Raw genomic sequence first — 57,671 nt, forward strand, 5'->3', positions numbered from 1 at the left:
TCATCCGCTTGACCAGGTCGCTCACTGATTTTGATGGCGGATACTCAATATGCAGATGCACATGATCCTTGCTGACTGCTCCTTTGAGAATTGTGACATCTTCTGCGTCACACACCTGGATAATCAGTTCCCGGCATCGCTGTTGAATCTCACCTTTGAGCACCGCGTAGCGATACTTCGTTACCCAGACGATATGGACTGTTAACCGTGTAACCGTGTGACTTCCCCGTCGTGGTTCTGCCATGATGGTTTCTGTCAAAGCTACCATCTTTGCAAATCTGCCTGAAGCCCTGGAAAATGTGTAGCAGCTAAAGCCTCCCACTAAAGTGGGTAGTTTTGACTAGCGTGCTGGGACAATAAAAAATTGTTTCCTGCTGGAGATTTATGGTACGGAATCCTTCTGCTTTACTGGTCGGGCTAGCGATCGCCAGTCTGGGTTTCACTGGCTTGCCTGTCCAGGCATCTTCAGTCGATGGGACAACCCTCTCCCAACAGGCGAATACCCTGCGAAAACAGGGACCTGAAGGGTTGCAGACATTCCTTAAACTCTATGCCCGCGATCTGGCTCCCGGCACCGTACCTTCCACCCCCCTCCGGTCTGCTCTGGATCAACTTTGCCAGCAACGGGATTGCTATGCCTCTCGCCTTTACTGGCATACCAACCTGGAACAGGCAAAAGCGGCTGCCAGAGCCAGTGGCAAACCGATTCTGTCTTTGCGCCTTTTGGGCAGGCTAGATCAAGATTTGAGTTGCGCGAACAGCCGCTTTTTCCGGGTAGCGTTGTATCCCAACGCTGAGATTTCCAAATTTTTGCGCGATCGCTACATTCTCCACTGGCAGTCTGTCCGCCCGGTGCCAAAAGTCACTATAGACTTTGGGGATGGACGCAAGCTGGAACGCACGATCACGGGCAATAGCATTCACTACATTCTGGACGCAAATGGTCGTCCGATTGAGGCACTGCCGGGGTTATATGGTCCTCAAGCCTTTCTGCGTCAGTTACAGCGGGCAGAGCAGACTGCAAAGGAATTTAGCCAGAAACAGCCAGGTGAAGAGCAGGAGACCTTTCTACGCCAGTACCATCGCGATCGCCTCACTACCATTCAAACTCAATGGGCTACCGAGCTTTCCCAAATGGGAATTTCCGTCTCTGCCCAATTGAACTCGGTACCAGGCACCTCTAGCCCCGCCCCCACTGCCGAAGAAGCTGGGGTAGTGGCATTTACCAAAATGGTTACTGAGAGACCACTGATTCGCTCGCTCCAGTCCACCGCTTCCCAAAATCAGCAAACCCTGGCGGAAATCACCGACCAGCCGACCTGGACCAAACTGGCTCAGGTTCATGCTGCCGATGCCCGCTTAGACCCAAACAGCATGGCACTGATTCGAGCCAAAAAGGTTTCCTCTAATCACCCTGCTTCTGCAACAGATTTGCGATCGCTGGTCAACAATCTGGAAGCGGCGATCGCCCTGGACACGGTTAGAAACGAATACCTGCTCCATAACCAGATCCACCAATGGTTTGTGCAGGATAGCTCAATCAGCGATGTGGAAGTACTCAACGAGCGGGTCTATGCCCAACTCTTTCTCACCCCCAATTCCGATCCCTGGCTGGGGCTGTTTCCCAGTGATAGCTTCACGGCAATTGAAAATGATGGAGTTCGGCAGTAGAACAGGCTATAGGCGGACTGGATGTTAGTTGTTGGTTTTAGGTTGACTTTCTAACCACTAAAAACTAACAACCAACAACAGCCTGACCGATACCCAATTCCTCCAGGCAGTCTAGAATAAGTCTAGATGCTAAATGTTAAGAACTATGACTGCCAACGTTGAAATTTACACCTGGAGTATGTGCCCCTTCTGCGTTCGAGCTAAGGGGCTGCTTGACAAGAAAGGGGTTGAGTACACTGAATACTGCATTGATGGCGATGAAGCCGCACGGGCAAAAATGGCTAAACGGGCAAACGGACGGCGTTCCCTGCCCCAAATATTCATCAACGATCAGCATGTGGGCGGCTGTGATGACCTCTATGCCCTCAATTCCAACGGGAAATTAGATCCCCTGTTACAAGCAAGCTAATATGTTGGTTCTTGGTTATTGGTCATTGGTCATTGCCATCTAACCCCATTACCTATTTACCGTTTATTTCACTACTGACCACCCACCACTGACTCCCCTCCCATCCTGTGAAATTTGCATTCATCATTGATCCCATTCAGCGCCTTGATCCTGGTCATGATACTAGTGTGGCGCTGATGGAAGCCGTTCAAGAATTGGGTCACGAAGTCTGGATTACTCAGGCAAATCAACTCAGTGTGGCAAAGGGTAAGGCGTTTGCCCTGCTGCAACGAGTTCAACTTTTTCCAGTGCAGCTAATTGAGGGGCGATGGATAGCGGCAAATCCCTGGTTTGTGCTGGAGCAGCAGGTGCGTCTGTCTTTAGAAGAGATGGATGCCGTGTTTATGCGGACAGATCCACCAGTGACGGTGCCCTACCTCTACGCCACTTACATTCTGGATTACATTGATCCGGCGAAGACGCTAGTCGTCAACTCTCCCCAGGGAATTCGGGCGGCAAACGAAAAGATGTATGCCCTCCAATTCACAGAGGCAATTCCCGAAACCATTGTTAGCCAGAGTAAGCAGGTGATTCTGGAATTTGTCGAAGAAAAGGGAATGGCTGTCCTGAAACCGCTGGGAGGCAAGGCGGGAGAAGGAATTCTGTTTTTAGAGAGGGGCGATCGCAATCTCAATTCCCTGATCGAAATTAGTACGTTTCAGGGGCAGGTGCCCGTGATGGTGCAGACTTACCTGCCTGCTGCCAAAGAGGGAGATAAGCGCATCATTCTGCTAAATGGCGAACCGATTGGCGCGGTCAATCGCATTCCTACGGGCAACGAGTTTCGGGGCAATATGGCAGTGGGCGGCAGGGTTGCCCAAACCGAAATCACTGAACGGGAACGGAAAATTTGTACCCAACTGGCTCCAACCCTGCGGCGAGATGGACTGGTATTTGTGGGTATTGATGTCATTGGGGGCTATCTGACTGAGGTAAACGTTACCAGCCCCACCGGAGTGCGAGAGATCGATCGCCTAGAAGGAACCCGTCTCGGTCATCAGGTAATTGAGTGGATTGCTCGTAGTCAGTCGTGAGGGCTATTTGTCATACCGTCTTTTGAAGTGGATGGGGAGTATTTGCCCCTGATGAACCTCGTTACTTAATGCTGGGTCTGTATCACTGCGGTTAAGATTTAACAGTACTGAGAAAGCTTTTTAGAACCGCTGAACTGTTACCAGACTGCCAGACCGCAACAATTTCCAGAATTGGAGATGGTTCCTGAATATCGCGGTAAACTACGCCAGTCCGTTTAAGATCTTTCACATTAGATGGCAGCAGTGAAACACCTAAATTTCCAGCAACCAGACTCAACACGGTTGTAATCCAGGCGGCTTCTTGAACAACAATCGGCTTACAGTTAGCTCTAATGCAAAATTGATCAATTTGATCGCGTAAGCCATACAGCAGGGTGCGTGGCGGCAGGACAAATCGTTCGCCGTTAAGCTGTGCCAGAGAAACGCTTGATTGGCTAGCAAAACGATGATTTTTGGGTAGAACAACGACGAGGGTTTCCTGGAGGATTGGCGTGACTGAAAAAGTGTCGCTGCCGCCACTAATGAAATCTTGCAAGTTGTGTTTATGGAAGAAGCCAATATCAATTTGATGGGTTTTTAACTGTTTGATTTGTTCATAGGAAGCCAGTTCGTACAGGACTAAATTTACATTTGAAAACTGGCTACGAAAGGTTTGCAGAATGGCAGGTAACTGACTGTTGGCAATTGAGGTATTGATTCCTACATTCAAGCGACCCCGTTGTCCTGCGTGAGTTTCCTGGGCGAGTTCAACTGCTTGCTGCATTCGAGTCAAGATTTGACCCGCTTCCTCCAGGAAAGCTTGTCCAGTATCCGTTAATCCCAAGGGACGGCTAGTGCGATCGAAGAGGTCAAAGCCTAACCTTGCTTCCAGTCGCTGGATTTGTTTACTCAAAAAGCCTTGATCAAGCCCTAGGGCGATCGCCGCCTGGAGAAACCCCTGGTGCTTTTTCACCGCGATCGCATACTCCAGATGCCGAAACTCAAGCTCACGCCACCTTACAGACTTCATAAGCACTATGACGATTTAGTCATACATCAATGCCAATAATGGCAATCCTATCATTTTTACCTCCTATATGCTGTGGTCATCTAAGCAAAAAGCTTAGTCATAACTTACCGAAATTTAAGGGTGAGGGACATGAGCAAGATTAGACGTGTATTGATTGTGGGTGGAACGCACGGTAATGAATTGATTGGGGTATACGCAATTAGGAAGTTTGAGCGATGTCTCGATCTAATTCGTAGACCCAGTTTTGAAACAATTACTCTTCTGGGAAACCCTAAAGCTATAGCAGCCGGTGTACGCTACATAGATGAAGATTTGAACCGTTGCTTTGCGTTTCAAGAGATAGAAAAAGCAGCCAATCTTAAATACGAAATTCAACGAGCTGAAGAAATCCGCAGTGAATTTGGGCAAGCAGGACGAACACCTGTAGATTTCATTATTGATCAGCATGGCACCACTTCTAATGCAGGGCTAATGCTAATTCTGGACACTCTTAATGCTTTCACGCTAAACCTGGCAACCTATTTAAGTCGGTTAGAACCTGCGCTCAAAGTCTACAGTTCCTATGCCTCTGGACGGAATCAGGATTCATTGCGATCGATTGCTAAATATCGTGTTGGGATTGAGGTCGGTTCAGTCGCCCATGGAACTCTCCACGCAGAGCTTTTCCAAAAAACTGAGACATTAATCTATACGATTTTGGACTATTTAGAACAGTACAACAGTGGTCGTATTGCGGTTGAAAAAACATCCTTCACTCTTTATCAGTATGTTGGTGCGGTTGACTATCCCAAAGATGAAGATGGTGAAATTTTAGCCATGATTCATCCCCAAATTCAGTTCAAAGATTACGAGGCTTTGAACCCTGGCGATCCGATGTTTCTAACCTTTGATGGGGTAGCGATCGCCTATCAAGGAGACTCAACCGTTTACCCAGTTTTTATTAACGAAACCGCCTATTACGAGAAAGGTATTGCAATGTGTCTGACTCAAAAACAGCAAATTGAAATCAGCTAAATTCTGGTCATCCTAATGCAAGGAGATGTACTGATTCATGTCCAGAAAACATTTGTTTTTGGCTCAGTTAGGATTCACTCTTTCTGTGAGTTTATATGCTGCCAGTGATCTCATTAATCCAGGTTTGTCACGCTCTGCCATTTCTCAAACTGCGATGGGGCAGCAGATACAGCAACAACTGCATCAGCCAACTAGTCTGGAATCGCTTTTTGCTCGGCTTGACGTAGGAAAATGGGTTTGTTTCAGTATTCCCAACCCAAATCAATCAACTGCATTTCATTTAGGGGGCATACCTGATCGAGAAAATAGTGAATTCGTGTTATACGTTGATGCAAAGAATAGTTTTCAACTGAATGTCTGTACAGTTGGAGCTTTTGAAGCGCTCCACAATCAAGCATTTGAAATAGGAATTTGGATACCCAAAATCAGGGGTGGCTCAAGAAAAATCACACCTGTTTGTGATGGGGAAATGAAGACTGTCTAACTTGTGGTTTTATCATGGCTCAAGGTTTGCTCACCTTCCAAAAGACTCAACCTACTCCACTCTTTGTTCAATTTCAGTAAGTGGGAGGTGTAATTCTTTGTAGGATGCGGCAATCTCTTCATGAAACAACAACTCTTGAACATTTAACAGCCCCATAACGAGCGATCGCGCCCTTTGCCGGATCTTGCTGGTTTACCAGCCATGCCCACATCTGATCGCCCAGGCAAAAGTGCCACCATTCGTTCGGGTGCGGCTGAAAGCCAGCCCTCATCATCACTTCCCGTAAAAGTTGACGGTACTGATGATACTGCTGCTCCTGGAAAGTCTTGGCATCAGCGAAATGGTTGGGAAAGGAGCGGGGAGAAAGTTCATCAATCGGTGATCCCATCTCTACGGGTTGTTCCGTGTCATCTACCAGGGTGACATCCACCGCCGAGCCAGTACTGTGGGGAGGTGGGGTCGCCGGGTCTTGGCTGGGCACTGCCCAAAACTCGTACACCTGCTCCCAAATCTGCTGGCACTGTTCTTCCGTCAGGGAATCTAGGGATAACCCCTGTGCCTGGACAATTTCTCGAAAGGTATAGTCCACCATGAACTGTTGGACGGCGATCGGACGGTAGGCATCAAAAATTTGAATTCGCCATCCGAACTGTCTTTCCTGTAAAGCTTTCTGAGCGGCAATCAAACGATTGAGAACACTCTCGCGCAGGTAGAAAGGGGATTTATCACCGTAGGGAGCGCCCACTTTTGCGTAGGGATGGGGCAACACGAAGGCAAATATGTCTGGTGGAATCGGCAGCAGCGGTTCGCCGCATTCCTGGATGGGAATCAGCTTGTAGGGTTTCATGGAGTGAGGGGTCGAGGAGCAGTTAGTGATCGCCATCAGCGGCGTTCCCACTTTTGTATCCACATCATCAATTATTGCTTGTCAGTTGTTGGGGCTTGTTAGCCTGATTAGTCTATTTGGTTGTTTATGCAGCTATTACTCTCATGACTTCAAAGACTGTTGTTTTTGTAATTTTCCTGAGTCCAATCACTAAAGGAATATGAGAGTTCATCAGGACTAACAAACTCACCATCAATATCCATGATCTCAAATGGAGCAAGATTCAGTTAAAACATGAGTAATTGGCAAGAAATCCTCTTTGTAAGCTCGGTTAACTGAAATACAGTCTACAGGATCTCCTTGCAAAGCAAACTCGATTTCCCTGCCCTCTCTATCTACATAAGAATAGCAATAAGTAACAAAAGCCCAGGATTTATCGTTATTGATTCGTTTCTTAGTAGAAGGTTTGAATCCTGGAGAAGAACAGAGACGTTGAAGAACTTCTTCCTGGCTACCAAAGGGGAGTAGCTCCTGCATCATTGTTTGATTGTCTTTACTAGGAGAAGCGCGGAAAAGGAAATAATCAACACTCATTTCTCAGTAATCTGTTTCAGGGACAAATTAGCAATTGATACAAATTTAAACCTTAAAGATGCACTGCTGGCTAACTCTCAACTATTCCATATTCATGATTCGATCAGTCCTGGAGGGGGGGTAATTTCAATTCGGCGTTGAACAAGATCGACGACTGGGACGATCGCTTTGACAAAGGGAATCAGAACAGTCTGGGGTTTCTTTCCAGAGGCTTCTGGGGCAGGCAGTCGCTCGACTTCCAACAAATCATTTCCTGCCGAAAAGATCTGGATGACTTTACCAATCAGGGTTTGGGTTGTCTGGTCAAAGACTTCTAAACCAATCAGATCCAGGACATGGAACTCGTCTTCCTCCAGAGGGAGGCGATCGCCGGATGGAACCAGCAATGTTGCTCCCCGTAATGCCTCTGCCTGGGTGCGATCATCCACGCCTGCTAATTGGATAACATACATCCCCTTTCCATCTAAATATCTTCCACCGATCAACTCAATAGATTGCGGTTTTTTCTGTCCCGGTGGCAGTAGCCAGCGTGTTCCCGGCTCCAGAAACCGCTCTGGAAAATCTGAGTCAGGGTAGATCCGTAGTTCACCCTTTAAGCCCTGGGGAGCGACGATTTTACCAATTTCGATGAACTCGGTGTCAGGTGTTGGGGACTGGGTATTGGTTGTTGGGTGTATGTCAACCTTTTCCCCTCTGTCCCTCTGCCCTTCTGCCTCTCTGCTCCCTTCCTTTCTCATCTCCTCACCACCGATCGCTGGTAAACCGTCTTCACGACCTCTGCCAGCCGCTTCATCCCCGTCTCAATCTCCTGATCACTGCCCGTCAGGCTAATCCGAATGCACTGGTGGGTGTGTTCCCAATTTTCCCGTAGTCCGGGGAAGAAGGAACTACCAGGGACGACAATCACGCCCACTTGCTTCAACTCCTGGTAAAGTTCCCAATCAGTCATGGGGAGGTCTTTTAGCCAGAGCCAGGTGAAAATAGCACCTTCGCCTCGGTGCAGGAACCAGGGCAGGTCATCGGGCATGGTCTGGTCGAGGGTGTGTTCGATGATATTGATCTTTTTTTGGTAGAAGGGGCGAATGACGTTGGCAGCAATGTCTGCCAGGGCACCGGAGCGGATAGCACGGGCGGCGATCGCCTGCCCATAGCGGGGCGAGTGAATACACATATTTGTCTGGAAGCATTCCAGCGTCTGAATCACGTGCTCGTCTCCGATCGCAATTCCAATTCGTTCGCCAGGTAGCCCTGCTTTGGACAGACTCATACAGTGGATGATGTTGCCGCCAAACATAGGCTCCATCTCTGTAAAGTTCAGTGCCGGAAAGGGCGGAGCATAGGCAGAGTCAATGAAGACCGGAATATCGTAAGGAACCGCCAGCCCTGCGATTTTTTTCACCTCATCATCAGTCAGGACATTGCCCGTCGGGTTACAGGGGCGGGAAAAAAGGACACCGCCGGTCGTCTCGTCAATTTCCAGTTGGCTGAAGTCGGGGCGGTATTTGAATCGGTGAGCCGGGGCATCAATGTCGAGAAACGGCTTATAGGCAACCAGTGCTTCAGGCGTGAGGGTCACGCCGCCATAGCCGGTATAGTCGGGACTGAGGGGAAGCACAATTTTTTTCAGTGTGCCACTGCTGGTATAGCCACCGAAGGCATTGGCGGCATAGAAATAAAGGCTTTGACTACCGGGTGTGATCAGAATGTTGCGATCGCTTAAAGCCAGCCCATAGCGCTGGTTAAAGTCATTAACTACCGCTTCCACCAATGGCTGATATCCCTGGCTTGCCCCGTAACGACAGACAACCTCACCATATTCTGGGCTGGCGAGCAAGTCGGCGGTACAGTCCCGCCATAGTTGCTCTACTTCTGGCAGGATCAGGGGATTCCCTGCACTCAGATTGATCAGATCCTGCCCTGCCCCGGCTCGTAAAGTCTCATTAATGTCTTTCATAATCGCCCGAACTCCGGTCAGGCGAGACATTTCGTTGCCATAGTGACTCAGGGCAGGTTCCATAGGTTTGCAGATTCCGACAATCTAGTGAGTGGATGCGATCGCAAAAACGTACTCCCAAGCGTGAAACAGCCGCCCCGTCTTAGATGGGCACGTTAATCAGCTCTTTAGGAAGATTTAACAGCACGTTACTGATGCTAACTAATGCTACCTGGAGAATGCCACGATGTGACAGAGGAGGCATAGGAGGTGGTAGGTAAGGTAAATTTTCTTAGCAAAATTCTTAAAGAGCTTCAAAGATTGTTAAAAAAATCCTGCCTGTTCTCCAAATAGAGGCAATCTAGAACCATTGTGTAGAATTAGACAGCTTTTTCTCAAAAACATCCTGTACATCTTCGAGAAAGTTGCGGTCTGAGCCTCTGGAAAAGCGTGAATTATCTGTGCTGTTCCATCCTTTCCGATTTATCCAGAGTCCGATTCAGTTATTCCAGGAATTTCTGCTGATATGGTGAATACATTTGCTTCGACACCGGCTGAACACCTGCGTGCCAAATTGCCGCGATCGCTCAAGCGATTGGCGGATCTGGCATACAACTACTGGTGGTGCTGGGCGTCTGACCAGGTTTCGCTATTTGAAACCATCAATCCCGATGAGTGGGACCGCTGTGGACACAATCCCGTAGTTCTGCTAGAAACGGTTTCCTACGAACGCCTGACTCAACTGTCAATTGACCCCTACTACCTCAAACGGGTGAAGGCGCTAGCGGGAGAGTTTGACCGCTACATGGATGCCAACGACACCTGGGCAAGTCGGGTCGCTCCTCAGATTTCTAAGGACCATCCAGTCGCCTACTTCTGTGCTGAGTTTGGGCTGCATGAATCGTTGCCGGTTTACTCTGGTGGCTTAGGCATTTTGGCAGGGGATCACCTCAAGTCTGCCTCTGACCTGGGCGTACCGATGGTTGGTGTGGGGCTGTTTTACCGGCAGGGCTACTTCCACCAGCGACTAAACCGGGCTGGCTGGCAGGAAGACTACTATACAGACAATGTGTTCGACCGAATGCCTGTGGAACTGATCAAGGATGCCCACGGCGAACCGATCACCATTGAACTGCGGGTTCGTGCCCGGATGGTCAAAATTCAAATTTGGCGTGTCCAGGTGGGGCGAGTAGCCCTCTACCTGCTCGACACCGACCGGGAAGATAATGATCCCATCGATCGCTGGCTGACTGGGCACTTGTATGGGGGCAATCAGGAAACGCGGATTGCCCAAGAAGTGGTGCTGGGAATTGGTGGTGTCCGTGCGTTACAAGCCCTGGGCATTGAACCGGGAGTCTATCACCTGAATGAAGGACACGCCGCATTCTGTCTGCTGGAAGTGGCGCGGATGGAGATTCAGAAGACGGGCAAGTCCTTCTATGACATTGAAGCAACCGTGCGCGATCGCTGCGTTTTCACCACCCATACCCCTGTTCCGGCTGGACATGATGTGTTCTCGGCTGACCTGATGGATTCCTTCTTTGCCCACTATTGGGATCAGTTGGGGCTTTCCCGTGAGCAGTTTTTGGCACTGGGTGCCCGCCGCCTGGGTGATCCCTGGGAACCCTTTGGCATGACGGTTCTGGCACTCCGTTTAACCCGTGCAGCGAATGGGGTGAGTGAACTACATGGACACGTCTCCCGCACCATGTGGACGATTCTCTACCCAGATCGCAATGAAGATAAAGTGCCCATCGGCTACATCACGAACGGGGTGCACGCCTCTACCTGGACTGCCTCGCTGATCAGTGATTTATATACGGAATACCTGGGTTCGGATTGGCAAACCAAAATGCTTGACCCAGAAGTATGGTCAAAGATTGATCAGATTCCTGATGAGGAAATCTGGTGGCGGCATATGGTGTTAAAGGAGCGGCTGATTGCCCATGCTCGCCACAAGATCAAGCATGCGCGGCAAAATCGCGGCGAAGATTGGGATCTGGTCAATGCGGCTGACCATATTCTCGATCCGAATGTGTTAACGATCGGGTTTGCCCGCCGGTTTAGCCCTTACAAGCGGGGCAACTTGCTACTCCGGGATGCTGAACGCGCCATGAAGATTTTTGGCAACCCAGAACGCCCAGTCCAAATTATCTTCTCTGGCAAAGCTCATCCAGCGGATGAAGAAGGGAAGCGTATCATTCAGCGTCTGATGGAATGGTGTAAACAGCCCTCCCTGGGCAAGCGGGTCGCATTTGTTGAAGACTATGACATGTATACTGCCCGCAAACTGGTGCAGGGAGTTGATGTCTGGCTGAATAATCCCCGTCGTCCCCTGGAGGCATCGGGTACCAGTGGGCAGAAGGTTTGCTTTAACGGCGGCATCAACTGTAGTGTCCTGGATGGTTGGTGGTGCGAAGGCTACCAGGCAGATGCTAATGGAAAGGGGGTTAACGGCTGGGCGATCGGTGAAAATGCCAACACCAGTGACCAGAATCTTCAGGACAAGATAGACTCTGACTCGCTCTATCAGCTTTTAGAAGAGGAAATTGTTCCCCTTTATTACAGCCAGGATCAGGCTGGCATTCCCCACGGTTGGGTTCAGATGATGAAGGAGTCGATCAAGTCCAACTCGCCTGCCTTTAACACCCACCGTATGATTGCTGACTATGTGACCCAGGTTTACGCGCCAGGCACTCAGGCGAAGGTGGGGCTGAGTCTGGCGAAGGTGCCTTCGTAATTTGGATACAGGGTACAGGGTATCGGGAGTGTTAAGTTGAGAGTTGAAAGTTGAAAGTTGAGAGTTTGCACTGTTTATTTCCTTATTACTTAACTCTCAACTCTTAACTCCTCCCCCGTACCCTCTAACAATGACTGTTTGGGAAGTTGATTTTTATCGCCGTCCGCTACGCGATGAGGATGGCAAGCCGCTTTGGGAACTACTGGTCTGCGATACGGCTGGTAGTTTTCGGCATAATGCGTTTTGCCCACAGGCTGAGGCGGGGTGGGCTTGGCTAGTGGCTCGTCTAGAAGATTTGGAGGCGGCGGGGCTTGCCCTACCGGAGACGATCCGAATCTTTCGTCCGCAGGCGTTTAATCTGCTTCAGCCAGCTTGCACAGAGTTGGGAATTATCGTAGAACCAACGCGCCATACCCCAACGCTGAAGCGCTGGTTAGAAGACCGTGCCGGTGAATATCCAACCTTACCCAACTATACGAGACAACCCTACCATCCTCTGGAGTTAGAGCAACCTCCACCAATTCCCTTGCCTGAGAACCTTTGGGGCGATCGCTGGGGCTTTACCAGTCTCCCAGCGGCTAACCTGGTGGAGGCATTTTGCGATCGCCCCATTCCCATCCTGGTCATGCCGGAAGCTCTGTTTCCCCTGAATCTCAACCTGGCTTCCACGGTTTTGATTCCAGGGGTGGTGATTACGGCGGGACGGCGCTCCCTATCCCTTGCCCGCTGGCTCCAGGAAGTTCACCCCGTTTGGTTGAACCATATTGCCGGTGCGCCCGATGGGCTGATTCTTGAAGCTGGACTCAGCGATCGCTGGGTGGTTGCCACCTTCGAAGATGCAGCCGTCAGGGCATCTGCCCAGCAATTTGAGAGTCGTAAGCAGCAAAGCAAAGGGCTTCATTTCCTCCTGGTACAGCCTGATGACTCCGGGATGACCTACAGTGGCTTCTGGCTCCTAAAACAGGATTAAAATTTCATGGCGTATCGCTCTAAAACTAATACGATCGCCCTATAGCGAAAGAGGGATTCAGAATGAGCGCTGAAGTGAAGGTAGAACTGTTGTCTCTATACGAGAAGGACTACCAACGCTGGCTGGATAAAACGCTAGAGCAATTGAAAGCGCACGATTTTAGCCAGATCGATCTGAAGAACTTGATTGAGGAGATAGAAGACTTGGGCAAGCGTGACAAGCGAGCGATTGCCACTTATTTAATGCGGCTCTGTGAACATTTGCTCAAAATTAGGTATTGGGACTCCGAACGGGAGAGTTGTTTTAGAAGTTGGGATTTAGAAGTTACAAATTTTCGCTTGCAAATCCAGTCTATCCTCCAGGATAGTCCCAGTCTCAAAAGCTATCTTCAGGAGAATTTTGGTTCCCAGTACCGGAACGGGAGAAAGCTCTTTCTAAAAGCCAGCCAAATTGATTCTGCGATCGTTCCTGAATTGCCCGACTTTACCCTGGAGCAAGCTCTGGATGAGGATTGGCTAACCTGGAAACCTCAGTAACGCCCTTCATCCACTTTCAAATCACCCCGAGGAGCCATGCGAGCCATGATTTTAGACGCTCCCGGTCAACCGTTACGGAAAGGGGAGTTGCCCATTCCTGAACCTGGTGCGGGGCAGGTTTTGATCCAGGTTCATACCTGTGGGGTGTGCCGAACCGATGATCTGCATGTTGTAGATGGGGAGTTGACCCAACCGAAACTGCCCCTAGTGCCAGGACATCAAATGGTAGGAACGGTGCAAAGCTTGGCGAAGAATTCCTCGCCCTGGCTCCCCAAATTCCCATTCATACCCAGGTCGAACCCTTTCCCCTGACAGCAGCAAATGAAGCCCTGGCTGCCCTCCGCAACGGTAAAATTCAGGGGGCAGCCGGATTAACCGTTCGGGCTGAATGAACCCTCTTTCCTGCTCTGAAACATTCCCTATTTGCTCACAATCCCTGACCATTGGGCTTTTTTCTGACGGCTACGGCGATAAGAGAAAAATTTGTCTGGGTTCTGATAGGTGCAGAAAGGGGCGATCGCAATTTGTTCTGGCTTCATCCCTAGCTGCGACAGTTGCAGCGCGTTCACCCGCCGCACATCCAGGCGTACCCGCCCTGGTTCAGGGTCATCCAATACGGGCGAATCAGGCACCTGGCGTAAGGCACCCAGGGTTTCGTTTACATTGGCGGGGTCCGTCGCAACGATCGTTGAACCAACCTGAGCCGCCACCTGCTCTGAAACTTGATAAACCTCACCCGCGATCGCCGGTCCCAACGCTACCCGCAAATCCTGAAGTTGACTGCCCTGAGCCTGAAGCCGAGCGATCGCCTCTGGCACAATCTGCATCGCGGTTCCCCGCCACCCAGCATGAACTGCCGCCACCTGCCCCGTTACCACATCTCCAATCAACGCCGGAGTGCAGTCGGCACTACAGACCCATACCGCTTGCGCTGCCTGCTCCGTAATCAATCCATCTGCTGGAGGATGATCCTCCGATGGTTGGGAAATATTGCCAGTGGCGATCGAGCAAGTCTCCACCTCAGACGGAACCAGCACCGTATTGCCATGAACCTGCTTAACCCGATAGGTCTGGGCAGAAGGATGCAAAATCTCGGTCAACAGCACTGGAGGACGGGACCAAAATTGCTGAGTAAAGAAGCCATGAGACCAGTCCCCCAAAAGGCTACAGGTCAGGTAAGGTAAATCGTTCCAGTTACGCCATTCCCAGGTATGCATAGGAAACTCATCTCCTCAGCCAGTCCATGCTACCTTATGCAATGTCTCCTTTGTAAGCAAAAACAGCCATTCAACGGATTTCTGCCAGCCCTCCAGGCAGGATGAATCCTCTCATCTGCGGCAACTCTACCAAAACTTTTAAGAATGGCGGAATGTGTAGCCCTTTATGGCTAAAAGGATATCTGACAAGCGGTTGCATTGATGGATTGAGGGACAATTGTATCGAATGCTACAGTTTGAGGGTCCCGACACCCTTATTCAATAGGGGGAAAGGCGTTGCTGATTCTGGGGATGGAGAAGGTACTGTATGCTTGAAACTTCGTTTCAGTTCATCCTGCTTTTCAGCAACGTTGTGGAAAAACCATCGGATTGATTGCCGTGCAGTTCAACGACTACGACCCTGGAGATTTTTACGACGAACTTTTCGTGGCTAAAGGGCAACCTCGCCCGGACTCGTTGCCGCTGATTGATCGAATCAACTCCCTTTCAGCAAACGAGGTGCGGCGGCGGCAGCAGGCAGCTCAAATTGCCATGTTCAAAATGGGGATTACGTTCAATGTCTATAGTGACGGACAGGGAACCGAACGCATCTTCCCATTTGACATCATCCCCCGTATTGTTTCAGCGGATGAATGGGCGTTATTAGAAGCGGGACTGAAACAGCGGATTCATGCCCTCAATCTATTCATCGGAGATATCTACGGGGAGCAAAAAATCCTGCGGGATAAGGTTGTTCCATCAGAGCTAATCTACTCTGCAACTGGGTTTCTGGAACCTTGCCTGGGGCTACAGCCGCCTGGTGGTATCTGGTGCCATATTACGGGAACTGACCTGGTGCGCGATCGCGACGGTCAATGGTACGTCCTGGAAGACAATCTGCGCTGCCCATCCGGTGTCTCCTATGTGCTGGAAAACCGGCGGGTGATGAAGAGCACCTTTCCGCTGGTGTTTAATACGATGAAGATTCAGCCGGTGGAAGACTACTCCAGTCATTTGCTGGAGACGTTGTTGAATCTGGCACCCGAACACCTTTCTGACCCAACGGTTATTGTCCTCACACCCGGTATCTACAACTCTGCCTATTTTGAACACTCCTTTCTAGCACAGCAGATGGGGGTGGAATTGGTGGAAGGACGGGATCTGGTGGTGCAGGATGGTTATTTACAAATGCGAACCACTAAGGGGTTACAACGGGTCGATGTCATCTACCGCAGAATTGATGATGATTTCATTGATCCTAAAGTCTTCCGTCCAGACTCGTTACTGGGCGTACCGGGGTTGATGGATGTGTATCGGGCAGGACGGGTAGCGATCGCCAATGCCCTAGGGACCGGCGTGGCAGACGACAAGGTAATCTATGCCTACGTGCCCCAAATGATCCGCTACTACCTGAATGAAGATCCAATCCTATCCAATGTTCCAACCTACCTCTGCTGGGAACCGGAGCAACAGAACCACGTTCTGGCAAACCTGGACAAGCTGGTGGTCAAAGCTGCCAACGAATCGGGAGGGTACGGAATGCTGGTGGGACCCCATGCTACGCAGGAACAGCGCGATGATTTTGCTGAACGGATCAAAGCCTCTCCCCGCAACTACATTGCCCAGCCAACTTTGTGCCTCTCACGAGTGCCTACCCTGATGGACGATCGCCTGGAAGGCTGTCATGTAGATCTGCGCCCCTATATTCTGTATGGAAAGGAAATTTACGTCAATCCCGGTGGTTTGACCCGTGTGGCACTCCGGCGAGGCTCACTCGTTGTCAACTCCTCCCAGGGAGGAGGCAGTAAGGATACCTGGGTCGTTTGTAAATAGAGGCTAGTGGCTGGTTGCTAGAAATGAGCAGTCAACCGCTAATCCACCACTCATCACTAACCAACTGACATGCTTAGTCGCGTTGCAGATTCAATCTACTGGCTTAACCGTTACGTTGAACGGGCAGAGAACGTCGCCCGATTTGTGGATGTCAACCTGAACCTGTTGCTGGATTCCCCCAGCGGATTTACCCATCAATGGCAACCCATTGTCTTAACCACGGGTGACCTTCCATTATTTAAAGCGCGTTATGGGGAAGCCACGTCTGAAAACGTCATCCGATTTCTCACCTTTGATAGTGATTATTCCAATTCCATCCTGTCTTGTCTGCGCTCAGCCCGGGAAAATGCGCGATCGGTGCGGGAGGTTATCTCTTCCGAAATGTGGCAGCACGTTAACTCGTTTTATCTGATGGTGATGGAGGCTGCCGAGTCAAAAACGCTCCACGATCTTTCCAGCGTGCTCAAGTTTTACGAAGAGGTGAAGATGGCAAGCCACCTGTTTGCTGGGGTGATGGACGCAACGATGACCCATAGTGAGGGTTGGCACTTTGGGCAGATTGGTAGACTACTGGAGCGGGCAGATAAAACTGCCCGCATCCTGGATGTGAAGTATTTTATTCTCCTGCCCTCCGTGAACTACGTGGGCAGCACTTTGGACGAACTCCAGTGGATTGCCCTATTAAAGTCTGCCAGTGCCTATGAAATGTACCGCAAACGAGGTCAACATCGAATTTCGCCCAACCTGATCGCAGAATTTTTGATTCTGGATCAGGAGTTTCCCCGCTCAATCCGGTTTTCAATTATCCAGGCGGAGCGATCGCTGCACCAAATTACTGGCACGCCGGTTGGCACCTGGCGCACCTCCGTCGAACGCGCCCTCGGTCGTCTCCGTACCGATCTGGACTACCTCACCATTGACGACATCATCGACCAGGGTTTGCACGAATTCCTCGATAGCCTCCAAAGCCGCATGAACGATGTAGGAGAAAAGATGTTTGAGACGTTTTTCGCTTTGCAAACAGCAGGGTAGGGAGCACCTGTGCGTTACCAAATTAGTCACATTACAACCTACCATTACAGCCAGCCTGTCAACCTTGCTCCCCATCTGGTGCGGTTACGTCCTCGCAGTGATAGCAATCAAACGGTGCAGTCTTTCTCGTTGCTGGTGACCCCGCTTCCGCTTAATCAATCTCCAATTGTTGATCTGGAAGGAAATGCCATGATCAAAATTTGGTTTCAGCCAGAACTCACCGAATCACTGATCGTGCAAGTCCTTTCACAGGTGGAGACGCATCAAACAAACCCATTCAACTATTTGTTAGAACCCTGGGCGACCGGGCTTCCGATTGACTACCCAGCTTCTTTGTTGATGCAGCTTCAGCCCTATCTAGGAGGGCAGTATCCAGGATATACGGCTACGGTCGATCCGGTTGCGATCGCTCTGGCACAGGAAATTTTGCAGGAGGTGGAAGGCAATACCACTGCTTTCTTAGCTGAGTTGAACCAGACCCTGTATACAAACTGCAAATATATGATTCGAGAGACGGGCGATCCCCTGCCACCGGGTACTACCTGGCTGAATCGGGCAGGCTCCTGTCGAGATTTGACCGTTTTGTTTATTGAAACCTGTCGGGCGATCGGCTTGGCTGCTCGGTTTGTCAGTGGATACCAGGAAGGCGATTTGGACAATGATGAGCGACATTTGCATGCCTGGGCAGAGGTTTATCTGCCTGGAGCTGGCTGGCGTGGGTTTGATCCAACGCATGGGTTAGCGGTGAGCGATCGCCACATCGCCCTGGTTGCCAGTGCATCCCATCGCTATGCCGCCCCCATTGCTGGTGCCTTTAGTCAGGCGGGAGGAGCACAGACAGAGATGTCCTATCAACTAGTGATTCAGGGCATTGGGTAGACTAAAGGTTCAGTTTATGACAGCCAATCAGTCGGAACGCTATCTTCCCTTTTGCGATCGCACAGCTTTCAGAAATTCCTTGACTGCCTGGGGTTGCTCCTGGGGCAGGATATACGTGCCAGCAATGGTAGGTCCAGATCCGGAAAGAACGGAGGTTGGATTAAAGTTTTCATGGAGAATCGCTTCAATCGGTTAGATTTGGATCGCCCGGAACTTGCGTATAGTTGTCCCAATCAATATTAGGCATGCGATCGAAGGCTTCTTTGATCGATACCTCCCACATATTGCGGATCTTTTGTAAATAGGGCGCTCCTAGTCTCAGGCGCAGTTCATAGCGAATTTTGTAGGAGTCTGTTTCATACATCATCAGGTTGATGGGGGGACCGACTGAAATGTTGGACTTCATCGTGGAATCGATGGAGAGTAAGGCACATTTGGCGGCATCCTCCAGGGGAGTCTCAAAGTCTAGAATGCGATCAAGAATGGGCTTACCATACTTAGTCTCACCAATCTGGAGGAACGGCGTATCTTTCGATGCTTGGATACAGTTCCCCTGATTATAGATCAGGTAAAGCGCCGGATCTTCGCCCTTGATTTGCCCACCCAGCAGAAAAGAACAGGCAAAATCGATGCGGTCTTTCTCCAACCAGGGACGATCCTGTTCTTGCACCTGCCTCGACTTCAAGCCGATGTAGCGGGCAATCTCATACAGACTGGTAAGCGTATGTAAGTTCGTTTCTGCCTTTGAGATTAAATCCTGCCGCAGTAACGTCAATGTTCCCTGGGTAGCGGAAAGGTTGCCTGAAGTGCAGAGTAGAATGACGCGATCGCCTGGATTAGAGAAGTCAAACAGCTTTTGATGGGTAGAAATGTAATCGACTCCGGCATTCGTGCGAGAGTCCGCAGCCATGACTAAGCCGGTATGTGTCAGGATTCCAAGGCAATAGGTCATGTAGGCAGTAGGGATGAGGGGTGAAGGCGCTTTAAGCTCCTAATTTAGATCTTAAAGCGCTATTTGCATTTGAAGTGAACCAGAAATGGGGAGTGGGGAAGAGTTGAGAGTTGAAAGTTAAGAGTTGAGAGTTAAGAGTTGAGAGTTGTACTGACCACTGACCACGGACCACGGACTCCTCCCGAATTTGATGCGCAGAGAGTGCATAATCCTGGTAGATTAGGCGGAGTATCTGCAAGCGAGTTTTAGGAAGATGAAAGTCCTAGTGATTGGTGGCGATGGCTATTGCGGTTGGGCAACTGCACTCTATCTTTCTAACCGAGGCTATGAAGTTGGAATTCTAGATAGCCTGGTCAGGCGACTTTGGGACATGGAGCTTTGCGCGGAAACGTTAACCCCCATTACCCCAATCCATCAACGGATTCAACGTTGGAAAGATTTGACGGGTAAGTCAATTGAGCTATTTATTGGCGATATTACCAACTACGATTTTCTTAGCAAGGCACTGCGCCAGTTTCAACCGGAAGCGATCGTTCACTTTGGCGAACAGCGATCGGCTCCCTTCTCGATGATTGATCGGGAACATGCGGTGATGACCCAGGTCAACAACGTGGCTGGAACTCTCAATATTCTCTATGCCATCAAAGAAGATTTCCCAGACTGCCATCTGGTCAAGCTAGGGACCATGGGCGAATACGGTACTCCTAACATTGACATTGAAGAGGGTTACATCACGATTGAGCACAATGGACGTAAGGACACCCTGCCCTACCCCAAACAGCCAGGTAGCATGTACCACCTGAGTAAGGTTCACGACTCCCACAACATTCACTTTGCTTGCAGAATTTGGGGATTGCGGGCAACGGATCTAAACCAGGGTGTGGTTTATGGGGTGCTGACTGAAGAGACGGGGATGGATGAGCTGTTGATCAATCGGCTCGACTACGACGGTGTCTTTGGCACGGCATTGAATCGCTTTTGCATTCAGGCGGCAGTCGGGCATCCCCTGACTGTCTATGGAAAGGGGGGACAAACTCGCGGTTTCCTGGACATTCGGGATACGGTGCGGTGTGTGGAATTGGCGATCGCCACCCCTGCCGAACCGGGTGAATTCCGCGTTCTGAACCAGTTTACGGAACAGTTCAGCGTGGGTGATCTGGCAACGATGGTTCAAAAAGCAGGAACTTCTTTAGGAATGAAGGTTGAAATCAACAACCTGGATAACCCTCGCATCGAGAAAGAAGAGCACTACTTTAACGCCAAAAACACCAAACTTTTGGATCTAGGACTGCAACCCCATTACCTGTCCGACTCCCTGCTAGACTCTTTGCTGAATTTCGCAATGAAGTACAAGCAACGGATTGATGAGTCTCAGATTTTACCCAAGGTGACCTGGAAACGTTAGTCATACGGTATGATTACTCGGTTTCTGGTGCTCCTAAGTAGGTGGTTCAAATTAATTATAAGAAGGGGGAGTGGGGGCTGCGCCCCCAGGCAGGGGGTTCCACCCCCTCCACCCCCAAAACTATCTTTAATTTAATTACACCCTGCTACTTACTATGGGTTGTTTTGCCTGGTGCTGCTTTCAGTGTTTATTACCTTTTCCCAGAGGGGGCAGCCTTGGATGGGAGCGCCAGAAACTACAAGCAGTTAGCAGAATCGCCGTCGGCAACTGTTCGAGATCTTTCTATTGCTGAGGCTGCTGAAAACCGTCATCGAATTAACTGTTTTGCTGAAGGAGTGGGTGTATTGATGGGATGGACAGTGGTTGCGATCGAAATTCACGGTCTTTGCCCATTGCCCAGATGATCAACGTAATTGCCCATTGTTTGCTATTTCAATTGGTTGCCATCGTTACTTAAGGATAGTGTTCGTTCTGTATGCGGATTGCCTTATTTACTGAAACCTTTTTGCCCAAAGTAGATGGTATTGTCACGCGCCTGCGGCATACGGTTGATCATTTACAGCGCATGGGTGACCAGGTACTTGTGGTTGCCCCCGATGGTGGGCTAACCGAGTACAAGGGAGCCAAAATTTACGGGGTGTCTGGATTTCCCCTGCCCCTTTATCCAGAACTGAAGCTGGCACTGCCCCGTCCCTCGATCGGCTATTTCTTAAAGCGCTTCAATCCCGATTTGATTCATATCGTGAACCCCGCTGTCCTTGGTCTGGCGGGGTTATTTTATAGCAAGGTCTACAACATTCCGCTGATTGCTTCCTACCACACCCATCTTCCAGAGTATTTACAGCACTATGGTTTGGGTATGTTGGAAGGGTTGCTCTGGGAACTGTTGAAAGCAGGGCACAACCAGGCAGCCCTTAACCTCTGTACCTCGACAGCAATGATGCAGGCTTTAACTGGGCATGGAATTGAGCGCGTAGACCTGTGGCAGCGAGGCGTGGATACGGAGACATTTCAGCCCCACCTGACAAGCCAGGAGATGCGATCGCGCCTGACTCAGGGATACCCAGAAGCACCCTTGCTTCTATACGTGGGTCGTCTTTCGGTAGAGAAAGAAATTGAACAAATCAGACCTGTGATGGCGGCGATCCCAAATGCGAGGTTGGCACTGGTGGGGGATGGACCCCATCGGCAGGCATTGGAAGCACACTTTGCCGGAACGCCTACTTACTTCGTGGGTTACTTACAAGGTCTGGAGCTTGCCTCTGCCTTTGCCTCTGCCGATGCTTTTGTCTTTCCCTCCCGCACAGAAACGCTGGGTTTAGTCTTGTTAGAAGCAATGGCAGCCGGTTGCCCGGTGGTGGCAGCCCGCTCTGGCGGCATTCCAGACATTGTGGAAGATGGAGTCAACGGATTTTTGTTTGATCCAACGGATGACAATGGGGCGATCGCGGCTACCCAGCGATTGCTCGCCAACCCAGAAGAGCGAGAAACCCTGCGCCGCAACGCCCGCCGCGAAGCCGAGCGATGGGGTTGGGCAGCCGCCACCTACCAGCTTAGAAACTATTACCAGACCGTTATTAGTTCCCAATTCTTATCGGCAGCATAGGGAAGTATGGATTTTGTCTCGTTCCAAAACTCGGCCGGGAGAACTAGGTAGGTCAGGGCTTTCAGGCTTAAGTCAGAGCCATTGAACTACAGATTAAATAACTCCGTCTCAAGTGGTAAGGGCAGGCTTGCCAATATCGTTGTCTCCATGCCAAAGAGACTGGCTAACTGCCCTTACTGGTAAACCACTTTTGGGGAACCCCTTAACCTTCCGCTGTTGTGTCACCAATTCCAAGTTGCTTTTTACTGCGTTTTAGTGACTTCCAAAGTCCTTTAATTTTTAGATAAGACTCTTCCGGAGAAAGCTTACCATTGGTTTCCAGACAGCAAATATAGTTGACCTGCTGGGAAAACTCTTGCAAATTTGCGTTAAAAACCAGGTTTTCTGGCTTGACTTCTCCGCGATAACGGGATTTTGGAAACAGAAATTCAGAACGGTTCATTTTAACTCCCCCTACTTAGAGCTTGTAACCTACTTAGAGCTTGTAACTTAGAGCTTGTAGCTACGGTGTGAGGGATCTTCTTTTTCCACCTATTGCTACTTTAACCAGATCTTAACCTGATGTTTACCCAATTTAACCTCATCGACTATAGACGCGAACACGATTTTCCATATCTTCATAAAGACAGAACTTGCAGAAAAATGTAGGAGGGAGAGTTCTCCTTTGGCGTTTCCGTAGGGTTCGGGGAGGAGGAGGAAGGTTTCAGGTGCTAGGTTTCAGGTGTTAGGTGTCAGTAAACTTCACCCGTTTACTTGTTCACCTGCGCTCCGCTGTCGCTCGGCTTCGCTGCCTGTCAAGCTCTGGAGATAGAGGCTGCCAACCCCAATTAGGAAAAGGGGATAGGCGATCGCTTCTACCAGATAAACCGTGTCTTCGTAGCCCAATAGGGTATGCAGGATAATGCCAGGGAATTGGCGTTCTGGAAGTATCTGGCTGGTATCCCAGAGCAGGGGACCCAGAATGCAGGTGTTTCCAGTCCCCTGGAACAAGCAAATAGGCTCAAACTGGCTGCTGATCTGGGTGAGCCGGTAGAGAGCAATATCGATATGGGCGAAGGCTGAAACCACCAGACCTGCCACAATCAGCAGCAGGGAAATGCCCATGACCTGAAAAAACAGGCGGAGATTGATCTTAATCCCGAACTTAAACAACAGCACCCCAATCCCGATAGCGGCAATAATGCCTGCGATCGCTCCCAGGATGGGCATCCATCCCTGGGGAAAGCGAGCCGTTATAAATAGAACGGTTTCAAACCCCTCTCGCAGGACTGCAAAGAAAATCAGTCCAAAAATGCCCCAGCCACCTCCGTTCTCTGTTTTCAAGGTAGTTCCCACTGCCCCTTCTACCTCTGCTTTTAAGAGGCGAGATTGTCGGGTCATCCAGACCAGCATCCAGCTCAGCATCGCGATCGCGGCTACGCTAAATAGCCCATTCAGTAACGGCTTGACCACTGGCTCATAGGTTTCATTAGCAGCCCCAACCGCTGCCACAATCAGACTGAACAGAACGCCCACCAGCACGCTTGCCACCAGTCCAGCCACTACTCCGCTATAAACCCAGGAATTGAGGTGAGTTTTTTCCCCTTTCTTGAGGTAAGCCAGCACAATTCCCACAACCAGAGCAGCTTCTACCCCTTCCCGTAGGGTAATAAAAAATGTCGGCAGGGCAGGACTTAAATCAATTAGCATTTTGAAGTGAATTTTAAGAGTTTCGACAGCAGGCTATTGCCCATTCATAGAGTAACGTTCCTATAAGCTTCAGTACCAAAAGCGAACAACCCAGACGCTATGCCTGGGTTGAGATAAAGACAAATATTAGGGGCAAAGGGTTTTACCCATCGTCACCAAAAGGATGAATGGCTGATGGGCACGCTTGGCTTTGCCGATCCTACTTCAAAACTTCATCCTTCAGCTTTGAGCCTTCAGCTTTTCCTTTCCTTAACCTATACTGTGCAGCGAACTACTCAGGAAAACCACCCCCAGCACACAGATGCCATAGCCAAAATAGCGCAGGAAAGCAGAAGCCTGATTGGGTGACTGCTGAAAACCTTTGCTTCCTAACCAGAAGACTGAGAAAGCGATCGCATACTGAATGGCTGTAAAACCCATCAGATAAGCAACTAACGGTGCCATCTCTGCTCCCACAATTGCTTCCCCATAGGCATAGCCATGAAACAGACCCGCGATGGCAGACAACCCAGCCAGGATGGGAAACCCAAACTGTTTGCCCAGTGCCAGCAATACACCGAGAGCAATCACCGATATTGCAATGGCGATCTCGGTCAAGGGCAAATCTATGCTCATTACATGCAGCCCGGTTCCTAGCATGGCAGCTATGACAAAGAATAGAGGAATCAAAGCCCCCCGTACCTGCTTCACAGACAGAAGACCGATCGCCACTACAAATGCCAAATGATCCAAACCAATCACCGGATGCGCTAACCCAGATAAAAATCCTTCAAAAAAGTTAGTTGGGGTTCTGCCCTCCATCGCGTGGTGCGCTGCCGCGGGTTGCACAATTCCGAAGAACCCCAGCCCTAGCCATCCCAGGCCTTGCACTAGGGGGGTAATCCTAAACTTCCCTGGCAACGGAGTCGTCGAGTCTAATTTCCTTAGTTGTATATCAGCCATCATCCATACCTCGCAGATGAAAGAATCCGTCAGGGAATCGGCGGGTGTTCTGGCTTGGGGAAGGTGATTACCTTTATCCTCCCCTTTCACAGTTGCGGGACAGCGGCAGACTAGATACTGCACTTTCCCCCTTACCTCTGACGGCTGATCCCCATCAGAGCCGATCCCAGTGCCAGAGCAGTTTATCATGAGCGGCTATAGCGAGATGAAAAACTTATCAGGGCTTTGCAACTGATACCGCTTTGGATTTTAGATAGCAGATTTTGGATTGTAGAAGTTCTTTCATGAATCCGGCGATCGCCCCTTATCTTTAACAAGCCTGGTGCATGAACCTGATGGAGCAGTCTTTTTCACCCGATGGGATGAGTGTTTCTTCTCGAAGGATTCCCGATTGCTTTCTACTCTAAAACTATCAGCCCAGATACCCAAACTATAGGACTCTGCGGCGTCAGTTCTATAACCCTTCTATGAGGTGTCAGGTGTCAGGAATAGTAGATCGCTGTCGGATGATGCCTGGATGATTCCCGGACGGTTTCAGGACAGCAGTCTAAATAACCTGATAACAGAACAGCAAAGACACGGTTTTTTAGAGATTCTAACCCAATCTGAATCTTCAGATGCAGGAGGTGCTCCCAATGCGAGTGAAATGGAAAAGTCTCATTGCCAAACTTACCGTCTGGCTGGCACTTGAACTCCTCTTAAACCTCCTGGGTCTGGACCAAATCGCTGATTACAGCGAATTTCTATTCCATCCCAGTCCAACTTTTTTAACGGCTGTTGTAAACAACTAAGTTCGTCCGATTAAGACCTTAAAAGTACTGGGTTTTCTACCTAACGATTCAACTCTTACTCATCACAAACGGAGCACAAAAATGACTGCGATCGCACTAAACCCGAATCAAAGTTACGAACAATCCCTCCATCGAGCAGACAGAGTTAATTGGCGGATTGAAGATATTATCGGTGGTGACAAGCACTTGGACTTCACCAAACGATTTTTACCAGAAGCTTTAGCCAGGGTGAATGAGATTACCTGTCTGAATCAAACAGAAAAGCTGATCTTGAACCAAATTCGCGGCAACAGCTATCTCCATCTGTTTGGCTTAGTCGAAGAATTCATTGTGCCCTGTGTCATTGATCACGTTAAAACCACAGGATTAACAAATATTGCTGCAACCCAGGCGCTTTTGCACTTTGCTGAAGAGGAAAGCAAGCACATTCGTCTATTCCGTCGCTTTGCCGAAGAGTTTGAAATTGGTTTTGGCAGTCGCTGTGATGGGATTGGTCCAGTGCAAGACATTGCCAACGCAGTGCTCCAGCATCGTCCTCTGGGTGTGGTGTTGATCATTCTCTACATTGAATGGATGACTCAATACCACTACCTGGCAAGTATCCGCGACAACTTCAGTGAAAGCCTTGACCCGCAGTTTTGCAGCCTGTTACGGAATCATTGGCTGGAAGAGGCACAACACACCACCCTGGATACCTTAATGGTGGAGCAACTGGTGCAGCAGTTGGATCAAGCGGAGGTAGAAACAGGCGTAGAGGACTTCTTCAAATTGATTGAGTTTCTCAACGGTGGCTTGATGATGCAGGTGCAACTGGATCTGGAAAGTCTCTCCAGGGCAACCGGACGCACTTTTACCGAAGTAGAACAGCAGGAAATCAAAGCTGTGCAGGAGAGATCCTACCGCTGGACTTTTATCGGTTCAGGCGTGACCCATCTCCAGTTTGTGGAGACCTTCAACAAGGTGAGTTCTGCCCAACAAGAACGGCTGTCAGAGGTGGCTGAGAGCTACTGCCAGTAGGCTATGGGGCGGAGGGTGTTAGTTGATAGAGAGGGGTGAGGCGTCGGGTACCCAGTTGTTGGCTGTTGGTTTTTTGTGGGGCGTTGCTGAATTTTGGGATGAATGGCAAAATACGCCCTCACTGACGGGTAGGAGGTACCCAGAAAGTAATGAGAATTAAATTTTGAGGGTTTGTGACCCGTCAAAATTTTCCTGACGGAACAATAGGGAAAACAGCGATTAGATCTTCGGCTTCTGGAAAACTCCTGTTTTAGGGGATGACCTTGGATAGAAGCCGGAGATCTTTGCACTTGTCTGTGGGTTAGAAAATGCGATCGCGCCCCAATGTAATCTGCAAACTTTCGGTAACCTCAGAAAACGGATAATAGAGAAATCTTTGACTGCCTATAGAATCGTTTGTACGCAATAAATTTTATACCGCGATCCTTAATCCCTTAACGCGCCACTCAAGCACGCCAATGAAACCTTCCGACCTGCAAGCTCGGCTGGATGACTATTACAACCAGATCAGCACCATTATTCTGTCTCGCCAGAACCCGATTACGGGGCTGCTGCCTGCCAGTACCGCCGTCAATGCCCACGGAGACTATACCGACGCTTGGGTGCGGGACAATGTCTACAGCATTCTGGCAGTGTGGGGCTTGGCACTGGCGTACCGCAAGATAGACGAAGACCAGGGGCGCACCTTTGAACTGGAGCACAGCGTCATCAAGCTAATGCGGGGTTTGCTATTTGCCATGATGCGGCAGGTGCAGAAAGTGGAGCGGTTTAAGCAGACCCAGTCTCTCCTGGATGCCCTGCACGCTAAGTACGATACCCATAATGGGGATGTGGTCGTCGGAGATGACCAGTGGGGACACCTTCAGCTAGATGCCACCTCTGTATTTCTGCTGGTGCTGGCGCAGATGACCGCCTCTGGACTGCAAATTATTTTCACCACCGATGAAGTCAACTTTATTCAAAACCTGGTCTATTACATTGGGCGGGCTTACCGCACTCCGGACTACGGCATCTGGGAGCGGGGTAACAAGATCAACCACGGCAACCCGGAGCTAAATGCCAGTTCTGTAGGGATGGCGAAGGCGGCACTGGAGGCGATGAATGGGTTGAACCTGTTTGGTGTACGGGGTGGTCAGGGTTCGGTGATTCATGTGTTGCCGGATGAGATTGCCCGATCGCGCATTACCCTGGAATCCCTCCTCCCCCGTGAGTCTAGTTCTAAGGAAGTGGATGCCGCCCTGTTGAGTGTGATTGGCTTCCCAGCATTTGCAGTGGATGATCAGGCGTTGAGCGATCGCACCCGCCATGACATCATTCAGAAGCTCCAGGGCAAATACGGCTGCAAACGGTTTTTGCGAGATGGACATCAGACCGTCCTGGAAGACACCACTCGTCTGCACTATGAACCCCGTGAACTGAAGCAATTTGAACACCTTGAGTGTGAGTGGCCCCTGTTCTTCACCTATTTGCTCTTAGATGGGGTATTTCGGGGCGATCTCGATCAGGTGGAGGAGTACCAGCAGCGGTTGGAAAGTGTACTGGTCGAACGGGAGGGACTGAAACTACTCCCCGAACTGTACTATGTCCCAAAAGCGTTGATTGAAGCTGAGCGAGCAAATCCCGGTAGTCAGATACGTCTGCCAAATGAGAATGTGCCCCTGGTCTGGGCACAGAGCCTTTACCTGCTGGGACAACTACTGAGTGGGGGACTGCTGGCGATCGGAGATGTGGATCCCCTGGGTCGTCATTTGCACGTCCGGCAACAACGCAAACCCCCGGTTCAAATGGTCCTGATTGCCGAAGATGAAGCATTGCAGGCAAGACTGGCAACCTATGGCATCGACACCCAAACTCCCCACCAGATTGAACCGCTCCTGGTACGGCAGGCAAGCGAACTGGCAGCCGTTTATACCCAAGTTGGACGCAATGACAAGCTCAAGCTGACCGGGCGACCGTTTCGCCGCCTGCGGAGCCTCACCACTTCCCGCATCTTCCGGATTCGACGCGAGACGATTGTATTTCTGCCCTCCCTGCTAGACCGACAGCAGTTTTACCTCACCTTTGACCCCCACTTCCTGGTTGCTCAGATTCGGGCAGAGTTGGTCCATATTCAACGCCACTGGAGCCAGTTGGGTCGTCCTACCATGACCCTGCTGTTAACCGAATCGATGCTGGCGGCAGAGGACTCTGAGATAGGAAATGGGATGCCATTCCTGACCCTGATGCAAGAGTTCAAGGAGGGAAAGTGCAACGGCATTCAGGTCAAGTTGGGACGACTGAACCAGTTAATGCTAACAGCGGCGATCGAGCGGATGGACTTTCTGCATGATTTTGAGTTCGCCCAGTCTCCCGTGCAGGATGCCCTGCCGGAATGCCTTTACCTGGCGTTTAATCTAGAGCGGAGTGAACCTCTGAGCAGCACCCAGGAGTTTCGTCTGGAGTATGAAACCCGCATCAAACGGCTGTTGGATAACCTGCGGCAGTCGGAAAATATCTATGAGCAGGTTGAGCTACTCAGTACCCTGGTGCGCTTGCAAGGGTTGGAGTTTGACACGGGACTGGGACAGCCCTTACAGACCGTTACCGTTGCCATGCTCCTGGATGAACTCTATGTCAAAGCTGGAAAGCTGAGGCTGTGGGCAATTGTGCGGCGGGTGGCGGGTCTGTATGACAAGATGGCACTGAATCTGGCAGATGTGGTGACCGACATTCTGGTACGGGGTAAGCAGATTGCCATTGGTCGAGCCTACAGTGAAGCCTCCCTGATTACGCGCCCCTTGACCCCACCGGAAATCATGGAAAAGATTCGGGAATTCTGCCGGGAGGATGTCCGCGATCGCGTCCTGACCCAGGAAATTCTCATTTACCTGAGTTTGCTAATCAAAGCTGAACCCCAACTGTTCAAGGGGTTTCTCACCTTCCGGGTTGGCTACCTGATTCTGCTGATTACCAGCGAACTGGCGGCAGAACTGCAAGTCACCCAGGACGAAGCTTATGAACGTCTGATGCAGCTCAGTCCTTACGAAATTCAAACCCGGTTGTCCCGTGCCCTGGTGGGCTACGAAGGATTGGACAAGGCATTGTTTAAACAGGAATCCCTGCACATCCGGCAGCAGGAAAAAATTGATTGGGTGGTTCTGCCAGAGGAGAAACCTGTAGTCGAAGACTGGCGGCGGCAACGGCAGTTAGATGGTTCCCTTAACCGGGTTCCTAAAAACTTCTACCCCAGCGTCTGGAAGGTGCTGAAACATTGTCGTGGTCTGGTCATCGGTGACAAGCTGGAGCGGCGCAACCGTCTGGATAGTGAACCCCTGCTGGCGGAAATGACCCCAGGAGAAAAGAACTTTGCCCTGCAAGTGGAGCATTTGCTGAACAAGATTCAGGCTCCCGAATACCGCCAGGTGAATGTGGAAGCCCTGATGGAACTAGCCGCGATCGCCGAGAGCAACCCCAGCCTGGAAATTGAGGATTACATTGTACTGGATGTGCTAATTGGTCATGCTGTTCGCCTGAGCTGGCTGGATCAGCATCCCGATCACGCCCATGCCTATGAGGGGTATAAAGCGTCTGCCTGGAGATCGTTCTACGAAAGCTCTCCCTATGACTGTGCTAAATATGTCGCTCAGGCATTGAAATTCCTGACTCGCCTGGGACAGCAATCTTCTATCTAGTACAGCTTGGCGTAAATCTGTCTACCATTCCTAACACCTAACACCTCGCACCTAACACCTCTAGAATGGTCGCCGAACTTACGCCGCAGACTACTAGTGAACCTTGGTGTGTTTGTGAGTCTGGGATAGGAAAAGAGTTATCATTTTGGGGATTGGAAACCCCCAAAGTAATTCTTGACAGACCACTAGACTTGTAGTCCAAGGGCTTACCTGCATCTGCTCTCCGCCGTCTTTTTAGCCTATCGAGTGATTCAGAAAGAGGACTCAGAATGCAACCGCTCTTGCCAGTTCTACGTAATGAATTGTGGGACTGTGTTTCTGATGTTTTGATGGGGGCTAATTGATGAGCGCCTCTCCACCTGCCGATCCCTGGGTTGGTCGTTTACTCGGCGATCGCCAGCGCTATCTGCTGAAACAGCGTATTGGCAGAGGTGGGATGGGAGACGTTTATTTAGCAACCGATACATTGCTGGGGCAGCCAGTTGCCTTGAAGCTATTGAGTAATCGACTGGCAACCGATGAATTAAAGAAACGGTTTGAGCGTGAAGTGGCTGTCTGTGTTGCTCTACGCAACGCTCACATTGTTCAAGTCAGTGATTTTGGTGTAACCCAGGAGGGCTACCCCTTTTTTGTCATGGAATACCTGCGGGGACAAACCCTGGGGCAACTCCTCTATCGCGAGAAGAAGCTGTCCATTGAGCGAACAGGTAGCATCCTCACCCAAATTTGTTCCGGGTTATATCCTGCCCACCAGGGGGTTCTACTTCAGTGCAACGAGCACACCTCGACCCGGTATGCCAAAGTTGTTCACCGTGACTTGAAGCCAGATAATATCTTTCTGGTGTCTACGGAACTGGGGGATTTCGTCAAAATCCTCGATTTTGGAATTGCCAAAATTCACAGTGAGCAGGCAAACTCCACCCACGCCACCAAAATGTTTTTGGGCACCTTCCAGTATTCCTCACCGGAGCAGTTGAACAATGAGAAGACCCTGGACGAACGGGCAGACATCTATAGTCTAGGTATTATTCTCTATGAAATGTTATCCAGTACGAAGCCCTTCTGTTTCAAGCGAGAGCAGGGGGAAAACCTAGAACCAGCGGGCATGGAATGGGTTGTGGCTCATCTAACCCAACCTCCTATACCGCTACGGCAACAACCTGGGTGTGAACACTTGCCAGCGAAACTGGAAGCGTTGGTCATGCAGTGTTTAGAAAAGTCACCGGATCGGCGGTTTTCGTCGGTGGTTGAGTTGAGTGAGGCAGTCTATGCGGCTGTTCCCAGCATTAACCGTTCTCTGTTGGCAACCTTGGCACCTGCGGCAGAAGGGATTGAACGTTTTCCTGCCCCTTCTGCTCCGACCCTCCATAGCCCCCAATCTTCTGAGGCGCGGCGCGATGGGCGAAGATTTTCAAATCTGAGTACGCTCAGGTATCAGCCTTTGCTACTACCCAGTCCACCCAGAGGGCAGCACAAAAAGGCTGTTGTCATAGGTTCCGGTGTTGTGAGTGCGATCGCCATGTTTTTGGTGGCTTATTCGCTTCAATCTCCAGCTTTCCTGTCCTTTCGTCAAGCAACCTCTTCCCAGGAGCAGGCTCCATCTGAACCCGTGAACGACAAAAATTCAGAGCCTCAGTCATCGCCCGTTTTTGCGGCAAAGACTCTGTTGGGACACCAGGATACAGTCTGGGCAGTGGCAGTCAGTCCAGATGGGCAAACCATTGTTAGCGGTGCCTATGACAAAACGATTCGGTTTTGGGATCGGCAAACGGGGGAAGTGAGGCGTGTTCTTTCTGCCCATACAGATGCTGTGCGAGCGATCGCCATCAGTCCAGACGGCAAAATACTGGCAAGTGGCGGCGGAGACAACGTAATCAAGCTCTGGAATTTTCGGACTGGCGAACTTCTGCACAACCTGGAGGGACACTCTGGTCCCATCTGGTCTGTTGCCATTAGCCCAGACAGCAAAACCCTGGCAAGTGCCAGCTATGACGGCACTATCCGAATTTGGGCGATAGAAACGGGCGAATTACTGAAAACATTGCCCGACCATTACGATTCAGTCTGGTCTGTTGCCATTAGTCCCGATGGCAACATCCTGGCAAGCGCCAGCTACGACGGCACCATTAAACTCTGGGACTTTCAGACTGGAGCAAAGATCCGCACCCTTGCCGGACACGCCGATGTGGTTCGCTCGGTTACCATTAGTCCCGATGGCAAAACACTGGCAAGCGCTAGCTGGGACAAGACCGTCAAAGTCTGGGATCTGACCACAGGAGCATTGCGCCATACCCTTTCGGAGCATACAGAGCGAGTACTTGCCGTTGCCATCAGCCCTACAGGGCAGACCCTTGCCAGCAGCAGCACCGATCGCACCATCCATGTCTGGGATCTCCAATCAGGGAAACGGCTACGCACCTTTTCGGGACACTCAGACTGGGTCCTTTCCCTGGCTTATATTCCTGATCTGGACTCTGATAACAGGCCGGTTGGTAAAACCCTGGTGAGCGGCAGTAAGGATCGAAAAATCAATCTTTGGCAGTGGTGACTTTTGCCAGTGGTGACTTTTGCCAGTGGTGATTTATTCAGAAGACCCACGACCGCCGGGATTAAAGTAGGTCAGAATGACCCGGTTGCGCGGGTCGTGCCCAATCTGGATCTCGTCCCCATCCTGGAGTAAATAGCCTTCTTCCGTAGTGATAGGCGTATTGTCAATCAGCAATCCATTAGTACTGGGGGTGGTGCGATCGCCATTAAAAATTCGATAGTCATCCCCTTCCTGTACCAGAAGCGCATGCCGTCTGGAAATCACCTTCCAACCGCTCTCTGGGATGCTGAAGTCACACCAGGCACGATCTCGACCCAGGGAATGGGATTCTCTACAGAGATAGAAACGCTTCACCTGCCCATCCTGATTAGTTAACTCAATAAACGGTTGGCTCCCAATCAAAGTTTCTGAGCTAATCGTACCTGAACTGATAAAAGTATCGGATGGCGGTTTGAAAGGGTCTGACAATACATCCGCAACCCGCTTGCTCTCAACCGGAGTGCTTTTCCGCTGAACCGGGACGTTTTTCCCCTCAACTGGGATGTTTTGAGGCTTAACTGGAGTGCTTTTAGGCTCAACTGGAATGTTTTTAAGCTCAACCGGAGCGCTTTTAGGCTCAACTAAGGCTGCCGAAGGTTCAGCCTGCCTAAACAAACTGGAATCCGGTTGTGAAGGTAGCTTTGTACCGCCAACGGGAGTACCTGAAGGTTCAGGCGTGAAACTTGGGAAATAGCTTGGATTCTCGGTTACCAGGGGGAGGGTTGAAGGTGGCTGAGGCGATGCCTTAGCCGTCAAAGGCTTCCGAGGTTTTTTCTTTCGCTTCAAAAGAAAGTAACCCGCTAGCGCTGCAACACCAGCCACACCAGCACCAATCAGAACCACTTGCCTTTGGGACTGCTGCTTTGCCTGAACCAACTTCTGCTCACTCTCATGAATCAGCAGGTAGATCTCTGCATTATAGGGAAATAACTCTTTAACTTTCTCAAAGCTTGTTTTCGCTCCCTGAAAGTCCCCTTGCTGTAGTCGCTGTAACCCTTCCCGATATAAACGATCGGTTGGATGGTCGCGGCTGGAACTGGCAAACTCCTTGACAAACGCTGTCAGGTTACTAACCGGTACGACAGTCGAAAGGTTATTTCCAGGAGCCTGACTTTTTCTCGTGACCAAACCAACCACTTCACCTTTGGCGTTAACCAGGGGACCACCCGAAATGCCATAGGGAAAATTGGCGCTGACCTGCCAAACGGCGTTATTGCCATTTCCCGTTTTCTGAGCCAATCGCCCATTCATAACAGCCACTCTACCCAGCGGAGAGGTCGCAGGCGAACGCTCTGAGGTCAATCGGGCAAAAAACGAGGTGGCTTCCTCATTCAGCGGATAGCCGATCGCCGTCACAGGGTCTTGCGGTTTCAAGCTATTGGGATTACCAAATTGAACTGTGGGAGCGTTTGCTAGTGGAATTTGGATGATTGCCAGATCTTGCCCATCACCCGCCACAGGCTTACCTGACTTTTTGATCTCAAATGGGAGCGAATCGCCGGTGGGCAAGATGACTCGTTTGAAATATTCAAAATCACTGGCAAATCGAACATTGTCCTGGAGATCGGTCTTTGTTCTCTGAGGAATGGTTTCAAAATCCTTTCTTCCCGTGACCCGTTCCCCTAAATTCCTGAGAGCGTAATCCTTACAACCTTCCCGATCCAGCGATCGCAGGATGTGAGAATTGGTCACGATGTAGCCATCAGGGTTAATGAAGAAACCGGAGGCTACCTCACCCACGGTAAATGAATACTCAATGTTGCCGTAGGAATATTGACCAGAGCAACCTGCTACAGTCCGTACAACTGAAAGATTGGGCGATGCATTGACCGGCACGCTCTCAAAAGCCTGGGCAATTAGAAAAATGAATAGTTGAGCTGGAATCAGTGCAGGAGTAGAAAGCAGCGCTATTAGTTGTCTGATCAATTTAATATCCCCCTTTGCCTATAACTGACGGAGGCAATTCAAAATCCTAATTTTTTTTGAGATAGCCTTTCCCAAGAAATGGTATGAACTGTTTTAGTGAATGAGTTTTAGTGAATGAACTTGTTTAGACAACTATGCTGACGGCACCAGTAGAAATACTTAACAACCTAAAAGGCTTTCTTCTGCATAAGTTCTAGAGCACCCGGATCTGACCCTGATAATTTAGAAAACTTTTTTATTTTAGATTTTTCTAGAAAGCTTCACCAGTTTTTAGAGAACCCCATAGCTTTGATACTATCTACAATCTCGGATTGGCTATTTCGGGTCTAGACCCTGCTTTATCTAATCTTTAACCAACCAGCCTGTAGCGCCCTTCGGATTTCGGCATCAGCTCCATCGAACGCTTGAGCAGTCAGAGGAACTTTAAAGGCGTAAACCTGCTGATCCAGGTTACGAAAGTCCTCATTTGCCTGAGGACTTTGTTCGCTTAGGCGCGGTTTTAACCGCCAGACTTTTCTTTCCATGACTGGGGTTGCCTGAGCTAAACACTGCTGTCAACAGCGCATCTGGGTCGGCTTTCTCAACCCACCCAGAAATGGTTTATCTAAAAATTTAACATTCTTAATAAAAAACTGGTTTGGCACATTCCCTATCGACTTACCCGCCTATCTGCCTATCCACATCACTGAAGTAACGCCTCTGCTGGCAAGCCCTGAGCTATCAGGCAATAGGACGATCAATCAATCACTTCGTGACCGTTTTGCTTTTATTCCTATTTTTATAAAAAGACTTATATAAAAAACGTTTAAAGGTGTTTTAAAGCAATGAGAGAAGATCTAAACCATTCAGATCCGAATGATTTGTCCATAAGCGCTTTAGCTAAGTCTCAGACCTTAAGTTCTGTTACTTATCCCTTTCCTTTACTCCTAAGTTCGACAATAATGCTGTCATTGACCTACTGAAAGCGATCGCTGGTAACGGCATAAAGGATCTTCCTGTCCTGACTCCAGAGATGCTTCTCACCCGTTTGAGACGAAACTATAGGAGACGACTAGCGTGAAACTCGCAGTTTATGGAAAAGGTGGAATTGGCAAATCCACAACGAGCTGTAACATCTCAGTTGCTTTAGCTCGACGCGGTAAAAAAGTCTTACAAATTGGTTGCGATCCCAAACACGATAGTACGTTTACGCTGACTGGCTTTTTAATTCCCACTATCATCGACACCCTTCAGTCAAAAGACTATCACTACGAAGATGTTTGGCCCGAAGATGTCATTTACAAAGGCTACGGTGGCGTTGACTGCGTTGAAGCCGGTGGACCCCCAGCAGGGGCTGGTTGCGGTGGCTACGTGGTTGGTGAAACCGTAAAGCTGCTGAAAGAACTGAATGCTTTTGATGAGTACGATGTCATCCTGTTTGATGTCTTAGGTGACGTGGTCTGTGGTGGTTTTGCGGCACCCCTCAACTATGCTGACTACTGCCTGATCGTGACGGACAATGGCTTTGATGCCCTATTTGCCGCCAACCGGATTGCGGCTTCCGTGCGCGAGAAAGCCCGGACTCACCCTCTTCGCCTTGCCGGTCTAATCGGCAATCGAACTGCCAAGCGTGATCTGATTGACAAATACATAGATTCAGTCCCCATGCCAGTGCTAGAAGTGCTGCCTCTGATTGAAGACATCCGCGTTTCTCGCGTCAAAGGCAAGACCCTATTTGAAATGGCAGAGTCTGACCCATCTCTCAGCTATGTCTGTGATTACTACCTGAATATTGCAGACCAGATTCTGGCTCGTCCTGAGGGGGTGGTACCCAATGACTCCCCCGATCGCGAACTCTTCTCTCTCCTATCTGACTTCTACCTCAACCCTCAAACACCGAAGGTGAAGAGCGAAGCAGAAGAGTTAGATCTAATGATGGTCTAAATAAAAGTTGTGAGTGAACAGTTTTGAGTTATGAGTTAACAGTGTAGGAGCGATCGAGCATCATTGCTATTAATTGTTAATGAGCGGTTAATAGCAGTGATATAGCTTCTTAGCTTTTCATTCAAAACTCTCAACTCTCAACTCAAAACTTTTTTTCGCCGCTGTGAACACTGAGCAACTTCGTCAATCCGTCAGGGATAAATGGTTAAGCTATTACGAAGAAAACCGCGAATGGCTAAGCCGTCTAGGAGTTTGGGTCAACTGTGATGGTCAGCGTCGCCCTTCTTCTGGGTTCATTCTGGCTACACTTTCTGTTCTAGAACCCAACCTGACCCAACTCCTACCCCTGGTTGTCGATCTCAGCAGCAACCCCGATCGGATCGTGATTGCGCTAGGTCTAAATTTCAATCCTGAAGATTATTTGATCGAGAATGGTAACACCAGTCAGGTCGTCTCCAAGGAGCGGGAGTCCGTTGGTGAAATTGGGGAAGGACCGGTCAAAATGCTGCCCTCATCCAGTAGTACAGAAATCAGACTGACTTCTTCCAAAGATGTTGCCAAGGTCCGTGCCCGACAGGATGAAAGTTGCCAAGGTTCTCGCCCACGACAGAGAAAGAATTGATGGGGGAATGAAGGATGAGGGATGAAAAATGAATCATGTCATGGATATAGCAATTCTCAGCTTTCTTGGTCATTGGTCGCCCACAAAGGACTAATGACTCATAACAAACCCCTAGCTTTTCCCACATCAGCATGAGAACCGCTGTAAGTGTCTCTAAAACTCTCAACTCCCAACTCCCTCTTCCCAACTCCCTCCCCCTACTACCTGATAACAGAGAGGAACTCGATTCATGACCCTTGCCGATACCCAACCCCAAGCATTGAATTTCGAGTGTGAAACCGGAAACTATCACACCTTCTGTCCGATTAGCTGTGTGGCTTGGCTGTACCAGAAGATTGAAGATAGTTTCTTTTTGGTCATTGGCACCAAGACCTGTGGCTATTTTTTACAAAACGCGATGGGCGTGATGATTTTTGCGGAACCCCGTTACGCGATGGCGGAACTGGAAGAAGGTGACATCTCGGCTCAGTTAAATGATTACGAAGAGTTGAAGCGTCTGTGTTTGCATATTAAGCGCGATCGCAACCCGTCTGTCATCGTCTGGATTGGCACCTGCACCACCGAAATCATCAAAATGGATCTGGAGGGGTTGGCTCCCAGGCTGGAAGCTGAAATTGGTATCCCGATTGTGGTTGCCCGTGCCAATGGGTTAGATTACGCCTTCACTCAAGGAGAAGATACGGTTCTGGCAGCTATGGTACACCGCTGCCCTGATAAAGCTCCTACCGCAGAAACCGAGAAGGAAGAGCGCAACGCGATTGCCAAATTGCTCAACTTTGGGCGCAAGCAGGAAGACGTGAAAGCGGAAGAATCGGAGTACGCCGATCATCCACCATTTGTCCTATTTGGTTCCCTGCCCGACCCCGTAGTGACCCAGCTAACCCTAGAGCTGAAAAAGCAGGGAATTAAAGTCTCCGGTTGGTTACCTTCCAAGCGCTACACGGAACTGCCCGTGATCGAGGAAGGCTACTACGTGGCTGGAGTCAATCCTTTCCTCAGCCGGACTGCAACCACCTTCATGCGCCGTCGCAAGTGCAAGCTAATCGGCGCTCCCTTCCCCATTGGACCCGATGGCACCCGTGCCTGGATTGAGAAAATTTGTTCTGTATTTGGCATCGAGCCGAAAGGACTGGCAGAGCGGGAAGCGCAGATCTGGGAAAGCCTGGAGGATTACGTCAAGCTGCTTCGCGGTAAATCCGTCTTCTTTATGGGTGACAACCTGCTGGAAATTTCCCTGGCACGGTTCCTGATCCGGTGCGGCATGACCTGCCCTGAAATTGGGATTCCTTATATGGATAAGCGCTACCAGGCAGCCGAATTGGTTCTTTTAGAAAAGACCTGTGAGGAAATGGGCGTACCTTTACCCAGGATTGTAGAAAAACCCGATAACTACAACCAAATTCAGCGGATCAAAGATCAAAACATTGATCTGGTGATCACGGGTATGGCACACGCTAATCCTCTGGAAGCGCGGGGAATTAATACCAAATGGTCTGTGGAATTCACCTTTGCTCAAATTCACGGCTTTACCAATGCCCGTGACATTCTGGAACTGGTGACGCGACCTCTGCGCCGGAACAATAGCCTCAAAGATCTGGGGTGGGACAAGCTGGTAAAGGAAGAAGCCAAGGTATAGGGTTCCTCTGATTAACTGACCAATCCTTTAGAGAGGGGGTGGGGGCGATCGCCCCCACCCCCTCTCTATAACTCCCTTCCATGCCTATCAAGATTTAAGATTAAAAACGAATTTTCTTAAATTCCTTAACCTCAGGCAGGCTGATCATCCATCAACTGCGGCATGACTTCTTCAGCGTTTTTATTAATGTAAATTGCTTCATCATCCATGCTTTCTACCCAATCAATGGGGAACCAATGATATCTGCCATCGTGGGAATCGTCTTTGGTCAATTTAATGAACCTGCCACTCTCCACATGGTCAACAATACCAATTTGAACTCCAGGCGCACCTTCCATTGTGCCTGTGCCTCTGGCATAAACAATCAGATGTTCCTTAATCTGGGATGGGTCAACCATAAGGAAATCTCCTGCTATTATTCGGTTAAACATAAACCAGGAAATGCTTAAGCGTTTCTCGACTTTATCCACCTAAGGATAGAGTTCATTGAAGCCGATATCCTCTTCCTTGAGATAGAGGGATATGGATTAAGGTTGCTTATTGAAGAACGCAAAGTCCCTGATTGGGGGAATTATTGTGCAACTGCTCCTCATACGCACCGGGCGGGAGTAAATGGTCAGCCGCCCATTGATAAACCGGATTGGTGGGATTGCCCTGGATGTTACCGTAGCAACCGCACTGGCAGTCATCTCCATTGCTACTATTGGTTCCAATTACTATTGGTTCCAATTTAGGACCCTTCCTGCTGCTGTCCGTTACAGGCATTACCTGGAATCTCTTCGTATTTGTGGTTCTGGCTCCCCGAATCATGCCAACTTACTGGTTTGAACGCGGCATCGGTGATCTGGGGCAATCGATGGGCGTTACCTCTACCGGCTTGCTGCTTATCCGCATGGTAGACCCAACCAACCATTCCGGTGCCTTAGAAAGCTTTGCCTACAAGCAATTATTCTTTGAACCGATTGTGGGAGGTGGATTGTTTACTGTTGCTGCCCCTGTTCTTGTAGTCCAATTTGGTGCGCCTGCCGTCTTGCTGCTCACCACCATCATTCTTATATGCTGGCTGGCCTTTGGCTTTTACAACTTTCACCGCATGAGCAAGAGTGAGTCGGGTTGAGGGACCAAGTGTGAACTGGGAGGTGTGGATCTCCGTACCCTGTACCTCTTACCCCGTACCCTGTTGCCCCTTAAGCCCTGCCCCAGTTCGGGAACCCGTACAAGCCAAAAAGTTGCAATTGGAACCCTACTACCGCTAAATTAGCACTCAGAGGTTGAGAGTGCTAAATCAACCCAAATGTTTCAGCCTAACCTGCTAGTTTGGAGAATGTTATATGGCAGCCGTAACTCTGAGTGTTTCTACAGTTAAACCTCTGGGTGACCGTGTGTTTGTCAAGGTGAGCGCTTCTGAAGAGAAGACCGCTGGTGGAATCCTTCTGCCCGACACAGCAAAAGAGAAGCCACAGATTGGTGAAGTGGTCGCGGTCGGTCCTGGTAAGCGTGACGAGAAGGGCACTCGCCAAGACCCTGAAGTGAAGATTGGCGACAAAGTTCTTTACTCGAAGTACGCAGGCACCGACATCAAACTCGGCACCGAGGAGTATGTTTTGCTTTCTGAGAAGGACATACTGGCGATCGTTGCTTAATTTAGATGGTAGGTGATAGGTGGTAGTGAATCTACCATCTGTTGCCTTTTGCCTCTGTTTCTTGCTTTCAAATTATCCGTAGCTAACACACATTCACAGAGAACTCAACATCTATGGCTAAGCGCATCATTTACAACGAAAACGCTCGTCGCGCCCTTGAGCGCGGTATGGATATTCTGGCTGAGGCGGTAGCAGTTACCCTCGGTCCTAAGGGTCGCAACGTTGTATTGGAGAAGAAATTTGGCGCTCCCCAAATCGTTAATGATGGTGTAACCATCGCTAAGGAAATTGAACTGGAAGACCACGTTGAGAATACTGGGGTTGCTTTGATCCGTCAGGCTGCCTCTAAGACCAATGATGCAGCCGGTGATGGAACCACCACAGCAACCGTTCTGGCTCATGCAATCGTGAAGGAAGGTCTGCGCAACGTAGCCGCGGGTGCTAACGCGATCTCCCTCAAGCGCGGGATCGACAAGGCAACTAACTTCCTGGTAGACAAGATTGCTGCCCACGCTCGTCCAGTGGAAGATTCTAAGGCGATCGCCCAGGTCGGTGCCATCTCTGCTGGTAACGACGACGAAGTGGGTCAAATGATTGCCAGCGCAATGGATAAGGTTGGCAAAGAGGGCGTTATCTCCCTGGAAGAGGGCAAGTCCATGACGACCGAACTGGAAGTCACCGAAGGGATGCGCTTTGACAAGGGTTATATTTCTCCTTACTTTGCAACCGACACCGAACGCATGGAAGCGGTTCTGGATGAGCCTTTCCTGCTGATTACCGATAAGAAAATTACTCTTGTGCAAGACCTGGTACCCGTGCTGGAGCAAGTTGCTCGTGCCGGTCGTCCTCTGGTCATCATTGCAGAAGACATTGAGAAGGAAGCCCTGGCAACCCTGGTCGTCAACCGCTTGCGGGGTGTGTTGAATGTGGCTGCGGTGAAAGCTCCTGGCTTTGGCGATCGCCGCAAGGCAATGCTGGAAGACATTGCCGTGTTAACAGGCGGTCAGTTGATTACCGAAGATGCTGGTCTGAAGCTGGATAGCGCCAAGATCGACATGTTGGGTAAGTCGCGTCGGGTTACCATCACCAAAGACAACACCACCATTGTGGCTGAAGGCAACGAAGCGGCTGTGAAGGCTCGTGTTGAGCAGATCCGTCGTCAAATGGATGAAACCGAGTCCTCCTATGATAAGGAGAAACTGCAAGAGCGTCTGGCTAAACTGGCTGGTGGTGTTGCCGTGATTAAAGTCGGTGCGGCAACCGAAACTGAAATGAAAGATCGCAAACTTCGTCTAGAAGATGCAATCAACGCCACTAAAGCAGCCGTGGAAGAGGGAATTGTTCCCGGTGGTGGTACCACCCTGGCTCACCTGAGTCCTGATCTGGAGTCCTGGGCAAGCAGCAACCTGAGCGGCGAAGAACTCATCGGTGCGACCATTGTGGCGCGTGCCCTGGCAGCCCCCCTGAAGCGTATCGCTGAAAACGCCGGTCAAAACGGTGCGGTCATCGCTGAGCGCGTCAAGGAGAAGGAATTCAACGTTGGTTTCAACGCTGCAACCAATGAGTTTGTTGACATGTTTGAAGCAGGCATTGTTGACCCTGCCAAGGTGACTCGTTCTGCTCTGCAAAATGCAGCGTCCATCGCTGGTATGGTGCTGACCACCGAGTGCATCGTGGTTGACAAGCCCGAGCCGAAGGATGCATCTCCTGCTGGCGCTGGTGCTGGCATGGGTGGCGACTTCGACTACTAATGATTAATTTGGGTACAGGGTACAAGGTGTCGGGTTCAGGCTAATCTGCACCCGCCTGAAACTAATCCCTGGGACAAATTTAAGAGCGATCGCTTCTTTACGGCGATCGCTTTTTTATTAGTTTTCAGAAGGATAGCTCTGGTGTCCAGGCTCTGCCTGGATACCCTTCTGATGCGGCTCTGCCGATTATCCAGGGAGGCGGAGCCCCCAAGAAGGCATTCCACGCAGAGTATGGGAACGAGACCACAAGACTAACGAGAACAGCATCCAAAACCACCCTGTCGAACATGGGCAATGGCTCAAAGCTTCTCTGGATAAATAATCTAAGCATTTTTAAGAAAAGACGGCGATCGCCTCATTGTCCGTTCCGCCTGATGGTCTATCGGTTTCAACTCCTGCTGGAATGCCAGAAGAGAGAACCTTAGAAAGGTAAGCCCAATGCCTTTGTAATCAGCGGTAGCAGTTTGCTACAGGCTTCCGCTAGCCTGGCCGTGTCAGGAAGGAAAGATGCCGCACCTTTCAAAAGGTTAATGGCTTGACTTCCTAAATTCTTCTTCTCTGGTTGTTCAGGGTTTTGAGCAACTTCTGCTAACACCTTCACTTGTTCCAATGCGGTTGCTTTGCCTTTATCGGGCAGGTTTGCATCGCTTTCAATTGCGGCTTGCAGCTCTGCCAGCAGTTCTTTGATGCCGGGTTGGTTGGGATCAGGAGAACTCGGCAACTGGTTGACAGCATTGGAGACACTGCCGCTGATCTCACCCAAGTTAATGGTAGAACCCGTGACATTGCCACCGATCGTGACATTCTGGCTCTGGTCTGTGCTGTCGTTCATAGATTTACTTTCTGCTTTGGCATTTACTTCAACAGTAACGGGTCGGTTAGCGAGTAGGCTTAGAATCTCTTTCATATCAGCACTTTTCTCGCGGTAAATCGCAATCTGTTCATCTTTTGCTTTCAACTCTGTCTGGTACTTGGCTTCGAGTGTTTTTAGTGCAAGCTCATACTGCTGGTTGAATTCGCTGTGAATCTTGGCTTTATCGGTTTCCGGTGGCACATGGACCCGGACAACAATGACACCATCGCCTTTGTTTTCAATACTCTGAATTGTTAGTTCACTACCCTCGTTTTCTACCTGTACCGTTTTGAATGCAGTAACGAAGGCTTTCCAATCCACCCCATTGCGGAAGATGAGGTCAACAGTGTTAATTGCTTCCTGAAATAGTTTAGTGAACTCACTGGGTGCAAAATTGCCACTATTGGGGCGACGCTCTTGATCATTCCGCAGCAGATATACATACAGACAATCAACACTTTCGAGAGTCGTATAGCTACTGATATTCCAGTCTTCCAGACAGGCTCCGGTTAATTGTGCTCCAGTAAGATCTGTACCTACTACAATTGATTCAGTCAAGTTTGCACCCCGTAAGTTAGCGTGCCGCAATGTTGCGCAGCTTAAGTCTGCCCAGGTCAAATCTGCTCCTTCCAGGTTCACCCCATCCAGGTTGGCAGCCCGGAGATTGGCATCGATATAGGAGTTGTGGGAACCCTCACGGGAGACGAGCAACTCCCGCACTGCCGGGTTTCCCAACATAGAATTGCCGACTCTGGCGCGGTCAAGGCACTTCGCCCCCTGCCAGTTGACCCACTCCAGAATAGTCTGTTTTTGTCTGGTGGGGTTAAAGTTGGCTCGTTTGAGGAGCGCATGGCTGAAATTGGCATGGGTCAGGTCAGCTCCGCAAAAGGATGTGCCATCCATCGCTCCAAAGGCAACGCTGAAGACGCGGAGAATAGCAAACTTTTCATTGCCCTTGAGGGCACGGCGGCTACAATAAATCGCGAGCAGAAGGTTAGCGCCAGCGAAAGCGAAAGCGTAAGCGTAAGCGCCAGCGAAAGCGATAGCGCCAGCATAGGCGCCAGCGTAAGCGCCACCGCCAGCATAGGCGCCAGCGTAAGCGCCACCGCCAGCGTAAGCAACAGCGTAAGCGAAAGGTCCAGCGACAGCGCCAGCGATAGCGCCAGCGATAGCGATAGCGCCAGCGAAAGCGCCACCACCAGCGAAAGCGTAAGCGGCAGCGGCAGCGGCAGCGATAGCGTAAGCGACAGCAATTGTACTGAATGCTTTTGGTGTGAAGCCATGGCGGGCAATCGCCCCAAACACAACAACCGTCAACCCTACGGTAGCGATTCCAACACTGAAAAAGACTGGACTACATGAACCAGTTTGAAAGAAGAACACAGCAATTCCTGCCCCTGAAAGTGCAGACACAAAGCTAGCCAGGGCAGAGAGGAGGAATGCAAGTCCCTGCTGTACGCACCACCAGCGTCTTTGAATCCCTGCCTGTGCCCCGGTAAAATTCGCCTCTTTCAGGATGGCATTGCTAAAGTTTGTTCCCCGAATATCGGCTTCACTGAAGTCTGCCCCAGACAGGTCTTGCCCTTTGAAGTTTTGTCCTCGAAGATTGGCGCGACAAAAATCACGCTCGCCTCTGGCATAACGGTTTAAAGCTTCAGTGGCTTTCATGAAGGAGTTGGAGCATTGGGGAGAGAGGGATGTTTTCTACAGGTAGAATAACCCATGTCTTGCTTGTCGTCATTGGTTCCTATCCTGGCTGAAAGGCTCAGTACTGCCATGACACAGGATCTCTACCCGAATCGTGCCCTGTTTCACCTGGCTCCCGCTGCTGCCTCCCACCAGCTTCGGCTATCTATACAGAGATCCGTGGGTTAACCAGAGCGCAAGTGTCTGGTATGTATCTGAATAGCGATCGCTTCTTTACAAAGCGATCGCTATTTTTTTGGGTTGAGCCTGATTCAGGGACTCTCATAATTCCTCCCTAATCTCAGTCAAGCCAATGACCAAAATCTCCAAAATGCTTCAATTAATCAGGCTAGGGTAAATCACGTAATCCTACGGAATTCTGAAATAGCTGTATCTAAATGTTAAGTTTGGGGTTTTTCGTTAAGAAACATTGCAGCTTCTTGATCCCGTTGCTAGGGTGTGGACGTGGAAAGTTTTTTCCCAATGTTTTTCGTGAGGAGGTATTACCCCATGTTTTTACTACAAATCATTCCGTGAGCGATCGCTCAATTGTCCAGTTTCTCCAAAAGTTACGGTTCAGGCGTTCCAACAAATCTGGGCAGTTAATTTGGGCAAATCACCCATCTGGATAGATTCACTCACGATTCTTTACTGTATGATTCGTTTTAGCTTGTTCACTAAGGTTCATTGTCACTCCGCTAAACTTTAGCTCGTGTGCAAAGTGCTTCTCTCTACATTGGTTTCACCTGTCAGCTAGCTGCATTCGATTCGATACTTCTTTGACTAAGCTGCAAGTGATTATGCCGCCAGTCTTCTAACTCATTACGATTCACTTATTGCGCTTGATCGTTTTGTTCTCTTTGTTGTTCAAACGCAATCACTCAACCATATTCTGCGGCCAGTCTTCCGAGTTACTTAAACGTAGATACTGCATACTCTGAAGCCTGATACAGGTTTACTTCTGGCAATCAACAACTATTTTGATTGCAGATCAACATTTGGTCTCATTTTGCATTGACTGAACATTGGACAAGCTATTTAGCTTGCCATTCAGAATGCTATGGGTCCCCTTACCCTGGAGGTATTTTATGGATATTCAAGGAAAGACTGCTTTAATTACCGGAGCTTCTCGCGGAATTGGCCGCGCGATCGCCCTGGAATTTGCAGCCCAGGGAGTCAATCGTCTACTACTCGTTGCCCGCGATCGCCACCGCCTTGCTGAAGTTGCCGCAGAAATCTCAGCCCTAGGGGTTGATGTGATCACCCTGGCAGTCGATTTGAGTCAGCCGATTGAAGTTAATATTGCCATTGCCCGTGCCTGGAAGGATCACGGTCCCATTCATGTACTGGTCAACTGTGCTGGAGTTGCCCATCAGTCTCCTTTCTTGCAAACTCGCCTACCCCAGGTGCAGGAAGAGATTTCCACCAACCTGATTGGGATGTATACCATCACTCGTCTGGTTGCCCGTCGCATGGTTGCCCAACGGGAAGGTGTCATTGTCAACGTCTCCAGTTTAATGGGTAAAATGGCAGCCCCCACTATGGCAACTTATTCAGCGACTAAGTTTGCCATTCTGGGTTTCAGTCAGGCATTACGGGGTGAACTGGCATCCCACAACGTTAAGGTAGTTGCACTGCTGCCATCTCTCACAGACACCGATATGGTTCGCCATATTGAATGGTTTCGCTGGGTTGTACCAATGAATCCGCAGCAAGTTGCCCAGGCACTAGTAGCGGGTCTGGCAAAAGGCTCTAACGAAATCCTGGTCGGGTGGCAAAGTCATCTGGCAGTCTGGGGCAACCGGGTTGCACCCTGGCTCATGGAAAAAGTTCTGTCAATTGCAGCGCCCCTGCCCAAAAATCGACCCGGTCTTTACCCCGATCTCAGGTAAGGATTTGATAGTTTCAAAAAGGTTGTTTTTGTCTATAACGGTTCTAGTACAGCAAAACGAAAGTTTTGCAAGGGGTGAAGGGGTTCCACCCCTTCTTGGGGGCTTTGCCCCCAAACTCCCATGTTGCAAAATTTAGTGTTTGCAACACTAGTAGAGCTTGGCGTAAATCTGGCTACCGTTCCTGGTACCTGGCACCTAATACCTAACACCCTAAATGGTTGCCGAACTTACGCTGCAAAGTACTAGTGTTCCGTCAGTAGCGGGTGTAGGGGCGCAGCTTCCACACCCGCTCTTACAATTATTTTCCCCTACATATATGCCCACCCATCCCCCCATCCCCCATCCACCCATCCATCCATCCACTCATTCACCATGAATCGCTGGGTCTATTGGCTTTGTTTGATTACTATTTCTCGATAACCCATGACCCATTCCCTGCAAAAGCCCTAAGCTTGAAAAGTAAAGGGTGAAACACTGAAACAGGAGAGCAGGTATGGGCAGGATGAAAATTAGTTGGCTGAAGTTAAGTGGGGTGCTGGGGCTGATGGCTTTTGTCGCAGCCCCAGTGCTGGGACAGACAGCTAATTTTGGCTCATTGACCCTCAACGCCGAAAAAACAACCGGAATGCTGACCGGCTCAACAGGCGGTTCTACATCTTTGCCAGCGATTACCAGCAACCGCGATCGCCATAAGAATCCTTGTCTTGGCTTTGGTGACCCCACCCCTGACCATATTCTGATTTTGCAGCAGCCGTTCTCTAAATTGGCGTTGAGAGTAAATAGCGGCGGTTTTGATACTACTCTGGTGGTTCAAGGTCCCAATGGTGTTATGCGCTGTGGCAGAGATACTGGACCCAAAAAGGATGCTGGCATCACCGATGACGACTGGTCTGCTGGCAGTTACAAAATCTGGGTTGGCACGGCTGATCCTGGAGTGCAACGGGACTATACATTGACGGTGAAGCAGAACTAGCCAGGGATAGGGAGAAACGTTTTCTTGTATAAACGATTTCTTGAATGTGCACCAATTTTCAACTCTTAACTTTCAACTCTCCCCTTTCTTTCTACTCCCTTTATTCCTTAACCTTTCTCTCACTCGGTGGTGGCACTCAAACGTTAATATGAGAAAAGTGAACTCTCTGGGGAATTCTCGTGCTTTCTACTCTCATTGCAGACTTTCGTATCATCTTTGAGCGCGACCCGGCTGCCCGCAATTGGTTGGAAGTGTTGTTTTGCTACCCCGGCTTGCAGGCACTTCTGTTTCATCGCTTTGCCCACTGGATATATGATTTGCATGTCCCTTTTGTCCCTCGTCTGATTTCCCATATTGCCCGCTTTGCAACAGGGATTGAGATTCACCCCGGAGCACAGATTGGGCAGGGAGTTTTTATTGATCATGGGATGGGAGTAGTCATTGGGGAAACGGCGATCATTGGCGACTACGTCCTGATTTATCAGGGGGTTACTTTAGGCGGTACGGGCAAGGAAAGTGGTAAGCGCCATCCCACCCTGGGTGACAATGTAGTAGTGGGAGCCGGAGCAAAAGTGCTTGGAAATCTCACGATTGGAGATAACGTCCGGATTGGGGCAGGTTCGGTTGTCTTGCGAGATGTGCCAGCCGATTGCACCGTTGTCGGAGTTCCTGGTCGCATCGTCTATCGTTCCGGTGAACGGGTCGATCCTCTAGAGCATGGACGGTTACCTGACTCGGAAGCGCAAGTCATTCGGGCATTGGTTGACCGCATTGAGGCACTGGAACAGCAATTACAGGTTGTGCAGGCAAAGCAATCCCTTGACCAGTCATTTGCACTCGTTTCAGCAACCACTCAGCGGTCTAAGAGCGCCCCAACTGCGGCGATCGCTCCGGCTACCGCCATTTCCTCCCAATCTTCTGTTAATCGATCTAAGGACGAGGCTTCAGCCGTTTCTCACTCTACAAGTTGCCGCATTCGAGATAAGGTCATCGAAGAATTTTTGGATGGAGCAGGAATTTAGCCTACTCTAGTTTTGACTCACAACACCACTACAAACCTCTCTATCGCTCTCTGTAACATTTGGATTAGTGGTCAGAAAGCTGTAGATCCAATGGCAACCTCGCGTCATCAGTGTCTCAAAATTGAGGGTTTCGGCATTCCAGAGTTTGATGGTTTTGTCTTCGCTGGCAGAAGCAATGATTTTGCCATCCGGGCTAAAACTTACACTCTGTACCGATCCCTGATGCCCTAACAATGTTTTAAGTTCTTGCCCATTCGCTGACCAAATTTTAATCGTGTTATCGGCACTGGCGGTGGCAACCAATTTGCTATCTGGGCTAAACCCAACTCCATTAACGTAGCTATTATGCGCTTTTAGCACAGCGAGTTCCTCCCCCTCGTCCGACCATACTCTAGCGGTTCCGTCGGCACTGCCTGAGGCAATCAATCTGCCATCGGGGCTAAACCTGATACTGTTGATTGCCCCAGTATGCCCGGCGAGGGTTTTTAATTCTTGCCCATCTACCGACCAGAGTTTAACAGTATTGTCGGCGCTGCCTGAAACGATTCGTATACCATCTGGGCTGAAACTAACACTATTGACATAGCTGGTGTGCCCGGTGAGGGTTTTTAATTCTTGCCCGTCTACCGACCAGAGTTTAACGGTATTGTCGGCGCTGCCTGAAACAATTCGTGTACCATCTGGGCTGAAACTAACACCATTGACGTAATTGGTATGACCAGTGAGTGTTCTTATCGCTTGCCCATCTATTGACCATAGCTTAATTGTTTTGTCGGCACTGGCAGAAGCAATCAATTTGCTGTCGGGGCTAAAGCTGACACTATTGACCAAATTCGTGTGTCCCTTAAGGGCTTTGAGTTGCTGCCCGTCTATTGACCAAATTCGTATGGTGTTGTCAGCACTGGCAGAGGCGATCAGTTTGCCGTTGGGGCTAAAGCTAACTCGACTAATATCATCGCTATGGCCTTCGAGAGTAGCCACTTGCTGGTCATCATTGACTGACCAGAGCTTAATGGTGGTGTCACCACTGGCAGAAGCGAGGCGGTTTCCATCGGGACTAAAGCTCACACTCCAGACGTATCCCCGATGTCCCTTGAACGTAGTTAGTTCCTGTCCATCTAATGACCAGAGTTTGATGGTGGTGTCCCAACTGGCAGAAGCGAGGCGCTTTCCATCGGGGCTGAAGCGAACATCGTTGACGTAATCGCCGTGTCCTTTCAAATTTCTAACGGGATTCCCAGCGGTGGTCCATAGCCGAATCGTGCGATCGTTACTGGCAGAAGCGACGAACTTGCCATCGGGGCTAAAGCTGACGTTGTTGACATCGTCCGTGTGCCCCTTGAGAACTTTCAGGGGCTGACCATTGATTGCCCAAAGTCGCACGGTTGTGTCATCACTGGCGGAAGCCAGGGTCGTGCCATTCGGACTAAAGTTGACTCCCCAAATCGCATCGGTGTGTCCTGTGAGGGCTTTCATTTGTCGTCCATCGATCGCCCAAATTCTGACAGTTTTATCCCCGCTGGCGGAAGCCAGGAGTTGACCGTTGGGGCTAAAAGTAACCCGATAGATGGGGGCAGTGTGTCCCCTCATAACCCTGTAGGGCTGGAATTCTCCGTTGCTGTCCTGCTTCCACAGCCGAATGGTTTTGTCTTCGCTGGCAGAGGCAAGCAGGGTTCCATCGGGGCTGAAGGCAATGCTGTAAATCCGATTGCCATGCCCCTTTAAAGACTTCAGCGATCGCCCATCTGCCATCCACAGTCTGACGGTTCCATCATCACTGGCAGAGGCAAGCAATTTACCATCTGGACTAAAGCTGATGCTGTTGACGGGTTTGACATGCCCAATCAATTGATTCTGCTCCCGCACTCCGTAAACGGCTTGTTGTAGCGCCATTCTGACCTGATTCCGAGTGCTGTCCTCTGCCCAGGGGGCTGTTTTTAGCTGTTGTACAGCTCTGAGAGCTTCCAGCAGTGCGTTTAAGCTTTGATTAGAGGTCAGCAGAACAGAAGAGGAAAGGCTGAGGGTGTCAATTTGACCGAGGAGTGCTTGCCGTCGTTGGGTTTCTGCCCGGTTGGACTGCCATAATGCCAGGACTGCCAGCCCCAGGGCGATCGCACTAAAACTCACCAGCCCAGTAATGGTTCTGCGCCGCTGGCGATCGCGCCGCCGCATACTGGCATCAATAAAGCGGTTTTCATCCGGGTTCAAGCCCCCCAGCATCAAGTCAAATGCCCGTTCCCGCCTCAGCTCCAGTACGGTTTCCAGTTTAGAACCGCTCCAGAGTTCTTCGTCAGCCTTGGTGCCGTCATTTTTTTGTAAGCTCTGCCAATGGGCAACATCTTCTGCCAGCCGGTGCTTGATTACAATCACCTGATTCGCATCAGCCAGCCAGTCTTTAAGTGCCTGCCAGGAATCAAGCAGGGCTTCGTGGGCAATCTCCACCGTAGGCTGGAGGCGATCGCTATCGTTACTGACTAACAAGTTTTGATCAATCAACTCATCCAGGGTGCTATTGACCAGATCACCTGTAAACTCAGAGCGGTATGCCCGACGGCTAACCGCTCTTCCCCCCCCGGAGTCATCGGAACCACTGACTGTGACCAACCGCAGAAAGATCTGCTTAATCGCTGCCTGCTTTGCCTCTGGCATTTCTGCATATAGCTGATCGACCCGCTTTTGGAGGGCACCTCTGACACCACCCAACTCCCGGTAGGTTCTGGCGCGTAGTGTGTGGTCCTTCAAGTTTCCGTGCTGTCGTTCGCTCTCCCACAGCAGATCAAGCGTATATTGCAAGAGTGGCAAATACCCCGCCTGTCCCTGGACATCGCGTAGAATTTCTTCAATCAACCCACTTTCAAACATCACCCCTGAGCGCGCCGCAGGCTGCTTAATTGCCAGCCACAACTCATCCCGTTGCATGTCAGTCATGAGGCGGATCTGACGCTGGGTGAGTTTGCCCAGAGAGGGGTAGGCGCTGAATTTATCTAAAAAATCAGCCCGCATGGTCATCACTAGCCTGACGGTACTGTCATTGGCTTTAACCAGTTGGGTCAGGCTCTCAATGAAGCGGTTGCGCGTCTCAACTGGGGTGAGAGTGAACAGTTCCTCAAACTGATCAATAAAAATCAACCAGTGTTCGCCTGGTTGCTTCAACAGCTTCATGGCTTGGGTTAGGGCATCTGGCTTAGCCTGGCGTACCAGTTTGGCATCGGATTGTTTGTAGCGGCTGAGTAAACTGGCGTAAAGGGACTCAAACGGATTCTCATCCGGCGTAAATACCAGGTTGATCAGGCGACTGCCCCACTTTTCCAATAGGCGCGGGATCACGCCTGCCCGCACCACGGAGGACTTACCACTACCAGATGCTCCCAATAGCAAAATGAGAGGATTCTGCTCTAGCTCAGTCACCAGACTGGCAACAAACTGATCCCGCCCAAAGAAGCGATCTCTATCCTCAATTTCAAACTTCTTCAACCCCTTATAGGGCGATGCCAGTTCTGGGTCCACGGCTGCCCTGGCAGGCTTGGATGGAAATAACCCAGAGGCATAGATGGGGGAACCTTCCAGAATCTGATAGACCGGGATGGGATCGCTAATATTCTTGAGTTCCTGGGGACCCAGGTAGGTCGTTTTCAGGTCTAGCTGATTTTTGACCACATCGTAGACTGTCTGGGAAATGCAGATTCCACCAGGGTCAGCCTTGGTTTGCAACCGAGCCGCAATGTTGACTCCGCTGCCCATCACATCGGTTTCGCTGAAAAAGACATCCCCCAGGTGAATGCCAATTCGATGCGCCATCACATCCTGGGGCGAAAGGTCGGTAGCGGCTTGGGCGATCGCCCGCTGAATTCCTACCGCACACTCGACTGCCTTCACCGCGCTGGTGAAGTACATCATCAGCCCGTCCCCGGTCGTTTTTAGAACATGCCCTTCGGATTCCTCACAGAGCCGAAACATCAGCTCCAGGTCGCGTTGAAGAATTTGCAGGGTATTCTCCTCGTCCACTGCCATGCGGGCGCTAAAGCTAACTCCATCCGTGAACACGATCGCCGCTAGAACCCGCTGTCCTTTCAGAGTTTGAGGCAGGAGTTCAGCACTTTTCCATTGTGGGGTTGTCATACGGATGCACCAAGGCTGTGCTCAGTATATAGCGTTTCTCGATTAGAGGTCAGTCAGGGGTGAGGAGAGTTACTTGTTGTTCGTTGTTGAATGGTAGAGCCGTGATTGGTCATAGGTCAGCCAATAAAAGGTGGCAGGTCGTAGGTCGTAGTGGTTTGTTACCCATGTCCCATGCCCCATGACGCATGACCCATGATTATCCCTACCTCTCCACTTTCCCCTCTCAATTCCTAATCTTCCCTGACTCAACGGCTGCTAACAAAATGCGGTCAACGAACTTTTTAATTAATTGGTTAGCGATCGCGGTATCTTGCAAGTCTTGCAAAATTTCTGTCAACCTATCGGCACTGTCGAGGTAGCGAGCCTGATAGCGCGTGATTCGAGAAGTCAGGTCAGCGGGATCAACCTCAGGATGAAACTGAAATCCATAAAATGGCTTGTTGGCAATCTTAAACGCATGATAGGGGCACCGCTGTGAAGACGCTAGCAAGATTGCCTCCTGGGGGAGGGAAACTGCCCGTTCCTTGTGCCCCGATACTGCCCAGAACTCACGGGGAACATCATGGAATAGGCGATCGGTCGTTGCGGCTTCGGTCAGGGTCAGGCGATACGTCCCCATCTCCATTTTTTCCTGATCTAAAACAACTTGCCCACCTAACGCTTCAACCGCGACCTGAAATCCAAAGCAGGACGCAAAAACTGGAATATCTTCCTTCAAACAGTGCAGTACCAGACGTTTGCTATCCTCAACAAAGGGATACCGCTCTGGCTGCGTCACGGATGCATCGCTGGAACCGCCTACAAACAAAGCATCATACCCTTCCATACAGGTAGGGTCGAACTGAGGGGTTGCAAAGGTATTCAACGCCCTGAACTGATGGGTTTCCAACCCACTGAAACGGACAAATTCGTTTAACTCTTCCAGGCACGTAATCTCGTCATCCCGGATTTGCAGCAAAAGAACTTTAAGCTGACTACGCTGTTTTACCATTCACTATGAAACTGACTTCCTTATCCACTCTGCCCGAAGAAACCGTTTCCCACAATCCAGCCATCCAGAAAAAGGTGATGCTGCGTCTGGGTGACTTGCCCCACCTGACCAACTTTGCCCAGGCACGGTTCGCACCTGGGCAAATTGCCGCCACTCACGCCCACGCGGATATGTACGAAGTTTTTTTTGTCGAAGCTGGTGAGGGCACGATTCAGATTGATGGTCAGCCTTATACCCTTCAACCTGGCACCTGCATTACCGTCGAACCTGGCGAAGAACACGAAGTCAGCAACACGGGTCCTGGTGATCTGGTTTTGACCTATTTTGGCTTGAAAGTGATAGACAGAGATGTTCAGAGTTAAGAATTTAGAGTTAAAAGTCACCTCACCCCTCTCACACCCCCTCAAATCATCAACCGTTCCAGTGCGTGGGGATCCGGGATCGTCAAGGTGTCGCGATCGCGAGTAATCAGCCCTTTCTTTTCCAACTTGCTCAGGACTCGTGTGACCGTTTCCCGCGCCAGACCACTCAGGCTACTGAGTTCCCGATGGGGTAAATTGGGAATTTCAGTTCCATGCTGGCTCTTTTTACCCTGCCCATCTGCCAGAAATAGCAAAATGTCTGCCACCCGCGAGGTGCTGTCAGACTCGCGTAACCGCAGACGACGGTTTACCTGACGCAATCGACGCGCCATCAATTGAGCTAGGCGAATACCTGACTGGGGCTCTGTGTGGAGCAAATTTACAAAGTCCTGGGATGGCATGTTGCCAATTACCGTCGGAGCCAGGGTAATGACATCCGTTGAACGGGGTACCTCATCCAGGGGAGCCATTTCTCCAAATAGTTCTCCTTTACCCAGAATATTCAGGGTCACTTCCTTCCCATCGAGGTTGTAGGTACGAATTTTTACCCAGCCGTTCAAAATAAAGTACACCGAGCTTCCCCAATCATTTTCCAGTAAGATCACCTGATTTGCTGGATGGCTCCGCATGACCACATGGGCAGTTGCTTTTTCGACAGCCGCTTCAGGCAACCCCTCAAAAAAAGGGGCTGAACGAATCGATATATTGGCACTACCATCGCGAGGGCTAAACCGATCTTCCATGAGGTTACGGCTGGGTATGTTCTCTAATCAGGGTAATCATAATTCACTCACTCAAAATTGGCTGACTAAAAAACGAGTGTCATTAAATACCTTTATCATTAATGGCATCGACTGGTCCGTAAGCGAGTGAAAGAAGCGTGGTTGGCACAACGATACCAGTAAGCAGCAAGCAATCTCCTGGCAAACAACTATGCTCAGGTTAGAGATTTGCTGCAATACACGCAGAATGCGCCAGAATGCATCATTAACGGTTAACCTTCTCTGAAGGTCTGTCACCGTAATCATAAATCATAACCGGAGGTATTTTGGGCTTCCGACAGAGGATTAGCTTGTGAGGACATAGCCCACCTGAAACGCTGGCAGACTTTCTCAAGATATCTAACGGATTCATGGTTCCGATGGCAACACCAAAGCCGATCTATGCGGAGTAGCATTGCCCTTAGGCAAGGGCACGTAAACGTGTTTATTGAGGATAGCGGAAATCGAAATTTATTTTTCTCAGTCGATCGCCTGAGGGCATGGGTTTCCAAGCCCGATTTTGGGCAAGTCCAGCTTGAACCGCTGAAGCTGCTTATTATTAATACATTCTTCGCGTAAAATTCGCTTGAGATTATCAATTTGAATCGGTATAAAACTGTAGGGATGGGTTTGACGGTATAATCATCAACCAATTCATACAGTTGGCAACCCATCCCTACATAATCTTCAAATTTATTTAATTTTCGTTCTTTACCTCTTAATTCTAAGTCTACGCCTAACTTGCCTTTAAAGCTGATCGATAACCTTGTTCAGATGGGATAAGATTCCATCCCGCTTTCAAAAGCTTTTGATACGTTGCCCAACCCTTTGAGCCTCCAGGAACCCGGTAGTCAGGCACAGCCAGATGGGGAAAAGCGGTGTAAGGTTGCCAGGGTTGATGAACACCCAACCGCAAGTGCAAAATCTTTTCTCCATCGTTGCCAAATCTTGAAAGCCAACACATATATCCAGTCATTGGAAATTCCTCAAAATAGTTAACATGCACTCTTTAACTAATTGCTTTGATTGATGAGCTACTGTTGGAGCAACCCATATTTCCAATTTGGCTTACGAAGATAAAAGTCACTTCTATCTACAGAGTAAAATCTTGTAAAAGAAAGCTGTAAACTTCATTACCAGTAAATCTATCAAAGGACATAGATTGCAAGACTTGCAAGATACTGCGATCGCCAACCAATTAATTAACTAAGAAGTTCGTTAACCGCATTTTGTTAGCCACAGTTGAGTCAGGGAAGATTAAGAATTGAGAGTGGAAAGTGGAGAGGTAAGGACGGTCATTGGTTATTGGTCATTGGTAATAAACCCACTACGACCTACGACCTACGACCTGCCACCTGTTATTGAGTAGGCTACGGGTCTCAACCCAATCTCTTTTGGGGTGGTGGTGTTAGATGTGGTGACCACATTTGCCAGCGACAAGTACTTAGCAAAGAGCGTTGCCATAGACTTTACGTTTTAGGCTTGCAGCCTTGAAAAGGCTATCTTCTTCTGACCTTGCTGACCATCTTACGGGAAAGCCTGAGGTTCAAGTTTTCTTGCTCTGCCCAGTCCTGTAGCAGGCGATAAAACGTTTGGCGGTCTTCCGTTTTAAGAACTGCGGTCTGGTCGGCAGTTTCAATCGCATAGGGATAACCACCGCCCACGATGATTTCGCAGCGCACCCAGTCAATCACCTGTTCGTGCAGTCCGGCTTCGTAAATCCAGAGGGGCAATTCCAGACGAATGGGAAATCCATCATGCGCCTTCAAATAGGTAAAGGCAATCTGGCTGGCAAGGTTACCGGGGTACTTGAGCAAAATTCCCGGTCGGCGGCAACGAAAAAGGGGGGTGCGATCGCCCCACTGCATAAACCTGCCCAACAACGCGGCATCATGAAGAGAGGCAACCTCTGGCAATTCAAACGCCCGTTGCAGCATCAGGGTTAGATCACTGGCATAGGAAGTATCAATGTAGCCGATTAACGGCACACGGTAATCCTGGCTTGCCTGAAGCAGATGGGTAACACAATCGATGTAGTGCTGGCGAGTGGTTTCATCAAAGGCATCGGCAAAGGTCACAATCAGCGATCCATCTAAAAAAGCAAGGCAGTTCTGACAGTCTTCCCGCTCTTGCATATACCGAATTAGACGCTGGGTTTCCATTTCAAACCGACGCATGTTCACCTTGCGATCGACAGGTTCCCCCCCGCTGCTGACCTTTAAATCCGTGGGGGTCATCACATCTAAGTCCACATCTTTTTCATACCTACCATCACTGGTATGGAAGTTTTCGTACCAGCCAATTTGCACCAGCGCAATGGGGATTGATAGATCCTTGCCGGGATAAATCTGGGAACCATCGACCGCAAAGGTAGATACGCCCTTAAGGCGATCGCGCACCCAGTTCAGACTTTGCTCCCGGCTTTGCCAGGTCAGGTTAGCAGGAATAATCCAGTGCGGACAGTCATCAATTAGTTCTAACGGCTCTGCGCCGCGATCGCTCCTGGCAACCAGTTGCAACCGTTCCAGTAACTCCGCAGCAGTTTCCTGGGAAGCCTCCTTCAGAGCTTTCTGGTAAATTTCAAAGGCGGTCTGTGCCCGCTTATCAAAAGTCTCAAAGTCGGCTCGTTTTGCATTGAGGCGGGTCAGAATC

General features: G+C 49.9%; 50 protein-coding genes and 1 riboswitch (1 of these 51 running past the window's edge). Of the genes, 30 read left to right on the top strand and 20 right to left on the bottom strand.

The features are described 5' to 3' along the window. On the bottom strand, positions 1–244 hold a 244-nt coding region (gene tnpA, locus AC1S52_RS19930), incomplete at its 3' end, for an IS200/IS605 family transposase (RefSeq protein ID WP_482030861.1). 140 nt (positions 245–384) lie between these two features. Here tnpA and AC1S52_RS19935 point away from each other — a divergent pair. The 3 genes from AC1S52_RS19935 (at position 385) to gshB (ending at position 3,153) form a co-directional block, all read left to right on the top strand. After that, the gene (locus AC1S52_RS19935; RefSeq protein WP_482030795.1) at positions 385–1,671 is read left to right on the top strand and encodes a thioredoxin domain-containing protein; all 1,287 of its coding nucleotides are present in this window, start codon (positions 385–387) and stop codon (positions 1,669–1,671) included. Positions 1,672–1,816: 145 nt separating this feature from the next. Further along, positions 1,817–2,080 (top strand): glutaredoxin 3, encoded by a 264-nt coding sequence (gene grxC, locus AC1S52_RS19940; RefSeq protein WP_482030796.1) that lies wholly within the window; start codon positions 1,817–1,819, stop codon positions 2,078–2,080. A 107-nt stretch (positions 2,081–2,187) separates the two neighbouring features. Beyond that, the gene (gene gshB, locus AC1S52_RS19945; RefSeq protein WP_482030797.1) at positions 2,188–3,153 is read left to right on the top strand and encodes a glutathione synthase; all 966 of its coding nucleotides are present in this window, start codon (positions 2,188–2,190) and stop codon (positions 3,151–3,153) included. 91 nt (positions 3,154–3,244) lie between these two features. Here gshB and AC1S52_RS19950 read toward each other — a convergent pair whose 3' ends face one another. Continuing rightward, positions 3,245–4,162, bottom strand: coding sequence for a LysR family transcriptional regulator (locus tag AC1S52_RS19950; RefSeq protein ID WP_482030798.1), 918 nt, complete (start codon positions 4,160–4,162; stop codon positions 3,245–3,247). A 129-nt stretch (positions 4,163–4,291) separates the two neighbouring features. On the opposite strand from AC1S52_RS19950, the gene AC1S52_RS19955 reads away from it, so the two are divergent. Beyond that, positions 4,292–5,176 carry an aspartoacylase gene (locus tag AC1S52_RS19955; RefSeq protein ID WP_482030799.1) on the top strand — a complete coding sequence of 295 codons (885 nt, stop codon included), beginning with the start codon at positions 4,292–4,294 and terminating at the stop codon, positions 5,174–5,176. Positions 5,177–5,213: 37 nt separating this feature from the next. Then, complete coding sequence (locus AC1S52_RS19960; RefSeq protein WP_482030800.1) at positions 5,214–5,660, top strand: hypothetical protein; 447 nt, start codon at positions 5,214–5,216, stop codon at positions 5,658–5,660. 118 nt (positions 5,661–5,778) lie between these two features. Here AC1S52_RS19960 and AC1S52_RS19965 read toward each other — a convergent pair whose 3' ends face one another. The 4 genes from AC1S52_RS19965 to AC1S52_RS19980 all read right to left on the bottom strand — a co-directional run bounded on the left by AC1S52_RS19965 (position 5,779) and on the right by AC1S52_RS19980 (position 9,097). Continuing rightward, positions 5,779–6,570, bottom strand: a complete 792-nt coding sequence (locus AC1S52_RS19965; RefSeq protein WP_482030801.1) for a M15 family metallopeptidase — start codon at positions 6,568–6,570, stop codon at positions 5,779–5,781. A gap of 183 nt (positions 6,571–6,753) precedes the next feature. After that, entirely contained in the window at positions 6,754–7,080 is a 327-nt protein-coding gene (locus AC1S52_RS19970; RefSeq protein ID WP_482030802.1) for a hypothetical protein, read from the bottom strand. A gap of 92 nt (positions 7,081–7,172) precedes the next feature. Further along, positions 7,173–7,817 carry a ribosome maturation factor RimM gene (rimM, locus tag AC1S52_RS19975; protein WP_482030803.1) on the bottom strand — a complete coding sequence of 215 codons (645 nt, stop codon included), beginning with the start codon at positions 7,815–7,817 and terminating at the stop codon, positions 7,173–7,175. After that, entirely contained in the window at positions 7,814–9,097 is a 1,284-nt protein-coding gene (locus AC1S52_RS19980; RefSeq protein ID WP_482030804.1) for a valine--pyruvate transaminase, read from the bottom strand. Before AC1S52_RS19980 ends, rimM begins: the two co-directional genes overlap by 4 nt. 442 nt (positions 9,098–9,539) lie before the next feature. Between AC1S52_RS19980 and glgP the strand changes: the two genes are divergently transcribed. The 4 genes from glgP (at position 9,540) to AC1S52_RS20000 (ending at position 13,571) form a co-directional block, all read left to right on the top strand. After that, positions 9,540–11,753: an alpha-glucan family phosphorylase gene (gene glgP, locus AC1S52_RS19985; protein WP_482030805.1), complete on the top strand. Its 2,214-nt coding sequence runs from the start codon at positions 9,540–9,542 to the stop codon at positions 11,751–11,753. Positions 11,754–11,883: 130 nt separating this feature from the next. Continuing rightward, the gene (locus AC1S52_RS19990; protein ID WP_482030806.1) at positions 11,884–12,723 is read left to right on the top strand and encodes a Tab2 family RNA-binding protein; all 840 of its coding nucleotides are present in this window, start codon (positions 11,884–11,886) and stop codon (positions 12,721–12,723) included. Positions 12,724–12,785: 62 nt separating this feature from the next. Then, positions 12,786–13,259, top strand: a complete 474-nt coding sequence (locus tag AC1S52_RS19995) for a DUF29 domain-containing protein (protein ID WP_482030807.1) — start codon at positions 12,786–12,788, stop codon at positions 13,257–13,259. 36 nt (positions 13,260–13,295) lie between these two features. Then, entirely contained in the window at positions 13,296–13,571 is a 276-nt protein-coding gene (locus AC1S52_RS20000; RefSeq protein ID WP_482030808.1) for an alcohol dehydrogenase catalytic domain-containing protein, read from the top strand. Between the two features lie 107 nt (positions 13,572–13,678). On the opposite strand, the gene pgeF is transcribed toward AC1S52_RS20000, so the two are convergent. Continuing rightward, positions 13,679–14,476: a peptidoglycan editing factor PgeF gene (gene pgeF / locus AC1S52_RS20005; protein ID WP_482030809.1), complete on the bottom strand. Its 798-nt coding sequence runs from the start codon at positions 14,474–14,476 to the stop codon at positions 13,679–13,681. 378 nt (positions 14,477–14,854) lie between these two features. Between pgeF and AC1S52_RS20010 the strand changes: the two genes are divergently transcribed. The 3 genes from AC1S52_RS20010 to AC1S52_RS20020 all read left to right on the top strand — a co-directional run bounded on the left by AC1S52_RS20010 (position 14,855) and on the right by AC1S52_RS20020 (position 18,199). After that, positions 14,855–16,288 carry a circularly permuted type 2 ATP-grasp protein gene (locus AC1S52_RS20010; RefSeq protein ID WP_482030810.1) on the top strand — a complete coding sequence of 478 codons (1,434 nt, stop codon included), beginning with the start codon at positions 14,855–14,857 and terminating at the stop codon, positions 16,286–16,288. Between the two features lie 69 nt (positions 16,289–16,357). Beyond that, positions 16,358–17,320 (top strand): alpha-E domain-containing protein, encoded by a 963-nt coding sequence (locus tag AC1S52_RS20015; protein WP_482030811.1) that lies wholly within the window; start codon positions 16,358–16,360, stop codon positions 17,318–17,320. Positions 17,321–17,329: 9 nt separating this feature from the next. After that, the gene (locus AC1S52_RS20020; RefSeq protein ID WP_482030812.1) at positions 17,330–18,199 is read left to right on the top strand and encodes a transglutaminase family protein; all 870 of its coding nucleotides are present in this window, start codon (positions 17,330–17,332) and stop codon (positions 18,197–18,199) included. Positions 18,200–18,383: 184 nt separating this feature from the next. Here the strand turns inward: AC1S52_RS20020 and AC1S52_RS20025 are convergent, their stop codons facing one another. Continuing rightward, positions 18,384–19,151: a proteasome-type protease gene (locus AC1S52_RS20025; RefSeq protein WP_482030813.1), complete on the bottom strand. Its 768-nt coding sequence runs from the start codon at positions 19,149–19,151 to the stop codon at positions 18,384–18,386. Positions 19,152–19,404: 253 nt separating this feature from the next. On the opposite strand from AC1S52_RS20025, the gene AC1S52_RS20030 reads away from it, so the two are divergent. The 3 genes from AC1S52_RS20030 to AC1S52_RS20040 all read left to right on the top strand — a co-directional run bounded on the left by AC1S52_RS20030 (position 19,405) and on the right by AC1S52_RS20040 (position 22,162). Beyond that, complete coding sequence (locus AC1S52_RS20030) at positions 19,405–20,556, top strand: NAD-dependent epimerase/dehydratase family protein (protein ID WP_482030814.1); 1,152 nt, start codon at positions 19,405–19,407, stop codon at positions 20,554–20,556. A gap of 41 nt (positions 20,557–20,597) precedes the next feature. Beyond that, positions 20,598–20,960: a hypothetical protein gene (locus AC1S52_RS20035; protein ID WP_482030815.1), complete on the top strand. Its 363-nt coding sequence runs from the start codon at positions 20,598–20,600 to the stop codon at positions 20,958–20,960. A 71-nt stretch (positions 20,961–21,031) separates the two neighbouring features. Next, positions 21,032–22,162 (top strand): glycosyltransferase, encoded by a 1,131-nt coding sequence (locus AC1S52_RS20040; protein WP_482030816.1) that lies wholly within the window; start codon positions 21,032–21,034, stop codon positions 22,160–22,162. Between the two features lie 202 nt (positions 22,163–22,364). Here AC1S52_RS20040 and AC1S52_RS20045 read toward each other — a convergent pair whose 3' ends face one another. The 3 genes from AC1S52_RS20045 to AC1S52_RS20055 form a co-directional block, all read right to left on the bottom strand. Further along, complete coding sequence (locus tag AC1S52_RS20045) at positions 22,365–22,604, bottom strand: DUF7219 family protein (RefSeq protein WP_482030817.1); 240 nt, start codon at positions 22,602–22,604, stop codon at positions 22,365–22,367. Positions 22,605–22,903: 299 nt separating this feature from the next. Then, positions 22,904–23,851 carry an FTR1 family iron permease gene (locus tag AC1S52_RS20050; RefSeq protein WP_482030818.1) on the bottom strand — a complete coding sequence of 316 codons (948 nt, stop codon included), beginning with the start codon at positions 23,849–23,851 and terminating at the stop codon, positions 22,904–22,906. Between the two features lie 249 nt (positions 23,852–24,100). Beyond that, a complete protein-coding gene (locus AC1S52_RS20055; RefSeq protein ID WP_482030819.1) occupies positions 24,101–24,721 on the bottom strand; it encodes a HupE/UreJ family protein in 621 nt (206 codons plus the stop codon). 94 nt (positions 24,722–24,815) lie between these two features. After that, positions 24,816–24,973, bottom strand: a riboswitch (cobalamin riboswitch). 292 nt (positions 24,974–25,265) lie between these two features. On the opposite strand from AC1S52_RS20055, the gene AC1S52_RS20060 reads away from it, so the two are divergent. The 4 genes from AC1S52_RS20060 (at position 25,266) to AC1S52_RS20075 (ending at position 32,820) form a co-directional block, all read left to right on the top strand. Then, positions 25,266–25,484 carry a hypothetical protein gene (locus tag AC1S52_RS20060; protein WP_482030820.1) on the top strand — a complete coding sequence of 73 codons (219 nt, stop codon included), beginning with the start codon at positions 25,266–25,268 and terminating at the stop codon, positions 25,482–25,484. A gap of 181 nt (positions 25,485–25,665) precedes the next feature. Beyond that, positions 25,666–26,601 (top strand): hypothetical protein, encoded by a 936-nt coding sequence (locus tag AC1S52_RS20065; protein WP_482030821.1) that lies wholly within the window; start codon positions 25,666–25,668, stop codon positions 26,599–26,601. Positions 26,602–27,059: 458 nt separating this feature from the next. Beyond that, the gene (locus AC1S52_RS20070; RefSeq protein ID WP_482030822.1) at positions 27,060–30,272 is read left to right on the top strand and encodes a phosphorylase b kinase regulatory subunit alpha/beta; all 3,213 of its coding nucleotides are present in this window, start codon (positions 27,060–27,062) and stop codon (positions 30,270–30,272) included. 343 nt (positions 30,273–30,615) lie between these two features. Beyond that, complete coding sequence (locus AC1S52_RS20075; protein WP_482030823.1) at positions 30,616–32,820, top strand: protein kinase domain-containing protein; 2,205 nt, start codon at positions 30,616–30,618, stop codon at positions 32,818–32,820. A gap of 33 nt (positions 32,821–32,853) precedes the next feature. Here the strand turns inward: AC1S52_RS20075 and AC1S52_RS20080 are convergent, their stop codons facing one another. Beyond that, the gene (locus tag AC1S52_RS20080; RefSeq protein ID WP_482030824.1) at positions 32,854–34,785 is read right to left on the bottom strand and encodes a trypsin-like peptidase domain-containing protein; all 1,932 of its coding nucleotides are present in this window, start codon (positions 34,783–34,785) and stop codon (positions 32,854–32,856) included. 338 nt (positions 34,786–35,123) lie between these two features. Then, on the bottom strand, positions 35,124–35,309 hold the full coding sequence (locus AC1S52_RS20085; protein WP_482030825.1) for a hypothetical protein: 186 nt from the start codon (positions 35,307–35,309) through the stop codon (positions 35,124–35,126). A gap of 532 nt (positions 35,310–35,841) precedes the next feature. On the opposite strand from AC1S52_RS20085, the gene bchL reads away from it, so the two are divergent. The 3 genes from bchL to AC1S52_RS20100 all read left to right on the top strand — a co-directional run bounded on the left by bchL (position 35,842) and on the right by AC1S52_RS20100 (position 38,966). Next, positions 35,842–36,708, top strand: coding sequence for a ferredoxin:protochlorophyllide reductase (ATP-dependent) iron-sulfur ATP-binding protein (gene bchL / locus AC1S52_RS20090; RefSeq protein ID WP_482030826.1), 867 nt, complete (start codon positions 35,842–35,844; stop codon positions 36,706–36,708). Positions 36,709–36,871: 163 nt separating this feature from the next. After that, positions 36,872–37,330, top strand: a complete 459-nt coding sequence (locus tag AC1S52_RS20095; RefSeq protein WP_482030827.1) for a DUF5331 domain-containing protein — start codon at positions 36,872–36,874, stop codon at positions 37,328–37,330. 229 nt (positions 37,331–37,559) lie between these two features. Beyond that, positions 37,560–38,966, top strand: a complete 1,407-nt coding sequence (locus AC1S52_RS20100; protein ID WP_482030828.1) for a ferredoxin:protochlorophyllide reductase (ATP-dependent) subunit N — start codon at positions 37,560–37,562, stop codon at positions 38,964–38,966. A 131-nt stretch (positions 38,967–39,097) separates the two neighbouring features. Here AC1S52_RS20100 and AC1S52_RS20105 read toward each other — a convergent pair whose 3' ends face one another. Beyond that, positions 39,098–39,364 carry a DUF2171 domain-containing protein gene (locus AC1S52_RS20105; protein ID WP_482030829.1) on the bottom strand — a complete coding sequence of 89 codons (267 nt, stop codon included), beginning with the start codon at positions 39,362–39,364 and terminating at the stop codon, positions 39,098–39,100. A gap of 305 nt (positions 39,365–39,669) precedes the next feature. Here AC1S52_RS20105 and AC1S52_RS20110 point away from each other — a divergent pair, with 305 nt between their 5' ends. The 3 genes from AC1S52_RS20110 (at position 39,670) to groL (ending at position 42,360) form a co-directional block, all read left to right on the top strand. Then, positions 39,670–40,083 carry a hypothetical protein gene (locus AC1S52_RS20110; RefSeq protein WP_482030830.1) on the top strand — a complete coding sequence of 138 codons (414 nt, stop codon included), beginning with the start codon at positions 39,670–39,672 and terminating at the stop codon, positions 40,081–40,083. Between the two features lie 214 nt (positions 40,084–40,297). Beyond that, on the top strand, positions 40,298–40,609 hold the full coding sequence (groES, locus tag AC1S52_RS20115) for a co-chaperone GroES (RefSeq protein ID WP_482030831.1): 312 nt from the start codon (positions 40,298–40,300) through the stop codon (positions 40,607–40,609). Between the two features lie 113 nt (positions 40,610–40,722). Further along, positions 40,723–42,360 (top strand): chaperonin GroEL, encoded by a 1,638-nt coding sequence (groL, locus tag AC1S52_RS20120; RefSeq protein WP_482030832.1) that lies wholly within the window; start codon positions 40,723–40,725, stop codon positions 42,358–42,360. A gap of 421 nt (positions 42,361–42,781) precedes the next feature. Here groL and AC1S52_RS20125 read toward each other — a convergent pair whose 3' ends face one another. Continuing rightward, on the bottom strand, positions 42,782–44,881 hold the full coding sequence (locus tag AC1S52_RS20125; RefSeq protein ID WP_482030833.1) for a pentapeptide repeat-containing protein: 2,100 nt from the start codon (positions 44,879–44,881) through the stop codon (positions 42,782–42,784). A 54-nt stretch (positions 44,882–44,935) separates the two neighbouring features. Here AC1S52_RS20125 and AC1S52_RS20130 point away from each other — a divergent pair, with 54 nt between their 5' ends. From AC1S52_RS20130 to cysE, 4 genes are all read left to right on the top strand, one after another. Then, positions 44,936–45,088 (top strand): hypothetical protein, encoded by a 153-nt coding sequence (locus AC1S52_RS20130; RefSeq protein WP_482030834.1) that lies wholly within the window; start codon positions 44,936–44,938, stop codon positions 45,086–45,088. Positions 45,089–45,987: 899 nt separating this feature from the next. Further along, on the top strand, positions 45,988–46,791 hold the full coding sequence (locus tag AC1S52_RS20135) for an SDR family NAD(P)-dependent oxidoreductase (RefSeq protein WP_482030835.1): 804 nt from the start codon (positions 45,988–45,990) through the stop codon (positions 46,789–46,791). Positions 46,792–47,284: 493 nt separating this feature from the next. Further along, complete coding sequence (locus AC1S52_RS20140; RefSeq protein ID WP_482030836.1) at positions 47,285–47,764, top strand: hypothetical protein; 480 nt, start codon at positions 47,285–47,287, stop codon at positions 47,762–47,764. A gap of 179 nt (positions 47,765–47,943) precedes the next feature. Further along, positions 47,944–48,786, top strand: coding sequence for a serine O-acetyltransferase (cysE, locus tag AC1S52_RS20145; protein WP_482030837.1), 843 nt, complete (start codon positions 47,944–47,946; stop codon positions 48,784–48,786). A gap of 6 nt (positions 48,787–48,792) precedes the next feature. Here cysE and AC1S52_RS20150 read toward each other — a convergent pair whose 3' ends face one another. Further along, entirely contained in the window at positions 48,793–52,905 is a 4,113-nt protein-coding gene (locus AC1S52_RS20150; RefSeq protein WP_482030838.1) for an nSTAND1 domain-containing NTPase, read from the bottom strand. A 223-nt stretch (positions 52,906–53,128) separates the two neighbouring features. Beyond that, positions 53,129–53,896 carry a type 1 glutamine amidotransferase gene (locus tag AC1S52_RS20155; protein WP_482030839.1) on the bottom strand — a complete coding sequence of 256 codons (768 nt, stop codon included), beginning with the start codon at positions 53,894–53,896 and terminating at the stop codon, positions 53,129–53,131. Between the two features lie 5 nt (positions 53,897–53,901). On the opposite strand from AC1S52_RS20155, the gene AC1S52_RS20160 reads away from it, so the two are divergent. Next, positions 53,902–54,258: a cupin domain-containing protein gene (locus AC1S52_RS20160; RefSeq protein WP_482030840.1), complete on the top strand. Its 357-nt coding sequence runs from the start codon at positions 53,902–53,904 to the stop codon at positions 54,256–54,258. 41 nt (positions 54,259–54,299) lie between these two features. On the opposite strand, the gene AC1S52_RS20165 is transcribed toward AC1S52_RS20160, so the two are convergent. From AC1S52_RS20165 to AC1S52_RS20175, 3 genes are all read right to left on the bottom strand, one after another. Then, positions 54,300–55,001, bottom strand: a complete 702-nt coding sequence (locus AC1S52_RS20165) for a Crp/Fnr family transcriptional regulator (protein ID WP_482030841.1) — start codon at positions 54,999–55,001, stop codon at positions 54,300–54,302. A 754-nt stretch (positions 55,002–55,755) separates the two neighbouring features. Further along, positions 55,756–55,995: a hypothetical protein gene (locus tag AC1S52_RS20170; protein WP_482030842.1), complete on the bottom strand. Its 240-nt coding sequence runs from the start codon at positions 55,993–55,995 to the stop codon at positions 55,756–55,758. Between the two features lie 523 nt (positions 55,996–56,518). Next, positions 56,519–57,671 carry the 3' portion of a DNA double-strand break repair nuclease NurA gene (locus AC1S52_RS20175; protein WP_482030843.1) on the bottom strand. Its footprint extends 83 nt past the window's final position, so the window shows 1,153 of its 1,236 coding nt (coding positions 84–1,236); its start codon lies off the right edge, out of view; its stop codon occupies positions 56,519–56,521.

The sequence above is a fragment of the Kovacikia sp. CALU 1929 genome, from assembly GCF_056784235.1.

Coding starts and splice junctions, on each gene's coding strand:
- AC1S52_RS19935 (WP_482030795.1), top strand. CDS start 385: ATGGTACGGAATCCTTCTGCTTTACTGGTCGGGCTAGCGATCGCCAGT.
- grxC (WP_482030796.1), top strand. CDS start 1,817: ATGACTGCCAACGTTGAAATTTACACCTGGAGTATGTGCCCCTTCTGC.
- AC1S52_RS19950 (WP_482030798.1), bottom strand. CDS start 4,162: ATGAAGTCTGTAAGGTGGCGTGAGCTTGAGTTTCGGCATCTGGAGTAT.
- AC1S52_RS19955 (WP_482030799.1), top strand. CDS start 4,292: ATGAGCAAGATTAGACGTGTATTGATTGTGGGTGGAACGCACGGTAAT.
- AC1S52_RS19960 (WP_482030800.1), top strand. CDS start 5,214: ATGTCCAGAAAACATTTGTTTTTGGCTCAGTTAGGATTCACTCTTTCT.
- AC1S52_RS19970 (WP_482030802.1), bottom strand. CDS start 7,080: ATGAGTGTTGATTATTTCCTTTTCCGCGCTTCTCCTAGTAAAGACAAT.
- rimM (WP_482030803.1), bottom strand. CDS start 7,817: ATGAGAAAGGAAGGGAGCAGAGAGGCAGAAGGGCAGAGGGACAGAGGG.
- AC1S52_RS19980 (WP_482030804.1), bottom strand. CDS start 9,097: ATGGAACCTGCCCTGAGTCACTATGGCAACGAAATGTCTCGCCTGACC.
- glgP (WP_482030805.1), top strand. CDS start 9,540: ATGGTGAATACATTTGCTTCGACACCGGCTGAACACCTGCGTGCCAAA.
- AC1S52_RS19990 (WP_482030806.1), top strand. CDS start 11,884: ATGACTGTTTGGGAAGTTGATTTTTATCGCCGTCCGCTACGCGATGAG.
- AC1S52_RS19995 (WP_482030807.1), top strand. CDS start 12,786: ATGAGCGCTGAAGTGAAGGTAGAACTGTTGTCTCTATACGAGAAGGAC.
- AC1S52_RS20000 (WP_482030808.1), top strand. CDS start 13,296: ATGCGAGCCATGATTTTAGACGCTCCCGGTCAACCGTTACGGAAAGGG.
- pgeF (WP_482030809.1), bottom strand. CDS start 14,476: ATGCATACCTGGGAATGGCGTAACTGGAACGATTTACCTTACCTGACC.
- AC1S52_RS20015 (WP_482030811.1), top strand. CDS start 16,358: ATGCTTAGTCGCGTTGCAGATTCAATCTACTGGCTTAACCGTTACGTT.
- AC1S52_RS20025 (WP_482030813.1), bottom strand. CDS start 19,151: ATGACCTATTGCCTTGGAATCCTGACACATACCGGCTTAGTCATGGCT.
- AC1S52_RS20030 (WP_482030814.1), top strand. CDS start 19,405: ATGAAAGTCCTAGTGATTGGTGGCGATGGCTATTGCGGTTGGGCAACT.
- AC1S52_RS20040 (WP_482030816.1), top strand. CDS start 21,032: ATGCGGATTGCCTTATTTACTGAAACCTTTTTGCCCAAAGTAGATGGT.
- AC1S52_RS20045 (WP_482030817.1), bottom strand. CDS start 22,604: ATGAACCGTTCTGAATTTCTGTTTCCAAAATCCCGTTATCGCGGAGAA.
- AC1S52_RS20050 (WP_482030818.1), bottom strand. CDS start 23,851: ATGCTAATTGATTTAAGTCCTGCCCTGCCGACATTTTTTATTACCCTA.
- AC1S52_RS20065 (WP_482030821.1), top strand. CDS start 25,666: ATGACTGCGATCGCACTAAACCCGAATCAAAGTTACGAACAATCCCTC.
- AC1S52_RS20070 (WP_482030822.1), top strand. CDS start 27,060: ATGAAACCTTCCGACCTGCAAGCTCGGCTGGATGACTATTACAACCAG.
- AC1S52_RS20075 (WP_482030823.1), top strand. CDS start 30,616: ATGAGCGCCTCTCCACCTGCCGATCCCTGGGTTGGTCGTTTACTCGGC.
- AC1S52_RS20085 (WP_482030825.1), bottom strand. CDS start 35,309: ATGGAAAGAAAAGTCTGGCGGTTAAAACCGCGCCTAAGCGAACAAAGT.
- AC1S52_RS20100 (WP_482030828.1), top strand. CDS start 37,560: ATGACCCTTGCCGATACCCAACCCCAAGCATTGAATTTCGAGTGTGAA.
- AC1S52_RS20105 (WP_482030829.1), bottom strand. CDS start 39,364: ATGGTTGACCCATCCCAGATTAAGGAACATCTGATTGTTTATGCCAGA.
- groES (WP_482030831.1), top strand. CDS start 40,298: ATGGCAGCCGTAACTCTGAGTGTTTCTACAGTTAAACCTCTGGGTGAC.
- groL (WP_482030832.1), top strand. CDS start 40,723: ATGGCTAAGCGCATCATTTACAACGAAAACGCTCGTCGCGCCCTTGAG.
- AC1S52_RS20125 (WP_482030833.1), bottom strand. CDS start 44,881: ATGAAAGCCACTGAAGCTTTAAACCGTTATGCCAGAGGCGAGCGTGAT.
- AC1S52_RS20130 (WP_482030834.1), top strand. CDS start 44,936: ATGTCTTGCTTGTCGTCATTGGTTCCTATCCTGGCTGAAAGGCTCAGT.
- AC1S52_RS20135 (WP_482030835.1), top strand. CDS start 45,988: ATGGATATTCAAGGAAAGACTGCTTTAATTACCGGAGCTTCTCGCGGA.
- AC1S52_RS20140 (WP_482030836.1), top strand. CDS start 47,285: ATGGGCAGGATGAAAATTAGTTGGCTGAAGTTAAGTGGGGTGCTGGGG.
- AC1S52_RS20150 (WP_482030838.1), bottom strand. CDS start 52,905: ATGACAACCCCACAATGGAAAAGTGCTGAACTCCTGCCTCAAACTCTG.
- AC1S52_RS20155 (WP_482030839.1), bottom strand. CDS start 53,896: ATGGTAAAACAGCGTAGTCAGCTTAAAGTTCTTTTGCTGCAAATCCGG.
- AC1S52_RS20160 (WP_482030840.1), top strand. CDS start 53,902: ATGAAACTGACTTCCTTATCCACTCTGCCCGAAGAAACCGTTTCCCAC.
- AC1S52_RS20165 (WP_482030841.1), bottom strand. CDS start 55,001: ATGGAAGATCGGTTTAGCCCTCGCGATGGTAGTGCCAATATATCGATT.
- AC1S52_RS20170 (WP_482030842.1), bottom strand. CDS start 55,995: ATGACTGGATATATGTGTTGGCTTTCAAGATTTGGCAACGATGGAGAA.